This window comes from Serratia sp. X10 (assembly GCF_017811775.1).
Classification (GTDB): domain Bacteria; phylum Pseudomonadota; class Gammaproteobacteria; order Enterobacterales; family Enterobacteriaceae; genus Serratia; species Serratia ureilytica.
Window position 1 is genome coordinate 1 of sequence record NZ_JAEIOH010000008.1, and the last position, 55,739, is coordinate 55,739.

The following is a 55,739-nucleotide window of genomic DNA, read 5'->3' on the forward strand; positions in this document are numbered from 1 at the left end:
CTTTTTCTTCTGGCGCGTTATCGATCTGGTCGAAAGCACGTGCAGAACCGCCGTAGGTTTTAGCCAGAACGGTAGTGATCGCTGCAGTCAGGGTAGTTTTACCGTGGTCAACGTGGCCGATAGTACCAACGTTAACGTGCGGTTTTGTACGTTCAAATTTTTCTTTAGACACGGCTATATTCCTTACTATAGCGCTCTCCCCTTCTGGAGAGAGCACGGGACTTTGGTTTTAACCCTGCGGCTTATTTGCCACGGGCTTCGATTACGGCCTGAGCGACGTTGTTCGGTGCATCATCATACTTCAGGAATTCCATGGTGTATGATGCGCGACCTTTAGTCAGAGAACGCAGCTGAGTTGCGTAGCCGAACATTTCGGACAACGGTACTTCAGCGTGGATCTTAACGCCAGTCACTTCAGATTCCTGACCGCGCAGCATGCCGCGACGACGGCTCAAGTCACCGATAACGTCACCGGTGTTCTCTTCTGGAGTTTCAACTTCAACCTTCATGATCGGCTCAAGCAGAACTGGTTTCGCTTTCTTAAAGCCTTCTTTAAAGGCGATAGACGCGGCCAGTTTAAACGCCAGTTCAGAGGAGTCAACGTCGTGGTAAGAACCGAAGTGCAGACGAATACCCATATCTACTACCGGGTAACCAGCCAACGGACCAGACTTCAGCTGCTCCTGGATGCCTTTATCAACGGCAGGGATGTATTCGCCAGGAATTACGCCGCCTTTGATGTCGTTGATGAACTCGTAACCTTTCGGGTTAGAGCCCGGCTCCAGTGGGTACATGTCGATCACAACGTGACCGTACTGACCGCGACCACCAGACTGCTTGGCGTGCTTACCTTCAACATCGGTAATCTTCGCGCGAATCGCTTCGCGGTAAGCTACCTGAGGTTTGCCCACGTTAGCTTCAACGTTGAATTCACGCTTCATGCGGTCAACGATGATGTCGAGGTGCAGTTCACCCATACCGGCGATGATGGTCTGGTTAGACTCTTCGTCAGTCCATACGCGGAATGACGGGTCTTCTTTAGCCAGACGGCCCAGAGCCAGACCCATTTTCTCTTGGTCAGCTTTGGTTTTTGGTTCAACGGCGATAGAGATTACCGGCTCAGGGAATTCCATACGCTCCAGGATGATTGGAGAGTCTGGATCACACAGGGTGTCCCCGGTGGTCACGTCTTTCAGACCGATCGCAGCGGCGATGTCGCCTGCGCGAACTTCTTTGATCTCTTCACGCTTGTTGGCGTGCATCTGAACGATACGGCCGAAACGCTCGCGCGCAGCCTTAACGGAGTTCAGCACGGTGTCGCCGGAGTTAACAACGCCGGAGTACACGCGGAAGAAGGTCAGGTTACCTACGAACGGGTCGGTAGCGATTTTGAACGCCAGAGCAGAGAACGGCTCGTCATCACTTGCGTGACGCTCAGCCGGGGTGTCTTTACCGTCGTCCAGGATACCGTTGATCGCAGGAACGTCAGTTGGCGCCGGCAGGTATTCGATTACCGCATCCAGCATCGCCTGTACGCCCTTGTTCTTGAACGCAGAACCACAGGTAACCAGGATGATTTCGTTGTTCAGCACGCGCTGACGCAGAGCGGATTTGATTTCTGCCTCGGTCAGCTCTTCGCCACCCAGGTATTTTTCCATCAGCTCTTCGGAAGCTTCCGCAGCGGATTCGATCAGGTTCTGGCGCCATTCTTCAGCCAGTTCCATCATGTCAGCCGGGACGTCTTCGTATTCGAAGGTAACGCCTGCGTCTTCTTCGTTCCAGTTGATCGCCTTCATCTTCACCAGGTCGATAACGCCGGTGAATTTGTCTTCTGCGCCGATAGCCAGCTGCAGAGGAACAGGGTTAGCGCCCAGACGAGTTTTGATCTGGCCAACAACTTTCAGGAAGTTAGCGCCCATACGGTCCATTTTGTTAACGAACGCGATACGTGGCACTTTGTATTTGTTAGCCTGACGCCATACGGTTTCAGACTGTGGCTGAACACCACCAACAGCACAGTAAACCATTACCGCGCCATCCAGCACACGCATGGAACGTTCTACTTCGATGGTGAAGTCAACGTGCCCTGGGGTGTCGATGATGTTTACGCGATGCGGTTCGAACTGCTTGGCCATACCAGACCAGAAGGCAGTCGTCGCTGCAGAAGTGATGGTAATACCACGCTCCTGCTCCTGTTCCATCCAGTCCATGGTGGCAGCGCCGTCATGAACTTCACCGATTTTGTGGTTTACACCGGTGTAGAACAGAATACGTTCGGTAGTGGTGGTTTTACCGGCGTCGATGTGAGCACTGATACCGATGTTACGGTAGCGTGCAATGGGTGTTGTACGAGCCATTTGATTCCTCTATTCCTAGGGCGTTCAAGTTCAGTTAACCCAAGCGGGCCGATTTGACGCGCCCGCTTGGTTAGCATGACTACAGCCAGATGATTACCAGCGGTAGTGGGCGAACGCCTTGTTGGCTTCGGCCATACGGTGAACGTCTTCACGCTTCTTAACAGCAGAACCTTTGTTCTCTGCTGCGTCAGACAGCTCGTTCGCCAGGCGCAGAGCCATGGATTTATCACCGCGTTTACGTGCAGCATCAACGATCCAACGCATTGCCAGAGCATTACGACGAACCGGGCGGACTTCAACTGGTACCTGATAAGTAGAACCGCCAACGCGACGCGACTTAACTTCTACAGTCGGGCGAACGTTGTCGAGAGCGACTTCGAAAGCTTCCAGGTGATCTTTACCAGAACGCTGAGCCAGGGTCTCCAGCGCGGTATAGACGATTGCTTCTGCAGTAGATTTTTTACCGTCTACCATCAGGATATTTACAAATTTGGCCAGCAGCTCAGATCCGAACTTAGGATCTGGCAGGATTTTACGTTGGCCGATTACGCGACGACGTGGCATGGAAATACTCCGTTGTTAATTCAGGATTGTCCAAAACTCTACGAGTTTATTTTGACATTAAAGTTAAAACGTTTGGCCTTACTTAACGGAGAACCATTAAGCCTTTGGCTTCTTCACGCCGTACTTGGAACGAGCTTGCTTACGGTCTTTAACACCGGAGCAGTCAAGTGCACCACGGACGGTGTGGTAACGCACACCTGGCAGGTCTTTTACACGACCGCCACGGATCAGGATTACGGAGTGTTCCTGCAGGTTGTGGCCTTCGCCACCGATGTAGGAAGTCACTTCGAAACCGTTGGTCAAACGCACACGGCAAACTTTACGCAGTGCGGAGTTTGGTTTTTTCGGGGTAGTGGTATATACGCGGGTGCATACGCCACGTTTCTGCGGGCAGGCTTCCAGCGCTGGAACGTTGCTTTTAGCAGCCTTCACAGAGCGTGGTTTGCGAACCAGCTGGTTAATTGTTGCCATTAAAAAAGCTCCTGGTTTTTGCTTCGTACTAGCTTCGTAAACATGTGATAAATCCCCTCGTATGCACTACTGGCAAAGTACGAGGACGCAGAATTTTAGGGCTGACCAGTATGGGTGTCAAGAAATATACAACATCACTCTCATTACCAGGCCATTTGGCTGCGGTGTTGTTCGGTTAATTCAACGAAGTGATTATAGCCGACGACAGTGATTTTGTGCGAAAAATGACCAATCAACCCCCTGGCTTCCAGGTCGTCCTGCAGCGCATAAAGGGATATGGGGGCGGCGAGCAGCGATTCAAGATGGGCGCTGCCAACAAGGCCTGCGAGCACGCCGTCCTGCAGCAGCAGCAGCGCGTCGCCCTCCGCGGTCAGGCGCAACAGCGCGGGCAGGTCACATTGGTTTGGCGAATGGCTCAGGGTATACAACATCAGAAGTTCCTAAAACGTCATTATGGCGTCGTAGCCGGCCAATTCACGGCGCAGTTCGTCCGGCGCAAGCACCTCGGCATCCAGCACCCAATCGGTCACCTGACTCAGCCCACGTTCCTGCAGCGAAGCCTGGCACAGATAACACCGCTCCACGTCATACAGCGGCAGCACGCCGAAAGTGGCGATATAATTGCGCGCCAAAATCTTTTCCGGTTGCTGGCCCGGCAACAGCTGCAACACGCCATCGCCGATAAAAAACACCCCCAAATCTTCACTGAGCGCCGACGTGGCGAGCAGCGCATCCAGCCCTTCCCTGCCGCCGGCGCCGCCATGCGGCCCGTGGGTGAAAACAAAAGCGACTCGTTTCATCATTTCCTCAGAACTGCACCAGACGGTCGCAACTCAGCGACGCTTCGGCCAGGGAACCCAGCCCGCTCAGGGTAAAACCGGGCTGCAGGTTGGCGCCGACCAGCCCCTGCTGCTGCGCCTCCTGCTCGTCGGTGACGCCCCGACGCAGCGCGGCGGCCACGCAGACGTTGAGCACTACGCCGTGTTGCTGCGCGAGCTGCGTCCAGCCGCGCACCAGATCGAATTCGTCGCTGGCGGGCGCGGTTAACTGGTTGGCGTTCAACACCCCTTCACGGTAGAAAAAGACGCTGGAAAGACGGTGCCCTTTCGCCAGTAAAGCCTGAGCGAATTGATAGGCGCTGCTGGCCTGCTGCGTGCCATAAGCCGGGCCGGTAACCAACAGACAATAGTCGAGCATCAGCGGTCGCTTCCCACCAGGTCGCCGCTTTTAAACTGGCGAATGTACAGATAGACGGTGTGTTTGGAGATATTCAGACGATCCGCCACCTGGTTGATCGCATCCTTGATGTCGAAGATGCCTTTCTCATAGAGATTGAGCACCACCTGTCGATTCTTGGCGTTATTGGACACCGAGCGGTCGGCGTTCACCTCTTCGATGGTGAACTCCAGCGTCTGCGCCACCAGATCGTCGACGGAAGAGGCGAAGTTCACCGAAGACGGCACGTCCTGCGCTGTCGGCGGCATAAAGGTTTGCATGATCTGCGAGAACGGCACGTCGAGGTTCATGTTGATGCACAACAAACCAATCACCCGCTGCTCGCGATTGCGAATGGCGATCGTCACCGATTTCATCAATACGCCGCTTTTGGCGCGGGTAAAGTAGGCTTTCGACACGCTGCTGTCGTCGCCGGCCATGTCGTGCAGCATGCGCAGCGCCAGGTCGGTGATCGGCGAGCCGATTTTGCGCCCGGTGTGTTCCCCGTTGGCGATGCGCACCGCCGAGCTGTTCAGGTCTTCCAGCGCGTGCAATACGATTTCGCAGTGGCCGCCGATCAACATCGCCAGCCCGTCGACCACCGCTTCATAGGATTTCAGGATTTCATGATCCGTTTGAGTAAACGGACGTTCATTCAGCAAATCAAGTTCGCTGGCTTCGCTGGATAAAAGCGAATTCGACATCGAAGATACCACCCTCATAGATCGCCTGTGCCAGGGGGCGCAGCTAAAACCGCTCGGGCCGGAACGCTGCCGTCGTCGGCGCGCTGCAGCGCGGCTGGCTGAGAGCGGCATAAAACGGCGCGATGACATCCGCGGGCGAGGCGGCCGGGAACAATTTTAGGTACACGCCCTAAGGGGCAGACGCATGACTGATAAGTCAGAATTATTAGTCTAGCAAAGCGGCCGGAGCAAAGTCCTTGCGTTTGCGCGTGGTATTGACGTTAAGCCCGATGCCCGGCAGGCGTCAAGCGTTCAATGGAGAGAGCGGTAGCGGCTGCCGAAATGAAAACCGCCGCGGAGGGCATCCGCGGCGGTGGCAAACAGAGCGACGAGATTATTTCGCTTTGGCGTCGGCTTTGGCGTCGGCCGGTTTTTCGGCTTTAGCGTCGGCTTTCGGCGCCGCTTTCACATCCAGCAGCTCGACGTCGAAGACCAGCGTGGAGTTAGCCGGGATGCCCGGAACGCCGGTTTTGCCGTAGGCCAGCGCCGGTGGGATCACCAGCTTGATTTTGCCGCCTTTCTTGATGTGCTTCAGGCCTTCGGTCCAGCCAGGGATCACACCGTCCAGACGGAATGACAGCGGCTCGCCGCGGGTGTAGGAGTTATCGAACTCGGTACCGTCGGTCAGGGTGCCTTTGTAGTTCACCACCACGGTGTCGCTGTCTTTCGGCGCTTCACCCGCGCCCGGTTTCTCTACCTGATACAGCAGGCCGGATTCGGTTTTCTTCACGCCTTTTTCTTTAGCGAAGCTGTCGCGATACTTGGCGCCTTTGGTTTCGTTGTCCTTGGCGTCCTGCTCCATCTTCGCCTGAGCGGAAGCCTTCACGCGCGCTTCAAAGCCCTGCAGGGTCTTCTCGATGTCGGCGTCGTTCAGCTTGCTCTTGTTAGCGAAAGCGTCCTGAACGCCGGCGATCAGCTGATCTTTATCCAGCTTGATGCCCAGCTTCTCTTGCTCTTTCAGAGAGTTATCCATGTAACGGCCAAGAGAGGCGCCCAGTGCGTAAGCCGCTTGCTCGTCGTCGTTTTTGAACTTGCCGGTGCTTGGCGCTGCTGCCGCGTCCGCTGGTTTAGCGGCTTCTGCCGGTTTGGCGGCATCGGCTGCCATGACCTGGGTCGCATTCAGAGCAAAAGCCATGGTGGTTGCCAGAAGCGTGACTTTAAACAAAGATTTCATCCATTTCTCCAGTGTCTGAAGCAATGCCCCAAACAATCATTAGGTAAGATAACCGGGCTACTATAGCTGCCTGAAACAAAACAAAACAGTCGCACAGGTAACCAATCGAGTCAAAGTGTGACTCCCACTTTGCCAAGAAGTTTCCCATCCCTCGCTACTCACATGATAAATCAGATTTTTCTTGCAGAATATTCGGCGAGGTTAGCAAAAAACGGCATATCGAGCGCATAACTTTTCAGCACTTTACACTGCCGATCGCAACGTTGCGCGCCGCCCAAAGAAATAGCGCGAGCAAACCCGGCGCCAGCTGTTACCATAGCGCCGAATCAGGATTTTATCGCGTCAGAGGTAGCCTCATGCACAATCACGACATTCAAGGTCTGCTACAGCGGCTTGAAGAACTGGAAAGCCGTCAGGCCTTTCAAGAGCTTACTATCGAAGAGCTCAACCAGACCGTCACCCAGCATCAGATGGAAATGCTGAAGATGCGCGAACACCTGCGCATGTTGACCGACAAGCTGCGTTCGACCCAAACTTCGATGATCGCCTCGCAATCGGAAGAAACGCCTCCGCCGCACTATTGATGGGCGCCGCGCATAAAAAAGGGCAGCCGATGGCCGCCCTCTCGTCTCGTGATCGCGTTCTGCTTAGTGGCAGCCGCAACCGCCGTTGCCGCAACCGCCTTTACCGTGGTCGTGACTATGGTCGTGATCGTGGCTGTGGCCGTGACCGCCGCAGCAGCCTTCACCGTGCTCGTGGTGATGATCGTGCTCGCCGTGTACGTGACCGTGCGCCAGTTCTTCTGCGGTCGCTTCGCGGATCGCGACAACTTCCACGTTGAAGTTCAGGTTTTGGCCGGCCAGCATGTGGTTGCCGTCAACCACAACGTGGTCGCCGTCAACTTCAGTGATTTCAACCGGTACCGGGCCCTGATCGGTGTCAGCCAGGAAACGCATGCCGACCTGCAGTTCGTCAACGCCCATGAAGACGTCTTTCGGTACGCGCTGCACCAGGTTTTCGTCGTAGTTGCCGTACGCGTCGTTCGCGCCGACGTGAACGTCAAAACGATCGCCAACGTCGTGGCCTTCGAGCGCTTTTTCCAGACCTGCGATCAGAGAACCATGCCCGTGCAGATAGTCCAGCGGTGCGCTCACCGGAGACTCATCAACCAAAACACCGTCTTCTGTACGTACTTGGTAAGCCAGGCTGACCACCAAGTCTTTTGCTACTTTCATGATATCTCCTACCGTTGGCTACTAGGACGCGCACCGTTATCGGGATGCGCGCCTTTTCCGGACAGATTGTAACGGAAATCTGCCTCGCTGTACCCTTCGGGATAAAAAAACGCTACTTCGGCTGAAAAATGCCGATCACCTGCTCTTGCGGTCGAACGTGTTTTTCCACCTGTTGTTCGGTCTGGCGCTGGTGATGGCCGCACTTGACGCACTCCACCACTTCCACCTGATCCTCCCGCCATACCGCCAGCGTATCCATGGCGCTACAGCTCGGACACACCGCTCCGGCGATAAATCTCTTACGTGTTGCAGACATCGTTATGCTCCCGCTTATTCGTATTCATCCCAGCCGTCAAACTGGCGACTTTCTTTTTGCATTTCGCGATGGAACAGCTCTTCCAGCTCGCGCCGCGCCTCTTTCACGCGAGAAATTTGCGCCACGTCGCCCTGATGCGGCGGCATCAGCTCACGCAGCATGCGCATATCCAGACGTCGGAAATGCTGCTGGGCGCGAAAGGCCTGATGCGGGTGCATGCCCAATTCCATCAGCGCCTTGCGCCCCAGTTCCAGCGCGCTGGAGAAGGTCTCGCGGCTGAACTGTTTTACGCCCGCCTGTAGCAGCTCATGCGCCTCCACGCGGCCGCGCGCGCGCGCCAGAATGCTCAGGTTCGGGAAGTGCTGCTGGCACAGCCGCACGATCGCCATGGTGTCTTCCGGCTCATTGCTGGTGATCACGATCGACTTGGCCTTCTCTGCGCCCGCCGCGCGCAGCAGCTCCAGCTCGGTGGCGTCGCCGTAATAGACCTTGTAACCGTAGCGCCGCAGCACGCCGACGGCGCTGACGTCGCGTTCCAGTACGGTAATGCGCATTTTGTTGGCCATCAGCAGGCGGCCGATCACCTGGCCAAAACGCCCGAAGCCGACGATGATCACCTGCGGATCGTCATCTTCCACGTACGGCGTCTCCTCGTCTTCGTCTTTGGCGTTATAGCGGCGCGCCAAAATGCGATCGATGGCCTGCATCAACAGCGGCGTGGTCATCATCGACAGCGTCACCACCACCAGCAGCAAAGAGAGTTGATCCGGCTGCAGCACCTTTTGGGCGCCCGCCGCCGAAAACAGCACGAAGGCGAACTCACCGCCCTGGCTGAGCACGCCGGCGAACTGCAGGCGTACCGAACTGCGCAGGCCGAACAGGCGCGACACGCCGTAGAGCACGCCGGATTTCACCGCCACCAACGCCAACACGCCGATCAACACCTCGGCCAGATGGGTGTAGAGCACGCCGATATTCAACACCATGCCCACCGAGATAAAGAACAGCCCCAGCAGCAGCCCTTTAAACGGCTCGATGGAGATCTCCAGTTCGTGGCGGTATTCGCTCTCCGCCAGCAGCACGCCGGCGATGAAGGTGCCGAGCGCCATCGACAGACCGAGCGTCTCCATAAACAGCGCCGAGCCGAGCACCAGCAGCAGCGCCGCGGCAGTGAAGATCTCGCGCACGCCGGAAGCGGCGATATAGCGGAACAGCGGCCGCAGCAGGAAGCGGCCGCCGATCAGCATACCGCCGAACGCCGCCACCTTGAGCGCGATCTTCGCCCAGTCGTCGCTGGTGCCGCCGGCGCCGGCCAGAATGGGGATCAACGCCAGCGCCGGGATCACCGCCATATCCTGGAACAGCAGCACCGAGAAACCCAGCTGCCCGCCTTCGTTGCGGTTCATGCCCTTTTCGCGCATCAGCTGCAGCGCCATGGCGGTGGAAGACATCGCCAGGCCAACGCCGCCGATCACCGCCGCCTGCCAGGCGAAGTTCGTCAGGTACAGCAATGCGCCCAGCACCGCCGCGGTGATCAGCACCTGGCCGGCGCCGGCGCCGAAAATCGAGCGCCGCAGCTCCCATAGCTTGCTGGGGTTCAGCTCCAGGCCGATGATGAACATCAGGAACACCACGCCCAGCTCGGAGAAGTGCAGGATCTCGTCAACGTCGCGAATAAAACCCAATCCCCACGGGCCGATGGCGATGCCGGCGATCAGATACCCCAGCACCGCGCCAATCCCCAGGCGACGGGCGATCGGCACCGTCACCACCGCGGCGAACAGGAACAGTAAAATGGCGGTCAGTAAGGTCGATCCTTCCATGATCACCGCCCCCCGTGCGGCAGCGGGTGGCTCAGCCACTCCCCGTAGGCGTCTGCGTGGCTGCGCAGCACCTCCGGCTTTTGCCGCCGCGCCCAATAGACCACGAACGGCGTCAACCAGTGCATATGGCACATCCCGGCGGTCAACTCGAACGGCCGCAGGATATCTTCCATCGGATAATGGTTATAACCGCCGGTGCGGTAGGCGCCTTCCGGCTCGCCGGTGGTGATCACCGAACGCCAGTATTTGCCCGCCAGCGCATTGCCGCCCACGCCGCTGGCGAAGCCGCGCGACAGCACGCGATCCAGCCATTCCTTCAGCAGCGCCGGGCAGCTGTAGGTATACAGCGGGTGCTGAAACACGATGACCTGATGCTCACGCAGCAGCTGTTGTTCGTGATGAATATCGATAAAAAAATCAGGGTAGTGCGCGTAGAGATCGTGCACGGTGACATGTTCCAATTGCTGCGCCGGTCGAAGCAAAACCCGGTTCGCCACCGAGTCATGGGATTCCGGATGGGCATACAGCAGCAAGACCTTGGGCGGCTGCGACATCATTCCCCTCCAAAGCGTCGTCAGGGTAGCGGTTTTCCGTTACCATGCATCGCAAAGACAAAAACAGCGCGCGGTGCGCGTTCTGTTACCTTAATGATAATTTAACATACTCTGAACATACGGCGCTTTATGATTGTATTCTCCTCGCTACAAATCCGACGCGGCATCCGCGTCCTGCTGGACAACGCCACGGCGACGGTTAATCCCGGTCAGAAGGTCGGCCTGGTCGGCAAAAACGGCTGCGGCAAATCCACGCTGTTGTCGCTGCTGAAAGGCGAGATCGCGGCGGACGGCGGCAGCTTCACCTTCCCCGGCAACTGGGCGCTGGCCTGGGTCAACCAGGAGACGCCGGCGCTGGACGTGCCGGCGATCGAGTATGTTATCGACGGCGACCGCGAGTTTCGCCAGCTCGAAGCCGAACTGCAGGCCGCCAACGACCGCAACGACGGCCACGCCATCGCCACCCTGCACGGCAAGCTGGACGCCATCGACGCCTGGACCATTCGTTCCCGCGCCGCCAGCCTGCTGCACGGCCTCGGCTTCTCCAACGAACAGCTGCAAAGCCCGGTACGCGACTTTTCCGGCGGCTGGCGCATGCGTCTTAACCTGGCGCAGGCGCTGGTGTGCCGTTCCGATCTGCTGCTGCTCGACGAACCGACCAACCACCTGGATCTCGATGCGGTGATCTGGCTGGAGCGCTGGCTGAAAAGCTATCCCGGCACGCTGGTGCTGATCTCGCACGACCGCGACTTCCTCGATCCGATCGTCGACAAGATCCTGCATATCGAACAGCAGACGATGAACGAGTACACCGGCAACTACTCGTCGTTCGAACGCCAACGCGCCACCAAACTGGCGCAGCAGCAGTCGCTGTATCAGCACCAGCAAGAAAAAGTGGCGCACCTGCAAAGCTATATCGACCGTTTCCGTGCGCAGGCGACCAAGGCCAAGCAGGCGCAGAGCCGCATCAAGATGCTGGAGCGCATGGAGCTGATCGCCCCGGCGCACGTCGACAACCCGTTCACCTTCAGCTTCCGGCCGCCGGAAAGCCTGCCGAACCCGCTGCTGCGCATGGAAAAGGTCAGCGCCGGGTACGGCGAGAAAGTGATCCTGAAGTCCATCAAGCTGAACCTGGTGCCCGGCTCACGCATCGGCCTGCTGGGCCGCAACGGCGCCGGTAAATCGACGCTGATCAAACTGCTGGCCGGCACCCTGGAACCGCTGAGCGGCGAGATCGGTCTGGCAAAAGGCATCAAGCTGGGTTACTTCGCCCAGCACCAGTTGGAATTCCTGCGCGCCGACGAATCGCCGTTGCAACATCTGAGCCGCATCGCCCCAAGGGTGCTGGAGCAGCAGCTGCGCGACTATCTGGGCGGTTTCGGCTTCCAGGGCGACAAGGTCAGTGAAATCACCGAGCGCTTCTCCGGCGGCGAGAAGGCGCGGCTGGTGCTGGCGCTGATCGTCTGGCAGCGCCCGAACCTGCTGCTGCTCGATGAACCGACCAACCACCTGGATCTCGACATGCGCCAGGCGCTGACCGAGGCGCTGATCGATTTCGAAGGCGCATTGGTGGTAGTCTCGCACGACCGTCACCTGCTGCGCTCCACCACCGACGATCTGTACCTGGTGCACGATGGCCAGGTCGAGCCTTTCGAAGGCGATCTCGACGATTATCAGCAGTGGCTGATCGATCTGCAGCGCCAGGAAAGCCAGCAGGACGCGCCGGAAAAAGAGAGCGGTGCCAACAGCGCGCAGGCGCGTAAGGATCAAAAACGCCGCGAGGCGGAGTTCCGTACGCAAACCCAACCGCTGCGCAAGCAGATCGCCAAGCTGGAACAGCAGATGGAAAAACTGGGTGCCGAACTGGCGGCGGTGGAAGAGCAGTTGGCGGATTCCGCACTGTACGACATCAGCCGCAAGGCCGAACTGACCGACTGCCTGCAAAAGCAAAGCCAGGCCAAATCCGCGCTCGAAGAGACGGAAATGACCTGGCTGGATGCGCAGGAACAGTTGGAGCAGTTAACGCAGGCGTTCGACGCCTAACCGTTGTTACGCCTTGTAAAAGGGCTTGTCCCCCAGAATGGTCGCGCGGTGCATGATGCGCCGCTGCGGCAGATAATCCGCGTTGGCGTAGTGCTGCGTCACGCGGTTATCCCAGATCGCCACGTCATTCTCCTGCCAACGCCAGCGCACCTGAAACTCCGGTTTGGTGATGTGAGCAAACAGGAAATTCAGTAAAGCGTCGCTCTCCTTCGGCGCCAGATCGACGATCCGCGTGGTGAACCCTTCATTGACGAACAGCGCCTGCCGGCCGCTGACCGGATGGGTACGCACCACCGGATGCAACAGCGGCGGGTTTTTCTGCACCGCCAGTTGCCAGCGCTGATGCTCTTCTTCACTGCCGCGATGCTTGTGCTCCGGGAACGACTTGGTGAAGTCATGTTCCGCGCGCAGCCCCGCGAGCAGCGTTCTGAACGGCGCCGACAGCGCCTCATAGGCGGCGATGCCGCTGGCCCACAGCGTATCGCCGCCGGAGGCAGGCAAGGTCTTGGCCGCCAGGATCGCGCCCAGCGGCGGGTTCTCGATAAAGGTCACGTCGGTGTGCCAGTTGTCGTTGTCCGGCGGATTGTCGTCGTGAGTATCGAGCACGATGATCTCTTCCACGTCGGTGGCGTGCGGATAGACCGGATGGATATGCAGATCGCCGAAGCGGCCGGCCAGATCGCGCTGCTGCAGCGGTGTGATCGGCTGGTTGCGGAAGAACAGCACCTGATGCTTGAGCAGCGCATGATAAAGCTGTTCAAACTGGCCGTCGCCCAACGGCCGGGCCAACTCGACGTTTTCCACCAGCGCCCCGATGTAAGGCCCCAGCGGGGTGATATTCAGACGTTCGTTCATTGCTGTACTCCATGCCACGGGGTCAATCGGCGCTGCAGGGCGCGCAGCCCCAGCTCCAACCCAAATGCAATCACCGCAATCACGCCGATGCCGGCCAGCACCACGTCGGTCGCCAGAAACTCACCGGCGGATTGCACCATAAATCCCAGGCCGCGCGTGGCGGCGATCAGTTCGGCGGCCACCAGCGTCGACCAGCCGACACCCAGCCCGATGCGAATGCCGGTCAGGATCTCCGGCAGCGCGCTCGGCAGCACCACGAAACGCAGCACCTGCCAACGCGTGGCGCCCAGCGCGCGGGCGGCGCGCACCCGCACCTGCGCCACGCTGCGCACGCCCGCCACGGCGGACAGCGTCACCGGCGCGAAAATCGCCAGATAAATCAGCAAAATCTTCGAGGTTTCGCCGATGCCGAACCAAATCACCATCAGCGGTAAATACGCCAACGGCGGCACCGGACGATAGATCTCAATCAGCGGATCGAGGATGCCGCGCACCGTGTCGTTCAGCCCCATGGCGATACCCACCGGAATGCCGACGATCACCGCCGCCAGCAGCGCCACCAAAATGCGCCCCAGGCTGGCCGCCAGATGCTGCCACAGCGTGGCGTCCATAAAGCCTTGCGGGCTGGCGATGGTGATCAGCTGATGCAATACCTGCTGCGGCGCCGGTAGGAACAGCGGGCTGATCAGCTGCAGCGCCGTCACGCCCCACCAGACGATCAACACCGTCAACAGCGTGGCGCCGCTCAGCCAAACATTGCGCGGCACGCTGAAACGGCGCGTCGCTTTGCCCTGCGGCTGCGCCGCGGCCTTTAACGTGGAATGCAGGCTCATAACAAGGCCTCACGCTGTTGGAAAACCTTGCCCAGCACGTATTCGCGCTGCGCGATAAATTCAGGATCGGACTTAATCGAGCGGCAGGCTTCGCCGTCGGCATAGCGTTGGCCGAAGTTCAGCGACAGCCGCTCCACCACTTGCCCCGGCCCCGGCGACAGCAGCAACAGCTCGCTGGCGAGGAACACCGCCTCTTCAATATCGTGAGTAATCAGCAGCACCTGCTTGCCGGTATCGCGCCAGATGGTCAGCAGCAGCTCCTGCATCTGCTCGCGAGTGAACGCGTCCAGCGCGCCGAACGGTTCATCCAGCAACAGCAGACGCGGATCGGCGGCCAGAGCGCGGGCGATGCCGACGCGTTGGCGCATGCCGCCGGAAAGCTGCCAGATGAAATGCCGCTCGTAACCGGCCAGACCGACGCGCTGCAACATCTGCTCCGCCACCTGGCGGCGCTGCGCCTTGCCGACGCCGGCCAGCTGCAGGCCGAACTCGACGTTGTCCACCACGTTACGCCACGGCAGTAAACCCTCATGCTGGAACACCACGCCCCGTTCGGCGCTTGGGCCATGAACGGACGTTCCATCCAGCGTGATGCTGCCAGCTGAAGGCTCGATAAACCCGGCGATTAAATTCAGCAGCGTGGTTTTGCCGCAGCCCGACGGGCCGAGCACCACCACCAGTTGCCCGGCGGCGATCTGGAACGACACGTCACGCAGCGCGGGCCGCCCCTGATACTCTGCTGAAAGATGGCTGACGTTTAGCATCCTGCTTCCTTACGACTGCGGCGCAGCCTGCACCTGTTTCACAAAACGGTCGGTCACATAAGCGCTGTAATCGCTGTCGACCTGCGGGATCTTGCCCTGCTGCTTGAGGAATTCGGCGGTATCGCGAATCGCCTTGTCCACCGGCTGACCGAGTTGGGCGACCTGATCCGCCACCGGCAGATAACGGTTCCCCTTCACCAGCTCCGGCACCTGCGCTTGCGGCACGCCGCTCAAGCGCGCCAAGGTGCTGAGATGGCTCGGATCTTTCAGCCACTGTTCCGGCGCCGCCAGGTAGGCCTTCTGCGCCTGCAGAGCGCTGGCGGCAAAGGCGGTCACCACGTCGGGATGTTTCTCGGCGAAGTCTTTGCGCACCACCCACACGTCCAGGGTTGGCGAACCCCATTCGCCCACCTGCGCGGAGTCGGTCAGCACCTTGCCCTGTTTGGCCAGTTCGTTGACCACCGGCGCCCAGACGTAGGCGCCGTCGATGTCGCCGCGCTGCCAGGCGGCGGCGATGGCCGGCGGCTGCAGATTGAGGATCTTCACCTGTTCAGGCTTGATGCCCCAATGTTTGAGCGAGGCCAGCAGGCTGTAATGGGTGGTGGAGATAAACGGCACCGCGATGCGCTTGCCGATCAGATCCTGCGGGCTTTTGATGTCATTCTTCACCACCAGCGCTTCGGAACTGCCGAGCTGCGAGGCGATGAGGAACACTTCGATGGGGAGTTTTTGGCTGGCGGCCACCGCCAGCGGGCTGGAGCCGATATTGCCGATCTGCACGTCGCCGGAGGCCAGCGCGCGCAACACGCTGGAGCCGCTGTCGAACTTACGCCAGTCGACGGTCGCGCCGGACTGTTTGGCGAAGCTGTTTTCCGCCTGCGCCACCTTGGCCGGCTCCGCCGACGTCTGGTACGCCACGGTCACGTCCACCGCATAGGCGCTGGCCGCGCTGAGCGACAGCGCCAGCAGCGCCGCGTTGCGTAAAGAAAAGAGTTTGCCCGCCATGTTCCGCTCCGTTGATAAAAATCTGTTCAGTTGCTGACAGTTTTATCTGAGCGATGACGGGCGATAAAAGAATAAAAAAGTCTTCTTTATTACCTTAGGTAATATTAAAACGAATCACAGCACGATCGTCCCGCGCAAGAACACGTGAGCATAGCCGCCGAGCAGCGTGCGGTCCCCTTGCAGTTCGCAGAACAGCTCGCCGCCGCGCGCCGAAATCTGCCGGGCGTGCAGCCGATGGCGGCCGAGACGCGCCGTCCAATAAGGCATCAACGTGCAGTGCGCGGAGCCGGTCACCGGATCCTCGCCGCCGTCGAGCGTGAAATAGCGCGAAACGAAGTCCACGGTGTCACCCGGCGCGGTGACGATCACCGCGCGGCCGGCCAATGCGATCAGCGCCGGGATGTCCGGGCGCAGCGCGCGCACCTGCGCCTCATTTTCCACCACCGCCAGCAGCGCTTTCGCCTGCCACACTTCCTGCGGCTGCACGCCCAGCAGCGCCGCGAGGCCCGCCGGTTCGGCGACTTTCTGCGGCGGCCTGGCGGGGAAATCAAGCACCAGCCGCTCCCCATCCCGCTCATCGCGCTTGACGAACAGCTCGCCGCCGGCCGATCTGAAGCGAATATCCTTCAGCGCCGGGTTAACCGCGCTGAACATCACATGCGCCGCCGCCAGCGTGCCGTGGCCGCAAAGATCGACCTCACGCTCCGGGGTAAACCAGCGAATGGCGGTCATGTCGCCCTCATCCCAGACAAAGCTGGTCTCCGGCAGGCCGATCTCGTTGGCGATCGCCTGCAGCCGCGCCGTCGGCAGCGGCTGCGTCAGCAGGCAGACCCCGGCCGGGTTGCCGCGCAGCCCCTCACCGGTAAAGGCGACCACGTGATAATAGTTTTCCGCCATCGTTCCGCTCCTTAATGCCAAATCAGTAATACACAGGCTGCAGTCAGCAGCCCCATGGAAACGTTGAAGATAATCCAGGCTTTTTTGCTGCGCAGCAGGCGGCCGATCACCGTGCCGAACGCCAGCCAGATAATGCCGGCGACGATGTTTACCGCCAAAATGCCCAGCGCGATCGCCGCAATGGAACCGTTGTACTTATCGCCCGCCAGACTGAAGCTCGCCACCGCGCCCAGCGCCATCAGCCAGGCTTTCGGGTTGAGGAACTGCAGCAGCCAGCCCTGATACAGCCGCACCGGCTGCGGCGGCGCCACGTCGGTTTCCAGCTTTTCATAGGCGGCGGTGGCGACTTTCCACGCCAGCCACAGCAGGTACAAACTGCCGAGGATTTTCAGGATCAGGTGCAGCGACGGGTAAACCAGGATCAGGCTACCGACGCCGAAGGCCACCAGCAGCAGAATGCTTTGCATGCCGAGCATGATGCCGATCATCAGCCACAACGAACGCATAAAGCCAAAGTTCGCGCCGGAGGTGGTCAGCAGCAGGTTATTGGGGCCGGGCGTGATGGCGGCGACCCACAGGAAGCCCAGCATCGAAAGGAATAAACTCGGTTCCATGGCACGGGTGCTCCTCACCCAAGGCGCTTTTTTGCAGTATCATTGTCAGTTATTGGTATTGAAGCTAACAGTGCGCCTGGGATCTCACAATAGTCGCCAACAACATTTTTACTCCGCCTATGCATGACGTCTTTCGCCCCCTGACCGGGGCCAGTAACCCGCACCTGCAAACGCTGTTGCCGCGGCTGGTGCGCCGCCGCGTGTTATTGAAACCGCATTGGCAACGGCTGGAATTGCCCGACGGCGATTTCGTCGATCTCGCCTGGAGCGAGGATCCGGCGCAGGCGCGCGACAAACCGCGCGCGGTGCTGTTCCACGGTCTGGAAGGCAGCTTCTACAGCCCCTACGCGCACGGCCTGCTCAACGCCTGGCGCGAGCGCGGCTGGCTCGGCGTGGTGATGCACTTTCGCGGCTGCAGCGGCGTGCCCAACCGCAAGCAGCGCATCTACCACTCCGGTGAAACCGAAGACGCGCGTTTCTTCCTGCGCTGGCTGCGCGACAGCTACGGTGAGGTGCCAACCGCGGCGGTAGGCGTTTCGCTCGGCGGCAACATGCTGGCCTGTTATCTGGCGCAGCAAGGCGCCGACAGCCTGCTGCAGGCGGCGGTGGTGGTCTCGGCGCCGCTGATGCTGGAGCCCTGCGCCTACCGCATGGAGCAAGGCTTCTCCCGCGTCTATCAGCGCTACCTGTTGGGGCAGCTGAAACAAAACGCCACCCGCAAGCTGTTGCACTACCCGGACACCCTGCCGCTCAAGCTGTCACAGCTGAACGGTTTGCGGCGCATCCGCGAATTCGACGACGCCATCACCTCGCGCATTCACGGCTTCAGTGACGCCACCGATTATTATCGCCGCTGCAGCGCCCTGCCGCTGTTGCCGGCGATCCAAACGCCGCTGCTGATCATCCATGCGAAGGACGATCCCTTCATGACCCATGAGGTGATCCCCGACGTCGCCGGCCTGCCGCGCAATATCGAATATCAGCTGACCGAGTTCGGCGGCCACGTCGGCTTTGTCGGCGGCACGCTGAAAAAACCGCACATGTGGCTGGAGCATCGCATTCCGGCCTGGCTTTCCCCTTATCTGGACATCCCGACGTGATCATTCCCTGGCAAGAACTGGCAACCGACACCCTGAACAGCCTGATCGAATCCTTTGTGCTGCGCGAAGGCACCGATTACGGCGAGCACGAACGATCGCTGGAGCAGAAGGTGGAGGACGTGCGCCGCCAGCTGAAAAACGGCGAAGTGGTGCTGGTGTGGTCGGAACTGCATGAGAGCGTCAACATCATGCCGCGCGGCCAGTTCCGCGCCGGCCAGGAAGAAATTTAGTGGCGCCCGGTTCTATGACTGACGGAAAAAATCAGGTAACAATGGGACATTGCAAACCAGCGCGCGCCATTTCTTCCTGACATAGAAAGCGTCAACAAGAGCCACAATAATCCCCTGACGCCGGCGCATTCAACACGGAGTGACAACCACCATGTCTGCCAAACATCCCGTTATCGCGGTGACCGGTTCCAGCGGCGCCGGCACCACCACCACCAGCGTGGCGTTCCGCAAAATCTTCCAGCAGCTCAACATTCGCGCCGCCGAGCTGGAGGGCGACAGCTTCCACCGCTATACCCGGCCGGAAATGGACGCGGCGATCCGCAAAGCACGCGATCTGGGCAGACACATCAGCTATTTCGGCCCCGAGGCCAACGACTTCGGCCTGCTGCAGCAGAGCTTTATCGAGTACGGCAAAAACGGCACCGGCCGTTCGCGCAAGTACCTGCACACCTACGACGAAGCGGTGCCCTACAATCAGGTGCCGGGCACCTTCACCCCGTGGGAGCCGCTGCCGGCGCCGACCGACGTGCTGTTCTACGAGGGGCTGCACGGCGGTGTGGTCACCGAGCACCATGACGTGGCCAACCACGTCGATCTGCTGGTCGGCGTGGTGCCGATCGTCAACCTGGAGTGGATACAGAAGCTGATCCGCGATACCGGCGAACGCGGCCACTCCCGCGAGGCGGTGATGGATTCGGTGGTGCGTTCGATGGAAGACTACATCAACTACATCACGCCGCAGTTCTCGCGCACCCACATCAACTTCCAGCGCGTACCGACGGTGGATACTTCCAACCCGTTCGCCGCCAAAGCCATTCCCTCACTGGATGAAAGCTTCGTGGTGATCCACTTCCGCGGGCTGGATCAGATTGACTTCCCCTATTTGCTGGCGATGCTGCAGGGCTCGTTTATCTCGCACATCAATACGTTAGTGGTGCCGGGCGGCAAGATGGGGCTGGCGATGGAGCTGATCATGGCGCCGCTGGTGCAGCGGCTGCTGGAAGGCAAGAAGATCGAATAAACGCGTTGAGCGCGGCGGCGGGCCGCGCTCCGTCTCGATTACGCCGGCTGGCGGATCTCGAAGCTGTGGGTCACCGTGGCGGCCTTGTTGAGCATCAGCGCCACCGAGCAGTACTTCTCCGCCGACAGGTTCACCGCTCGCTCTACGATTTTGTCGGTCAGATCCTGGCCGGTGACGATGAAGTGCAGGTTGATATGGGTGAACAACCGCGGAGCTTCTGCACGGCGCTCGGAGGTCAGCTTCACCTCGCAGTCGCGCACGTCGTTGCGCCCTTTTTGCAGGATGGACACCACGTCGATCGCGCTGCAGCCGCCCACCGACATCAGCACCATCTCCATCGGGCTGGGCGCTTTATCGCCGGCGTTGCCGTCCATCAGCACCTGGTGGCCGGAGGCCGATTCACCCAAAAACGTTAACCCTTCCACCCATTTAACTCTTGCCTGCATTCTGGTCACTCCGGTTGATTTCTTAAAATCAGAGTACGCTTTCGCATAGAAACAGGCAACGTAACCTGATGCTAATCATGCTGAAGCGAGACAACACGAGACACCCGCCTTACTCTGTGCTACAAACAGAGCCGCAATAAATCTTTCCGGGACACTGAATTTCAGGGAAACGCCCAGAGAAAGGCTCCTTTACCGGTATGTTAACAGAATGTAGCTTGCAGCGCTTACGGCAAGTTAATATGCTAGAGCGACAGCGTATTTTTATGACACGCCTCAAAACTTGCCGGTAGCCCTCGCTCATAACTGCGGCTACAGGCGGGTTTTACAGGGAACTCTGACCCCTGTGACACAAGGCAGCGATAACAACAGAGGATAACAGCGAATGGTTCTCGGCAAACCGCAAACAGACCCTACTCTCGAATGGTTCCTGTCTCATTGCCATATCCACAAATATCCATCGAAGAGTACGCTGATTCACCAAGGTGAAAAGGCCGAAACGCTTTACTACATCGTGAAAGGCTCCGTCGCGGTGCTGATCAAGGATGAAGAAGGTAAAGAGATGATCCTGTCCTACCTCAACCAGGGGGATTTCATCGGCGAGCTCGGATTGTTCGAAGAAGGCCAGGAGCGCAGCGCCTGGGTTCGCGCGAAAACCGCCTGTGAAGTGGCCGAAATTTCCTACAAGAAATTCCGCCAGCTGATCCAGGTGAACCCGGACATCCTGATGCGTCTGTCCGCCCAAATGGCGAGCCGCCTGCAGGTCACGTCCGAAAAAGTGGGCAACCTCGCCTTCCTGGACGTCACCGGCCGCATCGCGCAAACCCTGCTGAATCTGGCGAAGCAACCCGACGCCATGACTCATCCGGACGGCATGCAGATCAAGATCACCCGCCAGGAAATCGGCCAGATCGTCGGCTGCTCGCGTGAAACCGTTGGCCGTATTCTGAAAATGCTGGAAGACCAAAACCTGATTTCCGCCCACGGCAAGACCATTGTCGTCTACGGCACCCGTTAATCCCTGAAGAAACGGCGCAATCTGCGCCGTTTTTTTGTCCGTTCTCTGCCATGTGGCGCCGCCTGATCTACCACCCGGAAGTCAACTACGCACTGCGACAAACGCTGGTGTTATGCCTGCCGGTGCTGTTTGGCCTGCTGATTGGCCAGCTGCAGCTCGGCCTGATGTTCTCTCTGGTGCCCGCCTGCTGCAATATCGCCGGTCTGGACACGCCGCATAGGCGCTTCTTTAAACGGCTGATCGTCGGCGGTGCGCTGTTTGCCCTCAGCAGCCTGCTGCTGCAACAAGCCCTGCTGTGGCATCTGCCGCTGCCGGCGCTGATGCTGGGTCTGGCGCTGCTGCTCGGCGTCACCGGCGAAATCAGCCCGCTGCACGCCCGGCTGTTGCCGGCGGCGCTGGTGGCCGCCATCTTCGCTCTCAGCATGGCCGGCACGGTGCCAATCTGGCAGGCGCCGCTGTTGTACGTCATCGGCACCGCCTGGTACGGCTTATTCACCTGGTTCTGGTTCAAACTGTGGAAAGAGCAGCCGATGCGCGAGACGTTGAGCCAGCTCTATCTGGAACTGGCGGACTACTTCGAAGCCAAGTATTCGCTGCTGACCCAGCACACCGACCCGCAAACCGCGCTGCCGCCGCTGCTGGTGCGCCAGCAAAAGGTGATGGATCTGATCAGCCTGCTGTACCAACAGCTTAATTTCCTGCCGCACGCCAACAACCTCGATCAAAAGCGTCTGCAACGCGCCTTTCAGGTGGCGATGGATCTGCAGGAGCACATCACCGTCAGCCTGCACTTGCCGGAGGAAGTACAAAAACTGATGGAGCAGAGCCAGGCCGAAGCGATCATTCGCCGCAACGCCCAGGTGATCGCCGGCCGGCTGCGCGTGGTGGCGCACGATATTCTCTACCATCAGCATTCGAAGCGCTTTTCCATGACGCACGAGCTGGCGGCGCTGGAAAAAATGGCGGCGCAGCATCCCGACAACCCGGTCGGCCAGTTTTGCTACTACCATTTCAGCCGCATCGCCCGCCTGCTGCGCACCCAGCATCCGCTGTACCGCCGCGATTTGATGCCCAGCCAGCACCGCCTGCCGTTTTGGCCGGCGTTGGCCAGCTACCTGTCGTTCAAATCCACGGCGCTGCGCAACGCCGCGCGACTGGGGGTGACACTGGCGGTCGGCAGCAGCCTGGGGGCGGTATTCAATCTGCCGAAGCCTTACTGGATCCTGCTCACCATCATGCTGGTGAGCCAAAACGGCTATAACGCCACCCGGGTGCGTATTCAGCACCGTGCGCTCGGCACGATCGCCGGTCTGTTGCTGGCGGCCGGGCTGTTGCAGCTGCAGTTACCGGAAGCAGAAACACTGAGCATCATGCTGATGATCACGCTGCTGGCCTACCTGGTTTCGCGCAAGAACTACGGGCTGTCGGTGATTGGCTTTACGGTCACGGCGGTTTACACCCTGCAGCTGCTGGCGCTGAACGGCTCGCATTTTTTGGTGCCGCGTCTGATTGATACCTTGATCGGTTGCGTGCTGGCGTTCGGCGGCACCATTTGGCTGTGGCCGCAGTGGCAAAGCGGGCTGCTGCGCAAGAATGCCCATCAGGCGCTGGAAAACGATCAAGCCGCGCTGCGGCTGATGCTGAAGCAACCGGAGCCGGACGCCACCGCGTTGGCCTATGCCCGCATGCAGGTCAACCAGGCGCACAATGCGCTGTTCACTTCGCTCAATCAGGCGATGCAGGAACCGGGGTTCGCCTCGAACTATCTGGCGGACATGCGGCTGTGGGTCACTCACAGCCAGTTCATCGTCGAACACCTGAACGCCATGACCATTTTGGCGCGCGAGCACTACATGCTGACGCCGAAACTGGCGCAAGCGTATCTGCAAACCTGTGAAATCGCGCTGCAAAGCTGCCAGCAGCGGTTGGAATACGACGGCCCGAGCAGTGACAACAGCGGCATCATGCAGCCGCCGGATCTGCATCCAGAGATGCCCGTCACCGAGATGGAACGTCATTTGCGGCGTATTCTGTCGCACCTGAGCGTCATGCACACCATTTCGTCGCTGGCCTGGCGCCAGCGCCCGCACCACGGCATCTGGCTCAAGCGTAAACTGCGCGATCAATAAGGGCGCGGCATGCCGCGCCCCGTTATGCGCCGCAGGTGTTTCAGGCGTTGATCACATCCTGCACCGCCAGCTCGAACAGCGCCATGCCGGCCTCGATGTCCTGCAGTTCCACCACCAGCGACGGCGCGAAGCGGATCACGTTCGGCCCGGCGTTGAGGATCATCAGCCCACGCGCGGCGGCGGCGGTGAGGAAATCGCGCGCTCTGCCGTGATAATGCGGCGTCAGCTCGGCGCCGATCAGCAACCCCATGCCGCGAATGGCGGTGAAAATACTGTATTTATCGCCGATATTCCGCAAAGCCTGCACATACAGCGCATGGCGTTGCTCGATGCCGCTCAGCACCTCCGGGGTATTGATCACATCCAGCGCCGCCTCCGCCACCGCGCAGGCCAGCGGGTTGCCGCCGTAGGTGGTGCCATGAGTGCCCACCTGCATCACCGACGCAATCTCTTCGGTAGTCAGCATGGCGCTCACCGGGAAACCGCCGCCCAGCGCCTTGGCGGTGGTGAGAATGTCCGGCGTCACGCCATAATGCATATAGGCGAACAGCTTGCCGCTGCGCCCCATGCCGCTTTGCACTTCGTCGAACACCAGCAGCGCCTGATGTTGGTCGCACAGTTTGCGCACGCCTTTAAGGAAGTCGGCGTCGACCGGCGTAATGCCGCCCTCGCCCTGAATCGGCTCCATCACCACCGCGCAGGTGTGGTCATCCATCACCGCTTTCACCGCCGCCAGATCGTTGAACGGCACGTGCACGATATCAGCCGGCTTCGGCCCGAACCCGTCGGAATATTTGGCCTGCCCGCCCACCGACACGGTGAACAGCGTGCGGCCGTGAAACGCGTTATAGAAGGCGATGATTTTGGTTTTATAGGGGCTGTGGCGGGTGATGGCGTAATGACGCGCCAGTTTGAACGCCGCCTCGTTGGCCTCCGCGCCGGAGTTGGCGAAGAACACCCGATCGGCGAAGGTGGCGTCGATCAGTTTGCTCGCCAGGCGCAGCGCCGGTTCATTGGTGAAGACGTTGCTGGTATGCCACAGGGTTTCCCCCTGACGTTTGAGCGCCTCGACCAGCGCCGGGTGGCAGTGTCCCAGCGCCGTCACCGCGATGCCGCCGGAAAAATCGATATACTCTTTTCCCTGCTGATCCCAGACCCGGCTGCCTTTGCCGCGCACCGGCACAAACTGGGCGGGTGCATAAACAGGCAGGATCACCTGGTCAAAGGTGCTGCGGCTCACTGCGGATTTGTCAGTCATTTTCGGCTCCAACCTGAAGGTTTTTCAGCGCTATCGCGATGTTATGATGAAAATATAATCACGAAATATGCATAAAAAAACACTAAAGCGCAAATGCAAAACGCCTGACGGGCGAAAAAAATGCGAAGGGATTAACGCCTGAGGAAATTATCCAACAGCTGATGGCCTTGCTCGCTGAGCACGCTTTCCGGGTGGAACTGCACCCCTTCCAGCGCCAGCGTGCGGTGGCGGATGCCCATGATCTCATCGCGCACGCCGTCGCGTTCGCTCCAGGCGGTCACTTCAAAGCAATCCGGCAGCGTATCGGCTTTCAGCACCAGCGAATGGTAACGCGTCACGGTCAGCGGATCGCTCAGGCCGCGAAACACGCCGACGCCCAGATGGCGAATCGCCGAGGTTTTGCCGTGCATCACCGCGCGGGCGCGCACCACTTCAGCGCCGAACGCCTGCCCCAGCGCCTGGTGCCCCAGGCACACGCCGAGGATCGGCAGCTTGCCGGCGAAATGACGAATGGCGGCCAGCGAGATGCCCGCTTCGTTCGGGGTACAAGGGCCGGGGGAAATCACCAGATGCCGCGGCTCCAGCCGCTCGATATCGGCCAGCTGCAGCTCATCGTTGCGCTTCACCACCACCTCGGCGCCCAACTCGCAGAAGTACTGGTAAAGGTTATAGGTAAAGGAGTCGTAATTATCGATCAGCAGCAGCATGTTAGGTCCGGCAGAGAAAAACGCCGCCATAGTTTACTGATTTAACCCGCCGCTGCCGACGATAATTTCCGCTTACTTTTTACGGCCGCCGGTGATCGAGCCCAGCACGCCGCGCAGGATCTGGCGGCCGAGATCGCGCGCCATGCTCTTGGCGGCGGTCTGGACGATGCCGTCGCGTTTACCGCCGCGCGGGCCGGTGGAACCGAACAGCAGCTCGTTCAATCCGTCCATCAGGCCGCCGCCCGTCTGTTGCTGCGCTTGCGCCTGCGGTTGCTGCCCCTGCTGCGCAGTGCCGACGGTGGCGAAGCCGCCCGACGACAGCTTCTCGTAGGCGGACTCGCGGTCAATCATGTCTTCATAGCGGCCATACAGCGGCGACCTGTTGATCGCGCTGTTCAGCCCTTCCGCGCCGAGCATGCCCATTTTGGATTCCGGTGCGATGACCATCGCCCGCTCCACCACGTTCGGCCGGCCCTTCTCGTCGAGGAATGACACCAGCGCTTCGCCCACCCCCAGCTCGGTGATCGCCGTTTCGGCATCGAAGGCCGGATTGGCGCGCAAGGTTTGCGCCGCCGTTTTCACCGCCTTCTGATCGCGCGGCGTAAAGGCGCGCAGCGCATGCTGTACGCGGTTGCCCAACTGGCCCAGCACGCTGTCCGGGATATCCAGCGGGTTCTGGGTGACGAAGTAAATGCCGACGCCTTTGGAGCGGATCAGGCGCACCACCTGTTCGATCTTGGTCAACAGCGCCGCCGGCGCGTCGTTGAACAGCAGGTGCGCTTCATCGAAGAAGAACACCAGCTTCGGCTGTTCGGGATCGCCCACTTCCGGCAGATGTTCAAACAGCTCGGCCAGCAGCCACAGCAGGAACACTGAATACAGCTTCGGCTGATTGATCAGCTTGTCCGCCGCCAGCAGGTTGATCACGCCATGACCGTTGGCGTCGGTTTTCATCAGATCGTTGATGTCCAGCATCGGCTCGCCGAAGAACTGGTTGGCGCCCTGCTCTTCCAGCGTCAGCAACCCGCGCTGGATGGCGCCGATCGACGCGGCAGAGATGTTGCCGTACTGAGTCTGGAATTGTTTGGCGTTATCGCCGACGAACTGCACCATGGCGCGCAGGTCTTTCATGTCCAACAGCAGCAGCGCGTTGTCATCGGCGATTTTGAACACCAGTTGCAGCACGCCGCTTTGCACCTCGTTCAGATCCAACAGGCGCCCCAGCAGCAGCGGCCCGAGATCGGAAATGGTGGCGCGGATCGGATGCCCCTTTTCGCCGTAAATATCCCACGGGATAATGGTGCAGGCCTGCGGCTGCCAGTCGGTGACGCCGATCGCCGCCAGGCGTGCCTGCAGCTTCTCGGAAGGCACGCCCTCGGCGCCGATGCCGGACAGATCGCCCTTCACGTCCGACAGGAACACCGGCACGCCGATGCGCGAGAACTGTTCGGCCATTTTTTGCAGCGTCACCGTCTTGCCGGTGCCGGTTGCCCCGGTAATCAACCCGTGGCGGTTGGCCAACGCCGGCAAAATCACCAGATCCTGTTCCGGTTTTCCGTCTTTCATCGCCTTGGCGATAATCCGTGGTTCACTCATTTTCTGTTCCTTTGACGCTGACGCGGCGCGAAACGCGCCTGTTGATGCAATAAAGCTATAAGCGCCGCGTAACCCCGTCAAGGACAAACAAAAAGGGCGCCGTCGGAGCCTGATGAATTCAGATTGCGCTTAACGCCAGAGCCTCCGACCGTCCTTGCTTGAACAATAAAGCAGCGGTGTTATAGTGGATATTACGCTGTATATACGAGGTAAATACCATGCCTGAATCTACCGTGGTAATCCGCGTGGATGAAGAGTTAAAAACCGCTTTTGCCAGCGCAGCAAAGGCCGCCGACCGCACGGCTTCACAACTGCTGCGCGATTTCATGCGCGAGTTTGTAAGCCGCCAGGCTCAGCAGGAAGAATACGACCAGTGGCTGAGGGAAAAAGTCGAGGTGAGCCGCAAGGCGTTGCGTGAAGGCAAGTTCGCCGACGATGAAGAGGTCGCCGCTTATTTCGCCGAACGCAGAGCTAAATCAACGCGATAAACCACAAAAGGACTTTTGTGAAACTGATATGGACGGAACCCGCCATCGCCGATCGTCTGGCGATTTATGAATGGTTGGAACTTAAAAACCCGGCCGCCGCCGCAGAAAATGATGTAAAAATCGCTGACGCGGCGGCACGCCTCGTGCATCATCCCGCCAGCGGAAAAACGGGTCGGATAGCCGGCACGCGCGAGTTGGTCATCTCTCCGTCCTATCTGCTGGTCTATGAATGGGCGGCTCAGCGCGTCATCATCTTGGCCATCGTGCATACCCGCCGCCGGTGGCCACCCGTATAGTCACCCCCGCAGCCCCAATTGCTCCTTCAGCGCTTTCAAATAACGCCGGCTGACCGGCACCGGATCGCCGGCGGACATGATCATCTCCGCCGCGCCGCCTTCTTCGAAGCGGATCTCGCGCACCTGCTCCAGGTTGACCAAATACTGCCGATGGCAGCGCACCAGCGGCGTACGGCTTTCCAGCGTGCGCAGCGTCAATTCGGTGAAACACTCCATGCCGTCGCTGCGCACCACGAATACCCCGCTCAGTTTGGAACGGATCGCCAACACCTCGTCGAACCGCAGCAGATAGATGCGGCTGTGGCCGGTGCAGGGAATGTATTTCAGGTAGCCGGCGCTGTCATCCAGCGCCGTCACATCCTGCGGCGCACTGCGCTGCCGCAGGCGTTGCAGCGTCTTGCTCAGCCGCTTCGGCTCCGCCGGCTTCAGCAGATAGTCGAAGGCGTGCTCCTCGAACGCCTGCACCGCGTATTCGTCGTAGGCGGTCAGAAACACGATGTGCGGCATCCGATTGGGATCCAGCATGCCGACCATTTCCAGCCCGCTGATACGCGGCATTTGAATATCGAGAAACACCACGTCCGGCTGCAGCCGATGGATCTGGCTGATGGCTTCGATGGCGTTGGCGCATTCGCCGATGATCGTGATCCCCGCTTCGGCCTCCAGCAGATGGCGCAGGTTGTCGCGCGCGGAAGGCTCATCGTCAACAATCAGTGCGTTTAACATCAGGCGGCCCTCTCCATGGGAACATTGAGCGTAATGCGGGTATAGGCGTCCGGCCGGCAATCCACCTGCACGCCATAGCCTTCGCCGTAGCGCACGCGAATGCGTTTATCCACCAGATTCATACCCAGCCCGCTGCAGTTTGGTTTCGGCTGGAACAGCCCGGCGTTGTCCGTCACCTGCAGCAGCAGATGCTCGCCTTCGCAGCAGGCGCCGATTTCGATGCGGCCCACGCCCAACAGATGCGAGGTGCCGTGCTTGATGGCGTTCTCGACGATCGGCTGCAGCGAAAACGCCGGCAGCCGCGCCGCCAGCAGCGCCTCGGGCAGCGATACCGCAATCTCCAGCCGATCGGCGAAACGCGCTTTCTCGATCTGCAGGTAGGCGTTCACATGTTCTATCTCGTCCGCCAGGCTGACTTCATCATCCGAGCGCTTGAGGTTTTTGCGAAAGAAGGTCGAAAGGGACTGCACCAACTCGCAGGCGCGCTCGCCATCACGGCGGATCACCGCCACCAGCGTATTCAACGCATTGAAGAGGAAATGCGGGTTGACCTGCGCATGCAACAGCTTGATCTCCGACTGCGCCAACAACTGCTTGTGGCGCTCGTACTGTCCGGCCATGATCTGCGCCGAGAGCAGGCTGGCGATGCCTTCGCCCAGCGTGCGGTTGATGGTGCTGAACAGCTGGCTTTTCGGTTCGTACAGCTTGATGGTGCCGATGACCCGCTGGTTTTCGCCGCGCAGCGGGATCACCAGCGTCGATCCCAGCTTGCAGGCCGGATTGATCGAGCAGCAGTAAGAGAGCTGGTTGCCGTCGGCGTACACCACCTCGTTGTTGTCGATGGCGCGATGCGAATGCACCGAGGCGATCGGCGTCCCCGGCAGGTGGTGATCGTCGCCGATGCCGATAAACGCCAGCAGCTTGTCGCGATCGGTGATCGCCACCGCGCCGATACCCAGTTCCTGATAAATCACCCGGGCGACCTTCATGCTGTTTTCCTGATCGAAGCCCTGCCGCAGGATGCCCTCGGTACGCTCGGCGATTTTCAGCGCCTTGGAAGAGAAAGCGCTGGTGTATTTCTCGAACATCGCGCGCCGATCCAGCAGGATTTGCATAAACATCGCCGCGCCGACGGTATTGGCGATCATCATCGGCAGCGCGATGTGCTCCACCAGCTGCAACGCCTCGTTGTAAGGGCGCGCCACCGCCAGAATGATCGCCATCTGCAACACTTCCGCCACCAGCGCCACGCCGCCGACGAACAGCGGATTGAACAGCAGCTCGATGCGCCCGCGGCGCATGGCGATGCTATGTACGATGCCGCCGACCAGGCCTTCCGACACCGTGGAGATCGCGCAGGCCACGTCGGTCATGCCGCCGAGCGTATACCGGTGCAGGCCGCCGGTCAGCCCGACCAGAAAACCTACCGACGGCCCGCCCAGCAAGCCGCCCAGGACCGCGCCTATCGCGCGGGTATTGGCGATCGAATCCTGAATGTGCAACCCGAAATAGGTGCCCATGATGCAGAACACCGAGAAGATCACATAACACAGCAGCTTGTGCGGCAGGCGAATGGTCACCTGCATCAGCGGGATAAACAGCGGGGTTTTGCTCAGCAGATAGGCGATGACGAGATAGACGCACATCTGCTGCAACAGCAACAGCACCTGGTTAAATTCATACATGGCAGCAACTCATCCAGAGACAACAAAGGGCGAACGCCGGATTTCCGGTCTGGTTATTGTCTGCCGATTAGAGCATGGGGCGCGGGAGAAAACAGTGATGAAGGCAAGGCTTCGTGAGGAAGGACGGCCGACCCCGGCGGGATCGGCCAAAAAACTTACGGCAGCACCTTGGCCGACAGAATCACCACCGGTTTGGTCGGCACATTCTGGTAAGGGCCGACGTTGCCGGTCGGCACCTGAGCGATCTTGTCCACGACGTCCATGCCTTTCACCACTTTGCCGAACACGGCGTAGCCGAAGTCACGCTGGCCGTGATCCAGGAAGGCGTTATCGGCCACGTTCAGGAAGAACTGGCTGGTGGCGCTGTCCTTGTCGGCGGTGCGCGCCATCGAAATGGTGCCGCGCAGGTTGCGCAAGCCGTTGTCGGCTTCGTTCTTGATTGGCGCCTTGGTGGATTTCTGCTGCATGTCAGCGGTGAAACCGCCCCCCTGGATCATGAAGCCCGGGATCACGCGGTGGAAAATGGTGTTGTTGTAGTACCCGCTGTTAACGTAATCGACGAAATTCTGGGTGGAAACCGGTGCCTTCTGGCTGTCGAGCGCCAATTCGATATTCCCCGCCGAGGTGGTCAGCATGACGTGGGTTTCACCGGCGGCGAGCGCCGCTGGCGCCATCGCAGTCAGGGAACACAGCGCGACGAAGGTCACTAAAGTACGTTTGAACATTAACGGGTCCTTTCTCTGAGAGACAAACAACGGAAAAGCGCTTTGATTCTAAAGAGCTGTATCGGCAAGTGCCAGCCATTTACCTATATTTACCCAATTACGGGACATATCCTAGGTGGCCCTGAATTTTGCTGCGGAAAGTATGGGCGCAGAAGGCTTTTTTGCCAACCGCGTCACGCATTTTTTGCCCAGCACCGCCCCAGGGCGTTTTTTGCGATCTACCTCCCAGTTTGCACACCGGTTGCCGTTACCCTATATAAATGAGAGCGCTCTCATTATAAAAAGAACGGATACTGAGGTATCCCACGGCGGCGTCGCCGCGCAACACCTGGAGAAATGACGTGAGTGAATTGATGACTGAAGTCAGCCCCGAGTTTGAAAGCACCATCATGGAACTGCTGGTTTTCTCCGGCAGCGCGCGCAGCAATGCGTTGATGGCGTTGCGGCAAGCGCGCGCCGGCGACTTCGCCGCCGCGGCCAAACACATGGTCGAATCCAAAGAGTGGGTGAAGAAGGCGCACCTGATCCAGACCGAGCTGATCGGCCTGGACGAAGGCTGCGGCAAGCTGGCGATCAACCTGATCACGGTACATGCGCAGGATCATCTGATGAACGCCATGGTGATCCAGGATCTGGCCGACGACATGATCGAGCTCTATCGCCGTCAGTCGCAAACGGAGGGCCGCTCATGAGCACGCTCAAAATCGCGGTGATTGGCGGTGGCAGCAGCTACACTCCCGAACTGGTCGATGGGCTGATCCAACGTATCGATGAACTGCCGGTCACCGAACTGGCGCTGGTGGACGTCGAACCGGGCCGCCAAAAAGTGGAAACCATCGCCGCCCTGACCCGCCGCATGCTGGCGCGCCACGGGCTGGAACAGGTGAAGGTCAGCGTGCACTTCGCGCTGGACGAAGCGATTCGCGGCGCCGCTTTCGTGCTGACCCAGTTCCGCGTCGGGCAACTGCCGGCGCGCGCCGCCGACGAACGGCTGGGCCTCAAATACCAGCTGCTCGGCCAAGAGACCACCGGCGTCGGCGGCTTCGCCAAGGCGCTGCGCACCATTCCAGTAATGCTGGATATCGCCCGTCGGGTGGAAAAGCTGGCGCCGGACGCCTGGATCATCAACTTCACCAACCCGGCCGGCATCGTCACCGAGGCGGTGTCCCGCTTTACCAAAGCGAAGATCATCGGCCTGTGCAACGTACCGATCAGCATGCATCACATGATCGCCAACATGCTGCAGGCGCCTTACGCCGACGTACAGCTGCGGTTCGCCGGCCTGAACCACATGGTCTGGGTGCATCAGGTCACGCAGCAGGGGCGCGACGTCACCGGCAACGTGATCGACATGCTGTGCGACGGCGCGGCGCTGACCATGAACAACATCAAGGAAGAGCCCTGGCAGCCGGACTTCCTGCGCGCGCTCGGCGCCATCCCCTGCCCGTACCACCGCTATTTTTACCAGACCCGCGAGATGCTGGCGGAAGAGATGGCCGCCGCCGGCGAACGCGGCACCCGCGCCGAGCAGGTGATGCAGGTAGAAAAAGAGCTGTTCGAGCTGTATGCCGATCCGCAGTTGAACAGTAAGCCGGAACAGCTCAGCTTCCGCGGCGGTTCTTTCTATTCTGAAGTTGCGCTGGAGCTGATCCGTGCTATCCATAATAATCTCGGCACGCAATTAGTGGTCAACACCGCAAACCGCGGCGCAATCCATGGCCTGCCGGACGATGCTGTGATAGAAATCAACTGTATCGTCGATGCTCAGGGCGCGCATCCGCTGACCTTCGGCCCACTGTCGGAACCGATGCAGGCGCTGACGCAGCAGGTGAAAGCCTACGAACGCCTGACCATCGAGGCCGCGGTGCACGGCGATCGCCGCAGCGGCTTGCTGGCGCTGATCGCCAACCCGCTGGTGGGCAACGCCAATCTGGCGCAGCCGTTGCTGGACGAGGTGTTGACGATAAACGCGCCGTATTTGCCGCAGTTCAGGTAAGCGCCTGCGCGCGGTATGACAGGGGTTCGGCGCGCCGAACCCATTTTTTTAGCCGTAATCAGGAGTTGGACGATGGTGACACTGGAAGATGTCGCGGCGCTGGCGGGCGTATCGCGCGCCACCGTATCACGGGTAGTGAACGGCGACAGCAACGTCAAGGCGCCGACCCGCGAGAAGGTTGAGCGCGCCGTCGCCCAGCTCGGTTACACCCCCAACCCGGCGGCCCGCGCGCTCGCCTCCAGCCACAGCAATACCCTCGGGCTGGTCACCACGTCGTATCGCGGCGGCTTCTTCGGCGCGCTAATGGACTTCGTGCAAACCGAGGCCGAATCCCACGGCAAGCAGCTGCTGGTGACCCAGGGCCGCAACAGCGCCGAAAACGAATGGCAGGCGGTGCAGCGGCTGTTCAGCCTGCGCTGCGACGGCGTGATCCTGCACGTGCGTTTTCTCAGCGACGATCGGCTGCGCCAGCTGGCGGCGGAGCAACGTCATTTCGTGTTGCTCGATCGTCTGGTGCCGGGGCTGGAAGACCGCTGCGTCACCTTCGATCATCCGCTCGCCAGCCGCATGGCGACCCAGCAACTGCTCGACGCCGGCCACCGGCGCATCGCCTGCATCAGCGGGCCGCGCGAGCGGCCGTCGAGCCGCCTGCGGCTGCAAGGGTTTGAAGAGGCGATGCAGGCGGCGAATATCGAGCCGGTGGCCTGTCTGGAAGGCGTTTACGATCTGGAAAGCGGTTACCGCTGCGCCGATCGCCTGTTGCGGCAGGCCGCGCCGCCCAGCGCCATCTACTGCTGCAACGAAGAGATGGCGATCGGCGCCCTGCTGGCGATCAACGAGCACCGCCTGCGGGTGCCACAGGATATCTCCTTGATCTGCTACGACAGCGGCGAACGCGCGCCCTTCGTCCGCCCGGCGTTGAGCAGCGTACACTTTCCCATCAGCGAGATGGCGCAATACGCGGCGCGCAGGTTGATCGATCCCGCCACCCCGACACACCGTTTTGAGCCGACGATCATCAAGCGTGATTCCATTGTGACGGTACGCAAATAGATCACAATAATGCGTATCACCCCTTCATGGGTTGCATCAAAAAATCGACAGCCATCACAAAAAATCCCGTTGTCTGTGCTAGGATCCGCCCCCTGGTGGCCTGAACGGGACTTTTTTCTGCGTTTGCCAGGAAAAGCCAGCGGCCTTATGCCAGTTTTAAAACCTCTAACAGACATATTCAGGCCTATATAATGAATGACAGTAACCGCATACGGCTTACCTGGATCAGCTTCTTTTCGTACGCGCTGACCGGTGCTTTAGTGATCGTCACAGGGATGGTGATGGGAAACATTGCAGAGTACTTTAATCTGCCGGTTTCCAGCATGAGTAACACCTTTACTTTCCTCAACGCCGGCATTTTGATTTCGATCTTCCTCAATGCCTGGCTGATGGAAATCATCCCGCTGAAGCGTCAGCTGATCTTCGGCTTTGTCCTGATGGTGCTGGCGGTGGCGGGGCTGATGCTCGGCAAGAGCCTGACCATGTTCTCGCTGTGCATGTTTATCCTTGGCGTGGTTAGCGGCATCACCATGTCGATCGGCACCTTCCTGATCACCCACATGTATGCCGGCCGCCAGCGCGGTTCACGCCTGTTGTTCACCGATTCCTTCTTCAGCATGGCCGGGATGATCTTCCCAATCGTCGCCGCCATGCTGCTGGCTCGCCATATCGGCTGGTACTGGGTTTATGCCTGCATCGGCCTGCTGTACGTGGGGATCTTCGTGCTGACCCTGTGCTCCGAATTCCCGGTGCTGGGCAAGAAAGGCGCCGACGCCGGTCAACCGGTCGAGAAAGAAAAATGGGGCATCGGCGTGCTGTTCCTGTCGATCGCCGCGCTGTGCTACATCCTTGGCCAGCTGGGCTTCATTCAGTGGGTGCCTGAGTACGCCACCAAGTCGTTCAACATGGACATCGGCCAGGCCGGTAAGCTGGTGAGCGACTTCTGGACCTCATACATGATCGGCATGTGGGTGTTCAGCTTCATCCTGCGCTTCTTCGATCTACAGCGTATTGTTACCGTGCTGGCCGCGCTGGCCACCGGCGCGATGTACCTGTTCGTCAGCACCGACAATCCGGAGCACCTGGGCTACTACATCATGGCCCTGGGCTTCGTTTCCAGCGCCATCTACACCACGCTGATCACCCTCGGCTCGCTGCAGACCAAGGTCTCCTCGCCGAAGCTGGTCAACTTTATCCTGACCTGCGGCACCATCGGCACCATGCTGACCTTCGTGGTCACCGGCCCGATCGTGGCGAAAGGCGGGGCGCACGCGGCGCTGACCACCGCCAACGGCCTGTATCTGGCGGTGTTCGTGATGTGTCTGCTGCTGGGCTTCGTGACCAAGCACCGCAGCCACGGTCACGTAACGCACTGATTTCTTCGCATCAAATACATCAAGGGCGCCCGCAAGGCGCCCTTTTTTGCGCCTTAGCGCCGAAAATCCACCGTCTCATCCTGCTGCAGATGCAGCGTGGTTTCCGCCGGCCGCGTTTCGGCGATCACCGCGCCCTGGCGAATCGAATAACGCACCGGCGTCTGGCGGCGCACCGCGTCGAAACCGCTTTCCGCCGGCAGGATCACCAGGTTGGCGCTGTTGCCGGCCGCCAGGCCGTAGTCGCTCAGGTTAAGAGTGCGCGCGCTGTGGTGGGTGATCAGCTTCAGCCCGTCGTCGATTTGGCCATAGCCCATCAGCTGGCACACGTGCAGCCCCATATGCAGCACCTGCAGCATGTTGGCGGTGCCGAGCGGATACCAGGGATCGAACACATCGTCGTGGCCGAAGCAGACGTTGATCTCCGCTTCCAACATCTCCTTCACCCGCGTCACGCCGCGCCGTTTTGGGTAGCTGTCGAAACGCCCCTGCAGGTGAATGTTCACCAGCGGGTTGGCGACGAAGTTGATGCCGGACATTTTCAGCAGGCGGAACAGCCGCGAGGCGTAAGCGCCGTTGTAAGAGTGCATCGCCGTGGTGTGGCTGGCGGTGACTTTCTCCCCCATCTCCAGCTTCAAGGCCAGCGCCGCCACGGTCTCGACGAAACGCGATTGCTCATCGTCAATTTCATCGCAGTGCACGTCCACCAGCCGATCGTATTTTTGCGCCAGCGCGAATGCCTTGTGCAGCGACTCCACGCCGTACTCGCGGGTGAACTCGAAATGCGGAATGGCGCCCACCACGTCGGCCCCCAGCCGCAGCGCTTCTTCCAGCAATGCTTCGCCGTTGGGATAGGAAAGGATCCCCTCCTGCGGGAAGGCGACGATCTGCAGCGTTACCCAGGGCGCCACCTCCTGCTTAACTTCCAGCATGGCGCGCAGCGCGGTCAGCGTAGGATCGGAAACGTCGACGTGGGTGCGCACATACTGCACGCCGTTGGCGATCTGCCACTTGAGCGTTTGCCAGGCGCGTTGCTTGACATCTTCATGGGTCAACAAGGCTTTGCGTTCTGCCCAGCGCTCGATCCCCTCAAACAGCGTGCCGGACTGGTTCCAGGCCGGCTGGCCGGCGGTTTGCGTGGTATCCAGATGAATATGCGGTTCGACGAACGCCGGCAACGCCAGCCCGCCCTGCGCATCCAGCACGTCGCTGCGCCACTCCTGCCCTTCCGGCTGCGGCACCAGATGCGCAATGCGCCCCTGCTCGATCGCCAGTTGCCACAATCCTTCATGCCCGCTTAAACGCAGGTTGTCGATAAACTTCAATGGACGTTTCGCCACCCTTCACCTCTGCCGTTGCGCTGGTTTTCTTCATCATACTGGCAGCGGATCGCGCTGACAAAGTCGCCGTTGCACGCCGGCCTGCGCGTCTACTCCCAGCGGGGTAGTTGGTGCGCGACCTGACTCGCTTCAGCTAAAGGTGAATAAAATCCGCAACTTATCAAAAAACGTGGAAAATCATTCATATACCACGTTGTGGGTAGATAAAGGCGCGATTGATTTGCATCAATAAATTGCCCCTCGGGAGGGATAAGGTAAGCCTAGGAAACCCGAATTTTGAGGCAATAATGAGCAGAGTCAAACTTGCCGTGATCGGCAATGGCATGGTCGGCCACCGGTTCATCGAAGATCTGTTGGATAAAGCAGACAAAGACCTATTCGACATCACCGTATTTTGCGAAGAGCCGCGCATCGCTTACGATCGCGTGCATCTCTCTTCCTATTTCTCGCACCATACCGCCGAAGAGCTGTCGCTGGTGCGCGAAGGCTTTTACGAAAAGCACGGCGTGAAGGTGCTGCTCGGCGAACGCGCCATCACCATCAATCGCGACGAGAAAGTCATCCACTCCAATACCGGACGCACCGTCTATTACGACAAGCTGATCATGGCCACCGGCTCCTATCCGTGGATCCCGCCGATTAAAGGCTCGGATAGCCAGGACTGCTTCGTTTACCGCACCATCGAAGACCTGAACGCCATTGAAGCCTGCGCGCGCCGCAGCAAACGCGGCGCGGTGGTCGGCGGCGGGCTGTTGGGGCTGGAAGCCGCCGGCGCGCTGAAAAGCCTGGGGGTGGAAACGCACGTGATCGAGTTCGCTCCGGTGCTGATGGCCGAACAGCTCGACCCGATGGGCGGTGACCAGCTGCGCCGCAAGATCGAGCGCATGGGCGTCAAGGTACACACCGGGAAAAACACCCAGGAGATCGTCAACGGCGGCGGCACGGCGCGCAAAACCCTGCATTTCGCCGACGGCAGCCTGCTGGAAGTGGATTTCATCGTTTTCTCCACCGGCATCCGCGCCCAGGACAAGCTGGCGCGTCAATGCGGACTGGAGATCGGCCGCCGCGGCGGCATCGCCATCAACGACTGCTGCCAGACATCGGATCCGGACGTGTACGCCATCGGTGAGTGCGCCGCCTGGCGCGATCGCACCTTCGGCCTGGTGGCGCCAGGTTACAAAATGGCGCAGGTGGCCGCCGATCACCTGCTGGGCCGCGAAAACGGCTTCCAGGGCGCCGACATGAGCGCCAAACTGAAACTGCTGGGCGTAGACGTCGGTGGCATCGGCGATGCCCACGGCCGCACCGAGGGCGCCCGCAGCTACGTTTATCTGGATGAGAGCAAAGAGGTCTACAAACGCATCGTGGTCAGCGCCGACAACAAAACCCTGCTCGGCGCAGTGTTGGTCGGCGATACCAGCGATTACGGCAACCTGCTGCAGCTGGCGCTGAACGGCATCGCGCTGCCGGAAAACCCGGACGGCCTGATCCTGCCGGCCCATGCGGGCAGCAAGCCGGCCATCGGCGTGGATTCGCTGCCGGAAAGCGCGCAGATTTGCTCCTGCTTCGACGTCAGCAAAGGCGACATCATCCGGGCAGTCAACCAAGGCTGCCACACCGTGGCGGCGCTGAAAGCCGAAACCAAGGCCGGCACCGGCTGCGGCGGCTGCATCCCGCTGCTCACCCAGGTGTTGAACGCCGAACTGAGCAAGCAAGGCATCGAGGTTAACCACCACCTGTGCGAACACTTCGCCTATTCACGTCAGGAGCTGTTCCACCTGATCCGCGTCGAAGGCATCAAGTCGTTCGAGGCGTTATTGGCCAAATACGGGAAAGGTTACGGCTGCGAAGTCTGCAAACCGACCGTCGGCTCGCTGCTGGCCTCGTGCTGGAACGAATACATCCTCAAACCACAGCACACGCCGCTGCAGGATACCAACGACAACTTCCTCGGCAATATCCAGAAAGACGGCACTTACTCGGTGATACCGCGCTCCGCCGGCGGCGAAATCACCCCGGACGGCCTGCTGGCCATCGGACAGATCGCCAAAGAGTACAACCTTTACACCAAAATGACCGGCTCGCAGCGCATCGGCATGTTCGGCGCGCAGAAAGACGACCTGCCGGCCATCTGGCGCAAGCTGCTCGCTGCCGGCTTTGAAACCGGGCACGCATACGCCAAGGCGCTGCGCATGGCGAAAACCTGCGTCGGCAGCACCTGGTGCCGCTATGGCGTCGGCGACAGCGTCGGTTTCGGCGTCACGCTGGAACATCGCTACAAAGGCATCCGCACCCCGCACAAAATGAAATTCGGCGTCTCGGGCTGTACCCGGGAATGCGCCGAAGCGCAGGGCAAAGACGTCGGCATCATCGCCACCGAAAACGGCTGGAACCTGTATGTTTGCGGCAACGGCGGCATGAAACCGCGCCACGCCGACCTGCTGGCCGCCGATCTCGATAGCGAGACCCTGGTGCGCTACCTCGACCGTTTCATGATGTTCTATATCCGCACCGCCGATAAGCTGCAGCGCACCTCGGTATGGCTGGAAAGCCTGGAAGGCGGCATCGATTACCTGCGCAAGGTGATCGTCGACGACAAGCTCGGCATCAACGAGCAATTGGAAGCGGATATCGCCCGCCTGCGCGAGGCGGTGATCTGCGAGTGGAAAGAAACCGTCGAGCACCCGGAAACGCAGCTGCGCTTCGCCCACTTCATCAACAGCCCGCTGCGCGATCCGAACGTGCAGGTGGTGGCCGAACGTGACCAACACCGCCCGGCGCGCCCTGACGAGCGCATTGCCGTCACCCTGATCGACACCGAGGAGAGCCAAGCATGAGCCAGTGGATTACCGTTTGCCCCATCGCCGACATCCTGCCCGGCACCGGCGTGTGCGCCCTGATCGGCGATCGGCAGGTGGCGGTGTTCCGCCCCTATGCCGACGAACAGGTGTTCGCCATCAGCAATATCGACCCGTTCGCCCAGGCCAGCGTGCTGTCGCGCGGGCTGATCGCCGAGCATCAGGGGGAGTTGTGGGTCGCCAGTCCGCTGAAGAAACAGCGTTTCCGCCTGTACGATGGCCACTGCCTGGAAGATGACAGCCGCTCCGTCGCCAGCTTCACCAGCCGGGTGGTCGACGGCATCGTGCAAGTCGCGGCATAACCTTTCGGGGGCGCATCCCGCCCCCACGCCGATAACCCCGAGGAATGCCGATGGACTACCTGCCGATTTTCTGCCAACTGCAACACAAAGCCTGCCTGCTGGTCGGCGGCGGCGAAATCGCCGAACGCAAGGCGCGCCTGCTGCTGGACGCCGACGCGGCGCTGACCGTCAACGCCCTGGCCTTCAGCCCGCAGTTCCACCAGTGGGCGGCAGAAGGCCTGTTGACGCTGGCCGAAGGCGAATTCAGCCCGGCCCTGCTGACGGAAAAATGGTTGGTGATCGCCGCCACTGACCGGCTGGAGATCAACGCGCGGGTGTACCAGTGCGCCAACCAGCAGCGGGTGTTCTGCAACGTGGTCGATGACCCGAAACGCGCCAGCTTTATCATGCCGTCGATCATCGATCGTTCGCCGATCATGGTGGCGGTGTCCTCCGGCGGCAAAGCGCCGGTGTTGGCGCGGTTGCTGCGCGAGAAGCTGGAAGCGCTGCTGCCGCAACACCTCGGCAAGCTGGCGCAGCTGGGCGGATCGCTGCGTCAACGGGTGAAACAGCGCTTCAGCAGCCTCGGCGCGCGCCGCCGCTTCTGGGAGCGGCTGTTCGCTCACGATCGGCTGGCGCAATCGCTGGCCAATGACGACGCGGCTCTGGCCGAACGCCAGCTCGAACAGCTGTTCAGCGAACGGCCGGAGGATCGTGGTGAAGTGGTGCTGGTGGGCGCCGGGCCGGGCGATGCCGGCTTGCTGACGCTGAAAGGGCTGCAACAGATCCAGCAGGCCGACGTGGTGGTTTACGACCGGCTGGTCTCCGAAGCGATCATGACGCTGGTGCGTCGCGACGCCGAGCGCATCTTCGTTGGCAAACGCGCCGGCCATCACTGCGTGCCGCAGGAGCAGATCAACCACATCCTGCTGCAGCAAGCGCGGCAAGGCAAACGCGTGGTGCGCCTGAAGGGCGGCGATCCCTTTATCTTCGGCCGCGGCGGCGAAGAGCTGGAAACGCTGGCGGACGCCGACGTGCCGTTCTCGGTGGTGCCGGGCATCACCGCCGCCTCCGGCTGCTCCGCCTACAGCGGCATCCCGCTCACCCACCGCGACCACGCGCAGAGCGTGCGTCTGGTGACCGGCCACGCCAAGGCCGACGGTGGATTGGACTGGGCGACGCTGGCCGCCGGGCAACAGACGCTGGTGTTCTATATGGGGCTGTCGCAGGCGGCGGAGATCCAGCGCCGGCTGATCGCGAACGGACTGCCGGCCGCCACGCCGGTGGCGCTGGTGGAAAACGGCACGTCCTGTCGCCAGCGGGTGATCGAAGGCGAGCTTGGCCAACTGGGCGCCTTGTCCCTGCAGGCCGCGAGCCCCAGCCTGATCATCGTCGGCAGCGTGGTCAGCCTGCGCAGCAAGCTTAATTGGTTCGCCAGCGAGGAATCGCCCGCCGGCCTGGCGCAAATGGCGTGATACCGACGTAAAAAAAGCGGCCCAAGGCCGCTTTTTTTATTTGCGCCGGCGTTACGCCTGCGGCGGTACGAAACCGACGGCCTGATACACCTTCGCCAGGGTTTCCTGCGCGCGTGCGCGGGCCTTGGCGGCGCCGTCGCGCATCACCTGCTGCAGGTAGGCTTCGTCGTTGCGGAAGCGGTGGTAACGCTCCTGCAGCTCAGCCAGCATGCCGGAGACGGCTTCCGCCACCGCGCCTTTCAGGTGGCCGTACATTTGGCCTTCGAACTCGGCTTCCAGCTGCGCGATGCTCTTGCCGGTGACGCCGGCGAGGATGTCCAACAGGTTGGAGACGCCCGCCTTGTTGACCACGTCGTAACGCACGACAGGCGGCTCTTCCGAGTCGGTCATTGCGCGTTTGATCTTTTTGGTCACCGCTTTCGGATCTTCCAGCAGGCCGATCACGTTGTTGCGGTTATCGTCCGACTTGGACATCTTCTTGGTCGGTTCCTGCAGCGACATCACGCGCGCGCCGGATTTAGGAATAAACGGCTCCGGCACTTTGAACACGTCGCCGTACAGCGCGTTGAAACGCTGGCCCACGTCGCGGCTCAGTTCCAGGTGTTGTTTCTGGTCTTCGCCCACCGGCACCTGATTGGTTTGATACAGCAGGATGTCCGCCGCCATCAGCACCGGATAGCTGAACAGCCCGGCGTTGATGTTCTCCGCGTAGCGTGCGGATTTGTCTTTGAACTGCGTCATGCGGCTCAGTTCGCCGAAATAGGTGTAGCAGTTCAGCACCCAACTCAGCTGCGTGTGCTCAGGCACATGCGACTGCACGAAGATGGTGCTTTTTTCCGGATCGATGCCGCAGGCCAGATACAGCGCCAGCGTATCCAGCGTGGCTTTGCGCAGCTTTTCGGCGTCTTGGCGCACGGTGATGGCATGCAGATCGACGATGCAGTAGATGCAGTCGTAGTCGTCCTGCATCTGCACCCACTGACGCAGCGCACCCATGTAGTTGCCGATGGTCAGTTCGCCGGACGGCTGCGCGCCGCTAAATACGATGGGCTTACTCATGTTTAAATTTCCTGATTCTCTAAAGATGACAGCCCAAGAGCGGGCAACAAATCGGCGAAGCGCTCCAACACCCGATCGGGGTGGCTCAGGGCGATCGATTCGCCGTAGTTATAACCGTAGGTAAAACCGACGCTCGGGCAACCGGCGCCCTGGGCGGCTTGAATATCGTTGCGCGAATCGCCGACGAACAGCAGTTCATGCGCTCGCAACCCAAGCTTGCCGAGCACCAGATACAACGGCGCCGGGTGAGGTTTCTTTTCCGTCACGTCGTCGCCGCCGATCACCAGCGAAAAATACTCGCCAATGCCCAGCGATGCCAGCAGCGGCGCCACGAACGGCGTCGGCTTGTTGGTCACCAATGCCATCGGGTAACAGTGCGCGGCCAGGCGGGCCAGCGTCTCTTGCACCTGCGGGAAAAGGCGGCTGCCGCTGTCGACGGTCTGCGCGTAGAAATGATCGAAGCGCTCACGCAGCCGGCCGCACTGCTCCGGCGTATCTTCCGCTTCCGCCCAGCGCAGCGCGCGCTGCACCAGCACGTCGGCGCCGTTGCCGATCCAGGTGCCGACTCGCTCTTCACCCGCTTGCGGCAGCCCCCTCTCTTCCAGCGCCATATCGATGGCGGCCGCGAGGCCCGGCGCGCTGTCGACCAGCGTGCCGTCAAGATCGAAGGCCAGTGCGCGGATCGCGCCGAAATCAGCCATGGGAAACCTTCGCCAGCTCGCTGCGCATTTCGTCGATCACCTTGCGGTAGTCCGGCTGGCCAAAGATGGCGGAACCGGCGACGAACATATCGGCGCCCGCGGCGGCGATTTCGGCGATGTTGTCCACCTTCACCCCGCCGTCGACTTCGAGACGGATATCGCGGCCGCTGTCGTCGATCAGCTTGCGCACCTGGCGCAGCTTGTCGAGCGTGCCGTGGATGAACGACTGGCCGCCGAAGCCCGGGTTGACCGACATCAGCAGGATCACGTCGATTTTATCCATCACGTAATCAAGATAGCTCAGCGGGGTCGCCGGGTTGAACACCAGGCCGGCCTTACAGCCGTGCTCTTTGATCAGCTGAATGGTGCGATCGACATGTTCGGAGGCTTCAGGGTGGAAAGAGATATAAGACGCGCCGGCCTTGGCGAAGTCAGGCACGATGCGGTCCACCGGCTTGACCATCAGATGCACGTCAATCGGCGCGGTAATGCCGTAGTTGCGCAGCGCTTCGCACACCATCGGACCGATGGTCAGATTGGGCACGTAGTGGTTGTCCATGACGTCGAAGTGCACCACGTCGCCGCCTGCGGCCAGCACGTTAGCGGTATCTTCACCTAACCGGGCAAAATCTGCCGACAGAATGGACGGGGCAATCAAAAACTTTTTCATCCGCTTCTCCAAACGTAGGGTCGAGTTGTTATGCGCCGGGGTGCCCCCGGCTTAGCGATACAGCGCCAAAAGCTCGTTCACTTTACTGCGGCCGAGAATATTGCGGCTGATCGTGCGGCGCGCTTTCACCACATACAGCGCAGCATGCTGGTACCAGTCGCGCGTCAGCTCGGTATCGTGATTGGAAATCAATACCGGCACCCGGCTCTCTACCGAGAGCTGATGCGCCAGATGCGCCAGGCTCTGCTGATCGGCGATGCTGAAGCTGTTGGTGTGGTAAGCGGTGAAATTCGCCGTCGCCGACAGCGGCGCATAAGGCGGATCGCAATACACCACGGCGCCGGCTGCAGCCTTCGCCATGGTATCGCGGTAATGCTCGCAGACAAAAGTGGCATTGCGCGATTTTTCAGCAAACCAGTAGAGCTCTTCTTCCGGGAAGTACGGTTTCTTGTACCGGCCAAACGGCACATTGAACTCGCCGCGCAGGTTATAGCGGCACAGGCCGTTATAGCAGTGACGGTTCAGGTAGAGGAACAGCAGCGCCCGGCGGTAAGGCTCGGTGCTAGTATTGAACTCTTCTCGCAGCAGGTAAAACTGATCCGAGTTATTGAATTCATCGGCGAAAAGCGTGCGGGCATCGCGCACGAAGTCATCCGTGCGCAGCTTAACGATGTTATACAGGTTGATAAGATCGCTATTGATGTCGGCGAGAATGTAGGCGTCGTAATCCGTATTCAGAAAGACGGATCCCGCACCCACGAAGGGCTCGATTAAGCAGTCTCCCGCCGGCAGATGGCGACGAATCTCATCTACCAGCGGGTATTTTCCACCAGCCCATTTTAAAAAAGCGCGGTTTTTCTTCATGCCGTCAATTAGCTACTTATACAATTCAGAGCGGCGGATTGTACTCTGTTTCAGACAGCACATCAGCGCACAAATTTAAATGATTTATTTTTTAAGATCTTGCTGCACTTGGTGTACAGGTCGGACCCACGGTTTTTTCGCCTGCACATCGGCCGGCAACGAAGCAATGGCGCGCTTCGCTTCAGCAGAAGACGCATAGTTGCCGCTCACCAGCACGTACCACGGCTTGCCGTCACGCTTGGTGGCGTACACCAGGTAATTCTGCAGCTTCTGCTGTTTGGCGTAGGCGTTCAGCGTATCGGAACGCGAAGCGCTGCTCAGTTGCAAGGTATAGTGGCTGCCCGGCGCAGACTGCACAGAACTGCCGCTGCTGGCGACCGCTCCCGCTTTCGCGGTGGAAGACGGCTTGGCCGGCGGCGTATACACCGTAGTCGGTGATTTATGCTGCGTTGCGGTCGGTTTGGCGGCGGCGGTTTTCGCCGGCGTTTTATGCTGTTGCGGGGCAGTGCCCTGCACAGGACGCGTCGCTTCGCGCGCTGCGGCGCCGCTCATCACCGTCGCCGGTGCGGTCGGCAACGTCGACGCTGCGCCGGTCATGCCCTGGGTCGCGGCATCCACCTGCCCCTGCTGCTGCGACAGCGCATCCGCCATGTTGCCCGGCAAATCGACGCGCTGCTGCGCACCGCCTTGCTGAGGCTGCGTTTGCGCTTCGGTCGGCGTGCCGGAGATCGGCGGAACGCTGACGTTCTGCGGTTGCTGCGGCTGAGTCGCGCTCACGCCGTTATTATCGTGGGTATCCGTCGTGCCGCCCGGCACGCCGTTATTGGCGGTGGTCAGCGACGAAGAACCGGACAGGTTTATATCGCGGGCCGCGCCGTTTTGCGCGCCGCTCTCCTGCGCCGCTTCATGTTTGGTCGGCGCCTTCAGGGCTGAACCGATGCCGATAATCAGCAGCAGCAGCACCAAAATGCCGATGCCAATCATCAAATGCTGGCGCGAAACGGCGAAGCGCGGCGCGGCGGCCGGCTTGCGCGAACGCGTAGGACGACGATCGCTGCTATCAGGTCTGAGATCGTCTTCCGGTTTAAACTCGTCCATCTGAAACCCTCCAACTAGAGGCAAAAGCCCACCACCGTAGACCTACCGTGGCACGGGCGGATTAACCCGATGATGGCAAAGCGACACCCGTCGTGCTCTGCTCACTGTATTAATATAGATGCTAATGGCGGCTAAGCCACTGTTACTTAGTCCGATTTAATTACGCTTCCGCTCAGGCGAGCAGGCGGCGATCGACGCCAGCACCAGCTCATGCCCTACGCCGCCGCGCACTTCCGCCGCACCGATCGCGGTCGGCAACACCAAACGCAGTTCCCCCGCCAGCACTTTCTTGTCGCGCAACATGTGCGGCAAGTAGGATTCCGGCGTCATTTCCTGCGGCCCGCAGACCGGCAAGCCGGCGCGCAACAGCAGCGCTTTGATGCGCTCGATGTCTTCAACGGAGAACTGGCCGAGACGGTGCGCGGTTTCCGCCGCCATCACCATGCCCGCAGCCACCGCCTCACCGTGCAGCCACACGCCGTAGCCCATCTCGGCTTCGATAGCATGGCCGTAAGTATGGCCCAGATTCAGCAGGGCGCGCAGACCGCTTTCGCGTTCGTCTGCGGCCACCACCTCGGCCTTCAGCTCGCAGCAGCGGCGAATGCAGTAGGCCAACGCCTGCATATCCAACGCCATCAGCGCATCGATGTTATGTTCCAACCAGACGAAAAACTCGCGATCGAGAATGATCCCGTATTTGATGACTTCGGCCAGGCCGGAAGAGAGTTCACGCGTCGGCAGCGTTTTCAGGCAATCCAGATCAACCACCACCGAAGCGGGTTGATAGAAAGCGCCGATCATGTTTTTGCCGAGCGGGTGGTTGACGGCGGTCTTGCCGCCCACGGAGGAGTCCACCTGCGACAGCAGCGTGGTGGGAACCTGAATGAAGCGCACGCCGCGTTGGTAGCACGCGGCGGCGAAGCCGGTCAGATCGCCGACAACGCCGCCACCGAGCGCGATCAGCGTGGTATCGCGCCCGTGCGGTTTTTCGAGCAGCGCCGAAAACACCTGCTCCAACACCGCCAGAGATTTGTACTGCTCACCATCGGGAAGAATCACCTGATCCACCACGACGCCGCTCTGCTCCAGCACCTGCCGGACACGCTCCAGATAGAGCGGCGCCAGGGTCTGGTTGGTGACCAACATCGCTTGTTCACCCGCCTTTAACGGCATAAAAGAAGCCGGATCGTCAAACAATCCGGCGGCGATGGTAATCGGGTAGCTGCGCTCCCCAAGCGTTACAGTAATTCTCTCCATGTCGCGCTTAGTTCTCTGTATGGTACGGCGGTGGTTGATCCCCGCAACGGCGGGGAACACAAATCAGTTTTCCGCATTAGCCGACGGCGAACGCGAAAATCGGCAATCAGTTGCTTTCCAGCATGTTGATGATCTGGTTGGCAACCACTTTAGCGCTCTGATCGTCGGTGCGAATGGTGACATCGGCAATCTCTTCATACAACGGATTGCGCTCTTTCGCCAAAGCTTCCAGCACTTCACGCGGCGGAGAATCAACCTGCAGCAGCGGGCGTTTTTTATCACGCTGGGTACGAGCCAACTGCTTTTCGATCGTGGTTTCGAGATAAACCACCACGCCGCGCGCGGACAGACGGTTGCGCGTTTCGCGCGACTTCACCGAACCGCCGCCGGTCGCCAACACAATCCCTTGTTTTTCCGTCAGTTCATTAATGACTTTTTCTTCACGATCGCGGAAACCTTCTTCCCCTTCCACGTCGAATACCCAGCCCACGTCAGCTCCGGTACGTCGCTCAATTTCTTGATCGGAGTCGAAGAACTCCATATTGAGTTGCTGAGCTAACTGACGGCCAATAGTGCTTTTGCCGGCACCCATAGGCCCAACCAGAAAGATATTGCGTTTCTCTGCCATGTTTTTCGGTATTACTAAGACAATTCGTTAATGTTAACCCGCCCCGCCAATCAAATCAGCGGCGGGACCTAAACTGAAACCTCATGAGCGATAGTGCGAGATCAGACGAAAAATTATCTCAACACTCTTGGTAGTTTGGCAACCGAATAAATCGCAATCCACGCCGCGGGAGGGAAACCATATGTTTTTAACGGCGTCTTGGCGCTAACAAAAAACCTCGGTGCTCAATTCGGTAACCCTTGTAAGCTAAATCGGCCGCAGCGTCAAACGCAGATCCCCCCAAGGGGATAAAAAAGTGTATCTGCTCATCAACTTTAGGCGATTTGCCACCCGGCCGACAGGCCGCCGCTTATCCCTTAATCAGGGTCGGCGTAATAAAGATCACCAGCTCGCGTTTTTTCTGTTGTGCGCCGCCCTGCCGGAACAAGCCCCCCAGCAGCGGCGCATCCCCCAGTCCCGGCACCTTGTCCGCCGTCTTGCCGCGATGCCGTTGAAAAATGCCGCCGAGCACCAGGGTTTCGCCGTTTTTCACCGTGATCTGCGTCTTAATCTCCTGTTTATCGATGGTCAACGCCTCTCCGGCCCCTCGGCTGATGGCACGCCCCGGCATATTTTGGCTGATCTGCAACGTCAGCGTGATGCGCCCGTCCGGCAACACCTTCGGCGTCACCTCCATGCCCAGCACCGCCTCTTTAAACTCGATGGCGGTCGCACCGCTGGCGCCGCTGGACACTTCATAAGGGATCTCCGTCCCTTGCTTGATGCTGGCGGTTTGCAGATGCGCCGTCAGGAGACGCGGGCTGGCGATGATCTCCACCTGATTTTCCTGCTCCAGCGCCGTCAGCTCCAGGCTCAGCAAACGCCCACTGATGCGCGCCAGATGGAAGCCGGCGTTCACCGCGCTGCGCTCCAACGGCAGGTTAACGCCGATATTGCCCGGCCGTAGCGGCCGTGCCGGCCTGTCGTCGGGCGCCAATCCCCAACGCACGCCGAGCTCACGCAGGCTTTCGCTGTTGATGGTCACGATATGCGCCGCCAGTTGCACCTGTGCCAGCGGCGCATCCATTTCCGTTATCCGCTTTTTCAACTGCGCCACTATCGGCGCGGTGTCGCGCAGCAGCAGCGTATTGGTGCGTTTATCCGCCAACACGCTGCCACGCTCGCTCAGCAACGCGCCACGTTGGGCGTTGAGGCTTTCGGCAATTTCCGCCGCATCGCCGTTTTGCACGGTCAACGTCAGGCTGTGCAAGGGTTGCCGCTGCGCCAGCGCCTCTTGCTGCTGTCTTTTTTCCCGCGCATCCGGCTCCGGGGAGATCAGCATCACGTTACCCTCCCGCGTCATCGTCAGTTTGCCCATACGCAGGGTCAGCGCCAGCGCCTGCGGCCAGGGCACATCCTCCAGCCGCAGCGTCAGGTTGCCGCTCACGCCCGGCGCAGCGATCAGGTTCATCTGCCGATAATCCGCCAAGGCCTGCAGGATGACCGTGACCGGCGCATCCTGAAACTCCAATGAGATTATCTGTTTATGCTGAGCCTGCGCGGCGCCGAGCGCCAAACACCCTAGCGCCAAGCCCAGTCCAGCGCGTCCTTTCATGATTTGTCATCCTTGTCGTCGATCATCAGCGATATGTCGCCGCGGCTCGCCGGGCACTCCGGTTCGGCCGTCAGCGCCTTCAACGTCAGGCTGCGCGCCTGCACCTGCGTCACCTGCCAGCGCTCGGCAAGCACCCGTTGTTGCGGCCGCAGGCGCAACCATTGCCCCGCCGGCGTCACCACCCAGCCATAGCGCTGCGTCGGTTGCCCGATGACGCCTTTCAGGCGCCAGCCCGCCGGGGATGTCTCTGTCTGGGCGCAAGCAGGCATCGGAGGCGGCGCAAACGGGTCGCGCGGTTCGGCGCATAAGGCCCACGGCCATAGCAGCCACCACCAACGGCCGGATCTTTTACTCATCGGCCAGCTCCTCGGCGGCATCCTGTAAAACCAACCGCGCCGTCATGCCCTGCGGCGGCGTCTCCACGCTCAATTGTTCGAGACGCAAATCGGCGGGCAGCGCCTCCAGCAGCGCCAACAAACCGAGGTAGTCAATGCGCAAGCTCAGCGTCTGCCGCGGTGGTTTTTCCTGCCGCTGCCAGCGCAATAAGGCGCCCCCCGCCCGTTGCAGCCCGTTCGTCAGATCGCCGGCGGCGGCCGGAACGAGCGGCGTCGGCGGTATCAGGGCGACCGGCGCCTCGTCCAGTTGGCGCTGCGCCACGGCGATCTGTTGCAGCAGGCGCTGTTGCCGCTCTGTCGCGCTTTCCCGCTGACGCCATTCGTCTTGCAGCATCCAGCCCCCGCCCAACAACGCCAACGTGCCGATGCCCAGCCATTGCGCGGCCAGCAATCGCCGGCCCGACAGGCCCAGCAAGAAGCGCAGCCCGGATGGCAAACGATTATCCATCACGCCCCCATTGCGCCACCAGATGAAAGGCGTACAGGCCGTCGTCGCGTTGCGCCACCTCCGCCAAACGCAGCCGCGGTAACGCGGGCATCCCCGCCAGCCGCCGTTCGAACTGCGAAATGGCGGCAGGAGAACGGCTCAATCCACGCAGCCGCAGGCCGTTCGCCGCATCGCTGTCCAACGCCGTGAGCCACAGCGGTGGGGGGAGGCAGGAGGAGAGTTGCTGCAGCAGTTGCAAATAACGCCGGTTATGTTGGGCATTGCGCGCCTGCCGTTCAGCGAGGGCGCCGTATCGCGCCCGTTGCGCCCGCTCTTGCTGCTGCTGACGGACGAGCAGCGTCACTGCCGCCAGCTCTTCTTCCAACAGCGCCAGCCGCTCCTGACGCTGCGCCTGTTGATGACGCAGTTGGCCGGCGACGAGGCCCCCTGCCAGCAACAGCACCGTTATCTGCAACAGCAACACGCCCAGCCAGAAACAGCCGCGCCGCCGATCGCGACGTTGCCGCCAGGGCAAAAAGTTGACCTGGTACATCAGCGGTCCTCCTCGCGCAGCGCCAGACCGCCGGCCAACGCGAACGCTGAGGGATGCACGGGCAACGGCGGACGCAGCTGCGTGAAGGCGCTGAGCGGCGACCAGGAAAGGCAGCCGACGGGCAAGGCTCCTGCCAGCACGCTGCCGGCATAGACCGGTCGATCATCGTCCGCCGGCATCTGGGCTTGCAACGCCCGCAGCGCCTGTGCGTCATCGTCGCCCGGCGTCAGCCCGAACGCGAACGCGCCGTCGGCCGGCGCCACCCACAGCCATTCTCGCTCGAGACGATGCATCAGCCCCGCGGTGTGCGGCACGCCCGCCGCCGTCGCCATCATCCGCAGCGCGCAGGGCGTAATATCGACCGCTTGCGGATGCAGGCCCGCCTGGCGCAGACAGTGCAGCCACTGCTGCAGCTCCTGCCGCCGCGCGGCGGTCAACAGCAGCGCCGCCCCATCCGCCGGCGCAGCGCGATAGTCGAGCGCCAGCGTCTGGCCGTCGAGTGGGAACTGCTTCACGCCGTGGCCAACGATATAGTCGCTGCGTTCCGGCTCGCGCAGCCGCGCGTCCGGCTGCACCATGCACTGTTGCAACACCCGCTGCGCCGGCAGGGCAATGCGTAAGGAAATATGTCGCGGCAGTTGGACGCGCCATTGCCGCAGCGCCCGGATCAGGGCTTCGGAAGGTGCCAGGCAGCCGTCGCGTAAAACCGCCTGCGGCAGCGTCTGTTGCCACCAGTGACGCAGTTGCCAGCCGTTGCGGCGGCGTTGGACCGCCAGCGCCCGCACGCAGTCGATTTGTATATCCAGCCCCACCTGCCATGCTTGAGGGAACATGTTTCACAAGCCTCCATAACATCCGATGATAAAAGAACATATCCATGTCGCAGGCTTGCCTTTATACTACCGCGCGGTTGTTTATAAACTGCCCAAATGACTTAGAAATGGGAAATCTCAGGTGAAGTTCGTAAAGTATTTACTAATCCTTGCAGTATGTTGCATCGTGCTGGGAGCAGCCTCGATTTTCGGCTTGTACAAATATGTCGAGCCGCAGCTGCCCGACGTCGCAACGCTGAAAGACGTGCGGCTGCAGATACCGATGCAGGTTTACAGCGCCGATGGCGAACTGATCGCCCAGTACGGCGAGAAGCGCCGCATTCCGCTGAAGTTGGATCAAATTCCGCCGGTGATGGTGCACGCATTTATCGCCACCGAAGACAGCCGCTTCTATGATCACCACGGTGTCGATCCGGTCGGCATCTTCCGCGCGGCCTCCATCGCGTTGGTCTCCGGCCACGCATCCCAAGGGGCCAGCACCATTACCCAACAGCTGGCGCGTAACTTCTTCTTAAGCCCGGAACGCACCCTGATGCGTAAAATCAAGGAAGCCTTCCTGGCGGTACGCATCGAGCAGATGCTGACCAAAGATGAAATCCTTGAGCTGTATCTGAACAAGATCTACCTGGGTTACCGCGCTTACGGCGTGGGCGCCGCCGCGCAGGTCTATTTCGGCAAGGATGTCAGTCAGCTCACCCTGAGCGAGATGGCGACCATCGCCGGCCTGCCGAAAGCGCCGTCCACCTTCAACCCGCTCTATTCGCACGATCGCGCCGTTGCCCGCCGTAACGTAGTGCTGTCGCGCATGCTGGACGAACACTACATCACGCAGGCGCAGTACGATCAGGCGCGTTCTGAAGATCTGGTCGCCAACTACCATGCGCCGGAAATCAGCTTCTCCGCCCCGTATCTCTCCGAGATGGTGCGTCAGGAGATGATCAAGCGCTACGGTGAAAACGCCTATACCGACGGTTATAAGGTTTACACCACCGTGACCAAACGGCTGCAGCTGGCGGCGCAGGAATCGGTGCGCAATAACGTGTTGGCCTATGACATGCGCCACGGCTATCGCGGCCCGTCAAACGTGCTGTGGAAAGTCGGCGAAGCGGCCTGGGATCGCAAACAGATTGTCGACTCGCTGAAAAACCTGCCGAACTACGGCCCGCTGGCGCCGGCGGTCATCACCGCCGCCAACCCGCAGGAAGCGACGGCGATGCTGGCCGACGGCAGCAGCATTGCCCTGCCGATGGCCACCATGCGCTGGGCGCGGCCATACCGTTCAGACACTCAGCAAGGCCCAACGCCGAAACGCGTCACCGACGTGGTGCAGCCAGGCCAGCAGGTCTGGGTACGTAAAGTGAACGAGGCCTGGTGGCTGTCGCAGGTGCCGGACGTCAACTCGGCGCTGGTTTCCATCAACCCGAACGACGGCGCGGTGAAAGCGCTGGTCGGCGGCTTCGATTTCAACCAGAGCAAGTTCAACCGCGTCACCCAGGCCCTGCGTCAGGTGGGTTCGAACATCAAACCGTTCCTGTATACCGCCGCGATGGATAAAGGCCTGACGCTGGCCACCATCCTGAACGACTTGCCGATCACCCGTTGGGATGCCGGCGCCGGCACCGACTGGCGGCCGAAGAACTCGCCGCCGACCTACGATGGCCCGATTCGTCTGCGTCAAGGGCTGGGGCAGTCGAAGAACGTGGTGATGGTGCGCGCGATGCGTGCGATGGGCGTCGACTACGCGGCGGAATATCTGCAGCGCTTCGGCTTCCCGGCACAGAACATCGTGCATACCGAATCGCTGGCGCTGGGCTCCGCTTCCTTCACCCCGATGCAGCTGGTGCGCGGTTACGCGGTGCTGGCGAACGGCGGTTACCTGGTCGATCCGTACTTCATCACCAAAATTGAAGACGACAACGGCAATACGGTGTTCGAAGCCAAACCTAAAGTGGTTTGCAGCAGCTGCAACCTGCCGGTGATCTACGGTGATACTCACCGTTCGGCCGTGCTGTCCGATGACAACATCGAAAACGTCGCCACCTCGCAGGAAGGCAGCAACAGCACGGTGCCGATGCCGCAGCTGGAGCAGGTAACCCCGGCTCAGGTGCAGCAGGACGGCGACCAACAGTATGCGCCGCACGTGATCAGCACGCCGCTGGCCTTCCTGATCCACGACGCGCTGAACAGCAATATCTTCGGTGAACCGGGTTGGATGGGCACCGCCTGGCGCGCCGGGCGCGATCTGAAACGTCATGATATCGGCGGCAAAACCGGTACCACCAACAGTTCCAAAGACGCCTGGTTCTCCGGCTATGGCCCGGATACCGTGACGTCGGTGTGGATCGGCTTCGACGATCACCGCCGCGATCTGGGCCGTTCAACGGTGTCCGGCGCCATCCCGGATCAGATTTCCGGCGGCGAAGGCGGTGCCAAAAGCGCCCAGCCGGCGTGGGACGACTTCATGAAGATCGCGCTGGAAGGCATTCCGGAGCAGAAAGTCACGCCGCCGCCGGGCATCATCAGCGTCACCATCGACAAGAGCAGCGGCAAGCTCTCGGGCGGTGGCGGCGGCAGCCGTTCCGAGTACTTTATCGAAGGAACGCAGCCGACGGACTACCCATCGCGCGATACCGGCACCACGCTGACCGATCCGGGCGGCGAAAGCCACGAGCTGTTCTGATCGAAAAGGGCCAGAGAAATCTGGCCCTTTTTTTATGCGGCGCGAAGCGTCTCAGCGCGAACCGCGCAGAAACGCCTCGGAGAGGAACAGCGCGCTGACGTTGCGCGCCTCACGGAAATCCGGTTCCGCCAGCAGCGCCATCATGTTGGCGATCGGCCAGCGCACCTGCGGCAGGGGTTCCGGTTCGTCCCCTTCCAGGCTCTGCGGATAGAGATCGTGCGCCAGCACGATATTCATTTTGCTGGAAAAGTAGGATGGCGCCATCGTCAGCTTGCTGAGGAAATCAAAGCGTCTGGCGCCGAATCCCACCTCTTCCATCAGCTCGCGGTTGGCCGCCTCCAACACCCCCTCGCCGGGATCGATCAACCCTTTCGGGAAGCCCAGCTCATAGGATTCAGTGCCCACCGCATATTCGCGGATCAGCAGCAGGTCATCGCCAATCACCGGCACAATCATCACCGCTTCGCGATCCGAAGGCCGCATGCGCTCATACACCCGCCGCACACCGTTGCTGAATTCCAAATCGACCGACTCGACGTTGAACAAACGCGAACGCGCGACCGTTTCCACTTTCAGAATTTTAGGTTTTTGCAGGTGTTTATCCATGATTGCCTCAAAGAGGTTACCCAGGCGCGGACAGGGCAACCGAAAAAATGATTGGCGTAACGCACGGCTCGTTGGCGCTCAAACGCTGACCAAATTCGATCTTGATCACATTGTGCGTTAAGGGCAAGCTCGGCCGCAACGCGCATGAACAGTAATTTACTTTCTTTTAACAAGCGTCGCCAGCCGCAGGCGATTTTCTGCACTGATTCAGCAAACAGCGCGCATGAAAATAGGATAATGCCGATATCGACGGCAGGAGCCGGTTGCTAGTATCACGCAGGCAAGAATCAGTGATAAAATGACCTTGCTTCATGAAGGAATGAGATCCAAAGCGAAAATCTGTTTGTTCCCTCATTAGTTCTGGGTGCCTCCTGGCGGTTTACTCCGTATAATATTCAGCTTTTCATCAGGTTGGCGAAATTCACGGGTGTGAGATGGGGATTGCATGAGCACAATAGTGTTGATATTGGCCTTAGTGCTTGTCTGCCTGATTGCCGCCGGCCTGTACCTGTGGTTCAAGGCCCGCCACCCGACGGCGCTGGCGCGCACGCTGCCGTTTATCAAACCCGCCCACCGCAAGCTGACCGACGAAGAACGCGCGGCGGTCGAGTTCTACCTCAATCAACAAAACAAACTGAGCAACAAACTGTTGCCCGGCGGCGGCGCTACGCTGCCCGCAGCCAAACTGGCGCTCACTCCGCAAAGCGATAACGTTTATCCCGTGACGCACGCCATCACCCGTTACGGGCTGGCCAGCGACGATCCCAATAAATGGCGCTATTACCTCGACGCTGAAGAGGTGCACCTCCCCCCGTTTTGGGAACCCTATATCACCGCCGACAACCATGTGGAAGTGATCAAAACCCAGACGCTGCCGCTGGTGATTTCGCTCAACGGGCACTCGCTGAAAGATCATATCCACGACCGGCCGCAGCCGCCGGTGGTGAACGCCGCGCCGACCAAAAACGCCTCCATCCGCAAGGAAGAGAGCGAGCATGTCGAGCTGGTGAACATTCGCAAGGAAACGCCGGAAGAGCACGCGCTGAACCGGCCGAACGGCATCCGTGAAGCCGTCATCATCTCCGCCGCGCTGCTGCTGCTGTTCTTCAGCCT

58 protein-coding genes (1 of these 58 running past the window's edge) are annotated in these 55,739 nt (G+C 60.4%); 18 read left to right on the forward strand and 40 right to left on the reverse strand.

Translation table 11 applies throughout. The features are described from left to right. The 9 genes from J9788_RS20940 to fkpA form a co-directional block, all read right to left on the reverse strand. A partial coding sequence (locus J9788_RS20940; protein ID WP_227255718.1) for a GTP-binding protein occupies positions 1-172 on the reverse strand: 172 nt, incomplete at its 3' end. Between the two features lie 70 nt (positions 173-242). Then, positions 243-2,357, reverse strand: a complete 2,115-nt coding sequence (gene fusA / locus J9788_RS20945) for an elongation factor G (RefSeq protein ID WP_033645245.1) — start codon at positions 2,355-2,357, stop codon at positions 243-245. Positions 2,358-2,450: 93 nt separating this feature from the next. Continuing rightward, positions 2,451-2,921: a 30S ribosomal protein S7 gene (rpsG, locus tag J9788_RS20950; RefSeq protein ID WP_004956203.1), complete on the reverse strand. Its 471-nt coding sequence runs from the start codon at positions 2,919-2,921 to the stop codon at positions 2,451-2,453. A 96-nt stretch (positions 2,922-3,017) separates the two neighbouring features. Continuing rightward, a complete protein-coding gene (rpsL, locus tag J9788_RS20955; protein ID WP_004930426.1) occupies positions 3,018-3,392 on the reverse strand; it encodes a 30S ribosomal protein S12 in 375 nt (124 codons plus the stop codon). Positions 3,393-3,535: 143 nt separating this feature from the next. After that, positions 3,536-3,823, reverse strand: a complete 288-nt coding sequence (gene tusB / locus J9788_RS20960; protein WP_033645246.1) for a sulfurtransferase complex subunit TusB — start codon at positions 3,821-3,823, stop codon at positions 3,536-3,538. 9 nt (positions 3,824-3,832) lie between these two features. Further along, positions 3,833-4,192: a sulfurtransferase complex subunit TusC gene (gene tusC / locus J9788_RS20965; protein WP_046898743.1), complete on the reverse strand. Its 360-nt coding sequence runs from the start codon at positions 4,190-4,192 to the stop codon at positions 3,833-3,835. A gap of 7 nt (positions 4,193-4,199) precedes the next feature. Beyond that, positions 4,200-4,589 (reverse strand): sulfurtransferase complex subunit TusD, encoded by a 390-nt coding sequence (gene tusD, locus J9788_RS20970; RefSeq protein ID WP_046898736.1) that lies wholly within the window; start codon positions 4,587-4,589, stop codon positions 4,200-4,202. Further along, positions 4,589-5,311: a transcriptional regulator gene (locus J9788_RS20975; RefSeq protein ID WP_033645248.1), complete on the reverse strand. Its 723-nt coding sequence runs from the start codon at positions 5,309-5,311 to the stop codon at positions 4,589-4,591. The genes tusD and J9788_RS20975 overlap by 1 nt, the downstream gene beginning before the upstream one ends. Positions 5,312-5,684: 373 nt before the next feature. Next, on the reverse strand, positions 5,685-6,524 hold the full coding sequence (fkpA, locus tag J9788_RS20980; RefSeq protein ID WP_016930330.1) for an FKBP-type peptidyl-prolyl cis-trans isomerase: 840 nt from the start codon (positions 6,522-6,524) through the stop codon (positions 5,685-5,687). A 356-nt stretch (positions 6,525-6,880) separates the two neighbouring features. Here fkpA and J9788_RS20985 point away from each other — a divergent pair, with 356 nt between their 5' ends. Then, a complete protein-coding gene (locus J9788_RS20985) occupies positions 6,881-7,108 on the forward strand; it encodes a protein SlyX (protein WP_182265732.1) in 228 nt (75 codons plus the stop codon). Between the two features lie 63 nt (positions 7,109-7,171). Here the strand turns inward: J9788_RS20985 and slyD are convergent, their stop codons facing one another. The 4 genes from slyD to kefG form a co-directional block, all read right to left on the reverse strand. Further along, entirely contained in the window at positions 7,172-7,759 is a 588-nt protein-coding gene (gene slyD / locus J9788_RS20990; protein WP_182265731.1) for a peptidylprolyl isomerase, read from the reverse strand. 112 nt (positions 7,760-7,871) lie between these two features. Next, a complete protein-coding gene (locus tag J9788_RS20995) occupies positions 7,872-8,075 on the reverse strand; it encodes a YheV family putative zinc ribbon protein (RefSeq protein ID WP_015379274.1) in 204 nt (67 codons plus the stop codon). Positions 8,076-8,089: 14 nt separating this feature from the next. Beyond that, on the reverse strand, positions 8,090-9,898 hold the full coding sequence (gene kefB / locus J9788_RS21000; protein WP_182265730.1) for a glutathione-regulated potassium-efflux system protein KefB: 1,809 nt from the start codon (positions 9,896-9,898) through the stop codon (positions 8,090-8,092). 2 nt (positions 9,899-9,900) lie between these two features. Further along, positions 9,901-10,452 (reverse strand): glutathione-regulated potassium-efflux system ancillary protein KefG, encoded by a 552-nt coding sequence (gene kefG, locus J9788_RS21005; RefSeq protein WP_025159909.1) that lies wholly within the window; start codon positions 10,450-10,452, stop codon positions 9,901-9,903. Positions 10,453-10,581: 129 nt separating this feature from the next. Between kefG and J9788_RS21010 the strand changes: the two genes are divergently transcribed. Beyond that, positions 10,582-12,495 carry an ABC transporter ATP-binding protein gene (locus tag J9788_RS21010; protein WP_046898734.1) on the forward strand — a complete coding sequence of 638 codons (1,914 nt, stop codon included), beginning with the start codon at positions 10,582-10,584 and terminating at the stop codon, positions 12,493-12,495. A 6-nt stretch (positions 12,496-12,501) separates the two neighbouring features. On the opposite strand, the gene tauD is transcribed toward J9788_RS21010, so the two are convergent. From tauD to J9788_RS21040, 6 genes are all read right to left on the reverse strand, one after another. Next, positions 12,502-13,350 (reverse strand): taurine dioxygenase, encoded by an 849-nt coding sequence (tauD, locus tag J9788_RS21015; RefSeq protein WP_046898733.1) that lies wholly within the window; start codon positions 13,348-13,350, stop codon positions 12,502-12,504. Next, positions 13,347-14,183, reverse strand: coding sequence for a taurine ABC transporter permease TauC (gene tauC, locus J9788_RS21020; protein ID WP_033645254.1), 837 nt, complete (start codon positions 14,181-14,183; stop codon positions 13,347-13,349). The genes tauD and tauC overlap by 4 nt, the downstream gene beginning before the upstream one ends. Then, on the reverse strand, positions 14,180-14,947 hold the full coding sequence (tauB, locus tag J9788_RS21025) for a taurine ABC transporter ATP-binding subunit (protein ID WP_033645255.1): 768 nt from the start codon (positions 14,945-14,947) through the stop codon (positions 14,180-14,182). The genes tauC and tauB overlap by 4 nt, the downstream gene beginning before the upstream one ends. A gap of 9 nt (positions 14,948-14,956) precedes the next feature. Beyond that, the gene (gene tauA / locus J9788_RS21030) at positions 14,957-15,952 is read right to left on the reverse strand and encodes a taurine ABC transporter substrate-binding protein (protein WP_182265729.1); all 996 of its coding nucleotides are present in this window, start codon (positions 15,950-15,952) and stop codon (positions 14,957-14,959) included. Positions 15,953-16,066: 114 nt separating this feature from the next. Then, positions 16,067-16,849 carry a PhzF family phenazine biosynthesis protein gene (locus J9788_RS21035; protein WP_182265728.1) on the reverse strand — a complete coding sequence of 261 codons (783 nt, stop codon included), beginning with the start codon at positions 16,847-16,849 and terminating at the stop codon, positions 16,067-16,069. 11 nt (positions 16,850-16,860) lie between these two features. Then, on the reverse strand, positions 16,861-17,463 hold the full coding sequence (locus tag J9788_RS21040; protein WP_182265727.1) for a LysE family translocator: 603 nt from the start codon (positions 17,461-17,463) through the stop codon (positions 16,861-16,863). A gap of 119 nt (positions 17,464-17,582) precedes the next feature. On the opposite strand from J9788_RS21040, the gene J9788_RS21045 reads away from it, so the two are divergent. From J9788_RS21045 to J9788_RS21055, 3 genes are all read left to right on the forward strand, one after another. Beyond that, positions 17,583-18,563: a hydrolase gene (locus J9788_RS21045; RefSeq protein ID WP_033645258.1), complete on the forward strand. Its 981-nt coding sequence runs from the start codon at positions 17,583-17,585 to the stop codon at positions 18,561-18,563. After that, the gene (locus J9788_RS21050) at positions 18,560-18,793 is read left to right on the forward strand and encodes a YheU family protein (RefSeq protein ID WP_004930376.1); all 234 of its coding nucleotides are present in this window, start codon (positions 18,560-18,562) and stop codon (positions 18,791-18,793) included. The genes J9788_RS21045 and J9788_RS21050 overlap by 4 nt, the downstream gene beginning before the upstream one ends. A gap of 151 nt (positions 18,794-18,944) precedes the next feature. Further along, entirely contained in the window at positions 18,945-19,814 is an 870-nt protein-coding gene (locus J9788_RS21055; protein WP_042785488.1) for a phosphoribulokinase, read from the forward strand. A 38-nt stretch (positions 19,815-19,852) separates the two neighbouring features. Here the strand turns inward: J9788_RS21055 and J9788_RS21060 are convergent, their stop codons facing one another. Next, the gene (locus J9788_RS21060) at positions 19,853-20,260 is read right to left on the reverse strand and encodes an OsmC family protein (protein WP_025304517.1); all 408 of its coding nucleotides are present in this window, start codon (positions 20,258-20,260) and stop codon (positions 19,853-19,855) included. Between the two features lie 382 nt (positions 20,261-20,642). On the opposite strand from J9788_RS21060, the gene crp reads away from it, so the two are divergent. After that, positions 20,643-21,275: a cAMP-activated global transcriptional regulator CRP gene (crp, locus tag J9788_RS21065; protein ID WP_004090925.1), complete on the forward strand. Its 633-nt coding sequence runs from the start codon at positions 20,643-20,645 to the stop codon at positions 21,273-21,275. Positions 21,276-21,325: 50 nt separating this feature from the next. After that, positions 21,326-23,404, forward strand: a complete 2,079-nt coding sequence (locus J9788_RS21070) for a YccS/YhfK family putative transporter (RefSeq protein ID WP_182265726.1) — start codon at positions 21,326-21,328, stop codon at positions 23,402-23,404. Between the two features lie 40 nt (positions 23,405-23,444). On the opposite strand, the gene J9788_RS21075 is transcribed toward J9788_RS21070, so the two are convergent. The 3 genes from J9788_RS21075 to J9788_RS21085 form a co-directional block, all read right to left on the reverse strand. Beyond that, on the reverse strand, positions 23,445-24,662 hold the full coding sequence (locus J9788_RS21075; protein WP_182265725.1) for an aspartate aminotransferase family protein: 1,218 nt from the start codon (positions 24,660-24,662) through the stop codon (positions 23,445-23,447). Positions 24,663-24,793: 131 nt separating this feature from the next. Next, on the reverse strand, positions 24,794-25,369 hold the full coding sequence (locus J9788_RS21080) for an aminodeoxychorismate synthase component II (protein WP_182265724.1): 576 nt from the start codon (positions 25,367-25,369) through the stop codon (positions 24,794-24,796). A 72-nt stretch (positions 25,370-25,441) separates the two neighbouring features. Next, complete coding sequence (locus J9788_RS21085) at positions 25,442-26,965, reverse strand: helicase HerA-like domain-containing protein (protein WP_182265723.1); 1,524 nt, start codon at positions 26,963-26,965, stop codon at positions 25,442-25,444. A gap of 218 nt (positions 26,966-27,183) precedes the next feature. Between J9788_RS21085 and J9788_RS21090 the strand changes: the two genes are divergently transcribed. Continuing rightward, entirely contained in the window at positions 27,184-27,453 is a 270-nt protein-coding gene (locus tag J9788_RS21090) for a hypothetical protein (protein ID WP_042785491.1), read from the forward strand. Between the two features lie 17 nt (positions 27,454-27,470). Further along, positions 27,471-27,749, forward strand: a complete 279-nt coding sequence (locus tag J9788_RS21095) for a type II toxin-antitoxin system RelE/ParE family toxin (RefSeq protein ID WP_182265722.1) — start codon at positions 27,471-27,473, stop codon at positions 27,747-27,749. Here the strand turns inward: J9788_RS21095 and btsR are convergent, their stop codons facing one another. From btsR to ppiA, 3 genes are all read right to left on the reverse strand, one after another. Then, positions 27,750-28,475, reverse strand: coding sequence for a two-component system response regulator BtsR (btsR, locus tag J9788_RS21100; RefSeq protein ID WP_046898723.1), 726 nt, complete (start codon positions 28,473-28,475; stop codon positions 27,750-27,752). It abuts the gene before it with no gap. Next, complete coding sequence (locus J9788_RS21105; protein WP_044029984.1) at positions 28,475-30,160, reverse strand: sensor histidine kinase; 1,686 nt, start codon at positions 30,158-30,160, stop codon at positions 28,475-28,477. Before J9788_RS21105 ends, btsR begins: the two co-directional genes overlap by 1 nt. A gap of 155 nt (positions 30,161-30,315) precedes the next feature. After that, positions 30,316-30,885 carry a peptidylprolyl isomerase A gene (gene ppiA / locus J9788_RS21110; protein WP_033636286.1) on the reverse strand — a complete coding sequence of 190 codons (570 nt, stop codon included), beginning with the start codon at positions 30,883-30,885 and terminating at the stop codon, positions 30,316-30,318. A 353-nt stretch (positions 30,886-31,238) separates the two neighbouring features. Between ppiA and J9788_RS21115 the strand changes: the two genes are divergently transcribed. The 4 genes from J9788_RS21115 (at position 31,239) to tsgA (ending at position 35,310) form a co-directional block, all read left to right on the forward strand. Next, positions 31,239-31,577, forward strand: a complete 339-nt coding sequence (locus J9788_RS21115; protein WP_025304525.1) for a PTS lactose/cellobiose transporter subunit IIA — start codon at positions 31,239-31,241, stop codon at positions 31,575-31,577. Continuing rightward, positions 31,574-32,881 carry a 6-phospho-beta-glucosidase gene (locus J9788_RS21120; RefSeq protein WP_033645265.1) on the forward strand — a complete coding sequence of 436 codons (1,308 nt, stop codon included), beginning with the start codon at positions 31,574-31,576 and terminating at the stop codon, positions 32,879-32,881. Before J9788_RS21115 ends, J9788_RS21120 begins: the two co-directional genes overlap by 4 nt. A 72-nt stretch (positions 32,882-32,953) precedes the next feature. Next, positions 32,954-33,934, forward strand: coding sequence for a LacI family DNA-binding transcriptional regulator (locus J9788_RS21125; protein ID WP_094141724.1), 981 nt, complete (start codon positions 32,954-32,956; stop codon positions 33,932-33,934). Between the two features lie 191 nt (positions 33,935-34,125). Then, entirely contained in the window at positions 34,126-35,310 is a 1,185-nt protein-coding gene (tsgA, locus tag J9788_RS21130) for an MFS transporter TsgA (RefSeq protein ID WP_046898720.1), read from the forward strand. A 53-nt stretch (positions 35,311-35,363) separates the two neighbouring features. Here the strand turns inward: tsgA and J9788_RS21135 are convergent, their stop codons facing one another. Continuing rightward, positions 35,364-36,632 carry a cytosine deaminase gene (locus J9788_RS21135; protein ID WP_227414677.1) on the reverse strand — a complete coding sequence of 423 codons (1,269 nt, stop codon included), beginning with the start codon at positions 36,630-36,632 and terminating at the stop codon, positions 35,364-35,366. A gap of 302 nt (positions 36,633-36,934) precedes the next feature. Between J9788_RS21135 and nirB the strand changes: the two genes are divergently transcribed. The 3 genes from nirB to cysG are packed head-to-tail and all read left to right on the forward strand — an operon-like array spanning position 36,935 to position 41,261. Further along, a complete protein-coding gene (nirB, locus tag J9788_RS21140) occupies positions 36,935-39,484 on the forward strand; it encodes a nitrite reductase large subunit NirB (RefSeq protein WP_046898718.1) in 2,550 nt (849 codons plus the stop codon). Continuing rightward, positions 39,481-39,807: a nitrite reductase small subunit NirD gene (nirD, locus tag J9788_RS21145; RefSeq protein WP_033645269.1), complete on the forward strand. Its 327-nt coding sequence runs from the start codon at positions 39,481-39,483 to the stop codon at positions 39,805-39,807. The genes nirB and nirD overlap by 4 nt, the downstream gene beginning before the upstream one ends. 50 nt (positions 39,808-39,857) lie before the next feature. After that, the gene (gene cysG, locus J9788_RS21150; protein WP_182265721.1) at positions 39,858-41,261 is read left to right on the forward strand and encodes a siroheme synthase CysG; all 1,404 of its coding nucleotides are present in this window, start codon (positions 39,858-39,860) and stop codon (positions 41,259-41,261) included. Between the two features lie 51 nt (positions 41,262-41,312). Here the strand turns inward: cysG and trpS are convergent, their stop codons facing one another. The 12 genes from trpS to pilM form a co-directional block, all read right to left on the reverse strand. Further along, a complete protein-coding gene (gene trpS / locus J9788_RS21155) occupies positions 41,313-42,320 on the reverse strand; it encodes a tryptophan--tRNA ligase (RefSeq protein WP_004930324.1) in 1,008 nt (335 codons plus the stop codon). Positions 42,321-42,322: 2 nt separating this feature from the next. Next, positions 42,323-43,021 carry a phosphoglycolate phosphatase gene (locus J9788_RS21160; RefSeq protein WP_182265720.1) on the reverse strand — a complete coding sequence of 233 codons (699 nt, stop codon included), beginning with the start codon at positions 43,019-43,021 and terminating at the stop codon, positions 42,323-42,325. Then, positions 43,014-43,691: a ribulose-phosphate 3-epimerase gene (gene rpe / locus J9788_RS21165; protein ID WP_019456160.1), complete on the reverse strand. Its 678-nt coding sequence runs from the start codon at positions 43,689-43,691 to the stop codon at positions 43,014-43,016. Before rpe ends, J9788_RS21160 begins: the two co-directional genes overlap by 8 nt. Positions 43,692-43,742: 51 nt before the next feature. Continuing rightward, on the reverse strand, positions 43,743-44,555 hold the full coding sequence (gene dam / locus J9788_RS21170; protein WP_033651736.1) for an adenine-specific DNA-methyltransferase: 813 nt from the start codon (positions 44,553-44,555) through the stop codon (positions 43,743-43,745). Positions 44,556-44,639: 84 nt separating this feature from the next. Continuing rightward, positions 44,640-45,653, reverse strand: a complete 1,014-nt coding sequence (locus J9788_RS21175) for an SPOR domain-containing protein (protein ID WP_033645274.1) — start codon at positions 45,651-45,653, stop codon at positions 44,640-44,642. Between the two features lie 156 nt (positions 45,654-45,809). Beyond that, a complete protein-coding gene (gene aroB, locus J9788_RS21180) occupies positions 45,810-46,910 on the reverse strand; it encodes a 3-dehydroquinate synthase (RefSeq protein ID WP_182265719.1) in 1,101 nt (366 codons plus the stop codon). A 106-nt stretch (positions 46,911-47,016) separates the two neighbouring features. Beyond that, the gene (aroK, locus tag J9788_RS21185; protein WP_004391482.1) at positions 47,017-47,538 is read right to left on the reverse strand and encodes a shikimate kinase AroK; all 522 of its coding nucleotides are present in this window, start codon (positions 47,536-47,538) and stop codon (positions 47,017-47,019) included. Positions 47,539-47,887: 349 nt separating this feature from the next. After that, on the reverse strand, positions 47,888-49,132 hold the full coding sequence (gene hofQ, locus J9788_RS21190) for a DNA uptake porin HofQ (RefSeq protein ID WP_182265718.1): 1,245 nt from the start codon (positions 49,130-49,132) through the stop codon (positions 47,888-47,890). Then, positions 49,129-49,488 (reverse strand): HofP DNA utilization family protein, encoded by a 360-nt coding sequence (locus J9788_RS21195; protein WP_046898711.1) that lies wholly within the window; start codon positions 49,486-49,488, stop codon positions 49,129-49,131. Before J9788_RS21195 ends, hofQ begins: the two co-directional genes overlap by 4 nt. Next, complete coding sequence (locus J9788_RS21200) at positions 49,481-49,975, reverse strand: hypothetical protein (RefSeq protein WP_182265717.1); 495 nt, start codon at positions 49,973-49,975, stop codon at positions 49,481-49,483. The genes J9788_RS21195 and J9788_RS21200 overlap by 8 nt, the downstream gene beginning before the upstream one ends. Further along, on the reverse strand, positions 49,968-50,507 hold the full coding sequence (locus tag J9788_RS21205; RefSeq protein WP_094141732.1) for a PilN domain-containing protein: 540 nt from the start codon (positions 50,505-50,507) through the stop codon (positions 49,968-49,970). Before J9788_RS21205 ends, J9788_RS21200 begins: the two co-directional genes overlap by 8 nt. Then, the gene (gene pilM, locus J9788_RS21210; protein ID WP_046898708.1) at positions 50,507-51,340 is read right to left on the reverse strand and encodes a pilus assembly protein PilM; all 834 of its coding nucleotides are present in this window, start codon (positions 51,338-51,340) and stop codon (positions 50,507-50,509) included. The genes J9788_RS21205 and pilM overlap by 1 nt, the downstream gene beginning before the upstream one ends. A 121-nt stretch (positions 51,341-51,461) precedes the next feature. Here pilM and mrcA point away from each other — a divergent pair, with 121 nt between their 5' ends. After that, positions 51,462-54,020 (forward strand): peptidoglycan glycosyltransferase/peptidoglycan DD-transpeptidase MrcA, encoded by a 2,559-nt coding sequence (gene mrcA / locus J9788_RS21215; RefSeq protein WP_033645280.1) that lies wholly within the window; start codon positions 51,462-51,464, stop codon positions 54,018-54,020. 51 nt (positions 54,021-54,071) lie between these two features. Here the strand turns inward: mrcA and nudE are convergent, their stop codons facing one another. Then, a complete protein-coding gene (gene nudE / locus J9788_RS21220) occupies positions 54,072-54,626 on the reverse strand; it encodes an ADP compounds hydrolase NudE (protein WP_046898707.1) in 555 nt (184 codons plus the stop codon). Positions 54,627-55,071: 445 nt separating this feature from the next. Here nudE and J9788_RS21225 point away from each other — a divergent pair, with 445 nt between their 5' ends. After that, positions 55,072-55,739, forward strand: the 5' end (the start) of a protein-coding gene (locus J9788_RS21225; protein WP_046898706.1) for an intracellular growth attenuator family protein. Its footprint extends 1,468 nt past the window's final position; 668 of the gene's 2,136 nt are visible here — the first part of the coding sequence; the start codon lies at positions 55,072-55,074; its stop codon lies beyond the right edge, outside the window.

What these genes read in the sequence shown, in the direction of transcription:
- J9788_RS21010 (WP_046898734.1), top strand. Translation starts at nt 10,582, where the DNA reads ATGATTGTATTCTCCTCGCTACAAATCCGACGCGGCATCCGCGTCCTG.
- J9788_RS21125 (WP_094141724.1), top strand. Translation starts at nt 32,954, where the DNA reads ATGGTGACACTGGAAGATGTCGCGGCGCTGGCGGGCGTATCGCGCGCC.
- J9788_RS20985 (WP_182265732.1), top strand. Translation starts at nt 6,881, where the DNA reads ATGCACAATCACGACATTCAAGGTCTGCTACAGCGGCTTGAAGAACTG.
- J9788_RS21195 (WP_046898711.1), bottom strand. Translation starts at nt 49,488, where the DNA reads ATGAGTAAAAGATCCGGCCGTTGGTGGTGGCTGCTATGGCCGTGGGCC.
- rpsG (WP_004956203.1), bottom strand. Translation starts at nt 2,921, where the DNA reads ATGCCACGTCGTCGCGTAATCGGCCAACGTAAAATCCTGCCAGATCCT.
- J9788_RS21045 (WP_033645258.1), top strand. Translation starts at nt 17,583, where the DNA reads ATGCATGACGTCTTTCGCCCCCTGACCGGGGCCAGTAACCCGCACCTG.
- slyD (WP_182265731.1), bottom strand. Translation starts at nt 7,759, where the DNA reads ATGAAAGTAGCAAAAGACTTGGTGGTCAGCCTGGCTTACCAAGTACGT.
- cysG (WP_182265721.1), top strand. Translation starts at nt 39,858, where the DNA reads ATGGACTACCTGCCGATTTTCTGCCAACTGCAACACAAAGCCTGCCTG.
- J9788_RS21060 (WP_025304517.1), bottom strand. Translation starts at nt 20,260, where the DNA reads ATGCAGGCAAGAGTTAAATGGGTGGAAGGGTTAACGTTTTTGGGTGAA.
- nirB (WP_046898718.1), top strand. Translation starts at nt 36,935, where the DNA reads ATGAGCAGAGTCAAACTTGCCGTGATCGGCAATGGCATGGTCGGCCAC.
- fkpA (WP_016930330.1), bottom strand. Translation starts at nt 6,524, where the DNA reads ATGAAATCTTTGTTTAAAGTCACGCTTCTGGCAACCACCATGGCTTTT.
- J9788_RS21090 (WP_042785491.1), top strand. Translation starts at nt 27,184, where the DNA reads ATGCCTGAATCTACCGTGGTAATCCGCGTGGATGAAGAGTTAAAAACC.
- nirD (WP_033645269.1), top strand. Translation starts at nt 39,481, where the DNA reads ATGAGCCAGTGGATTACCGTTTGCCCCATCGCCGACATCCTGCCCGGC.
- tauA (WP_182265729.1), bottom strand. Translation starts at nt 15,952, where the DNA reads ATGGCGGGCAAACTCTTTTCTTTACGCAACGCGGCGCTGCTGGCGCTG.
- J9788_RS21200 (WP_182265717.1), bottom strand. Translation starts at nt 49,975, where the DNA reads ATGGATAATCGTTTGCCATCCGGGCTGCGCTTCTTGCTGGGCCTGTCG.
- tusC (WP_046898743.1), bottom strand. Translation starts at nt 4,192, where the DNA reads ATGAAACGAGTCGCTTTTGTTTTCACCCACGGGCCGCATGGCGGCGCC.
- J9788_RS21120 (WP_033645265.1), top strand. Translation starts at nt 31,574, where the DNA reads ATGAGCACGCTCAAAATCGCGGTGATTGGCGGTGGCAGCAGCTACACT.
- kefB (WP_182265730.1), bottom strand. Translation starts at nt 9,898, where the DNA reads ATGGAAGGATCGACCTTACTGACCGCCATTTTACTGTTCCTGTTCGCC.
- tsgA (WP_046898720.1), top strand. Translation starts at nt 34,126, where the DNA reads ATGAATGACAGTAACCGCATACGGCTTACCTGGATCAGCTTCTTTTCG.
- J9788_RS21080 (WP_182265724.1), bottom strand. Translation starts at nt 25,369, where the DNA reads ATGCTGCTGCTGATCGATAATTACGACTCCTTTACCTATAACCTTTAC.
- tusB (WP_033645246.1), bottom strand. Translation starts at nt 3,823, where the DNA reads ATGTTGTATACCCTGAGCCATTCGCCAAACCAATGTGACCTGCCCGCG.
- J9788_RS21115 (WP_025304525.1), top strand. Translation starts at nt 31,239, where the DNA reads ATGACTGAAGTCAGCCCCGAGTTTGAAAGCACCATCATGGAACTGCTG.
- J9788_RS20995 (WP_015379274.1), bottom strand. Translation starts at nt 8,075, where the DNA reads ATGTCTGCAACACGTAAGAGATTTATCGCCGGAGCGGTGTGTCCGAGC.
- pilM (WP_046898708.1), bottom strand. Translation starts at nt 51,340, where the DNA reads ATGTTCCCTCAAGCATGGCAGGTGGGGCTGGATATACAAATCGACTGC.
- J9788_RS21160 (WP_182265720.1), bottom strand. Translation starts at nt 43,021, where the DNA reads ATGGCTGATTTCGGCGCGATCCGCGCACTGGCCTTCGATCTTGACGGC.
- rpsL (WP_004930426.1), bottom strand. Translation starts at nt 3,392, where the DNA reads ATGGCAACAATTAACCAGCTGGTTCGCAAACCACGCTCTGTGAAGGCT.
- J9788_RS21205 (WP_094141732.1), bottom strand. Translation starts at nt 50,507, where the DNA reads ATGTACCAGGTCAACTTTTTGCCCTGGCGGCAACGTCGCGATCGGCGG.
- kefG (WP_025159909.1), bottom strand. Translation starts at nt 10,452, where the DNA reads ATGTCGCAGCCGCCCAAGGTCTTGCTGCTGTATGCCCATCCGGAATCC.
- dam (WP_033651736.1), bottom strand. Translation starts at nt 44,555, where the DNA reads ATGAAGAAAAACCGCGCTTTTTTAAAATGGGCTGGTGGAAAATACCCG.
- tauB (WP_033645255.1), bottom strand. Translation starts at nt 14,947, where the DNA reads ATGCTAAACGTCAGCCATCTTTCAGCAGAGTATCAGGGGCGGCCCGCG.
- crp (WP_004090925.1), top strand. Translation starts at nt 20,643, where the DNA reads ATGGTTCTCGGCAAACCGCAAACAGACCCTACTCTCGAATGGTTCCTG.
- tauD (WP_046898733.1), bottom strand. Translation starts at nt 13,350, where the DNA reads ATGAACGAACGTCTGAATATCACCCCGCTGGGGCCTTACATCGGGGCG.
- J9788_RS21055 (WP_042785488.1), top strand. Translation starts at nt 18,945, where the DNA reads ATGTCTGCCAAACATCCCGTTATCGCGGTGACCGGTTCCAGCGGCGCC.
- aroB (WP_182265719.1), bottom strand. Translation starts at nt 46,910, where the DNA reads ATGGAGAGAATTACTGTAACGCTTGGGGAGCGCAGCTACCCGATTACC.
- J9788_RS21175 (WP_033645274.1), bottom strand. Translation starts at nt 45,653, where the DNA reads ATGGACGAGTTTAAACCGGAAGACGATCTCAGACCTGATAGCAGCGAT.
- trpS (WP_004930324.1), bottom strand. Translation starts at nt 42,320, where the DNA reads ATGAGTAAGCCCATCGTATTTAGCGGCGCGCAGCCGTCCGGCGAACTG.
- J9788_RS21040 (WP_182265727.1), bottom strand. Translation starts at nt 17,463, where the DNA reads ATGGAACCGAGTTTATTCCTTTCGATGCTGGGCTTCCTGTGGGTCGCC.
- hofQ (WP_182265718.1), bottom strand. Translation starts at nt 49,132, where the DNA reads ATGAAAGGACGCGCTGGACTGGGCTTGGCGCTAGGGTGTTTGGCGCTC.
- tauC (WP_033645254.1), bottom strand. Translation starts at nt 14,183, where the DNA reads ATGAGCCTGCATTCCACGTTAAAGGCCGCGGCGCAGCCGCAGGGCAAA.
- J9788_RS20975 (WP_033645248.1), bottom strand. Translation starts at nt 5,311, where the DNA reads ATGTCGAATTCGCTTTTATCCAGCGAAGCCAGCGAACTTGATTTGCTG.
- nudE (WP_046898707.1), bottom strand. Translation starts at nt 54,626, where the DNA reads ATGGATAAACACCTGCAAAAACCTAAAATTCTGAAAGTGGAAACGGTC.
- ppiA (WP_033636286.1), bottom strand. Translation starts at nt 30,885, where the DNA reads ATGTTCAAACGTACTTTAGTGACCTTCGTCGCGCTGTGTTCCCTGACT.
- J9788_RS21085 (WP_182265723.1), bottom strand. Translation starts at nt 26,965, where the DNA reads ATGAGTGAACCACGGATTATCGCCAAGGCGATGAAAGACGGAAAACCG.
- J9788_RS21035 (WP_182265728.1), bottom strand. Translation starts at nt 16,849, where the DNA reads ATGGCGGAAAACTATTATCACGTGGTCGCCTTTACCGGTGAGGGGCTG.
- btsR (WP_046898723.1), bottom strand. Translation starts at nt 28,475, where the DNA reads ATGTTAAACGCACTGATTGTTGACGATGAGCCTTCCGCGCGCGACAAC.
- J9788_RS21070 (WP_182265726.1), top strand. Translation starts at nt 21,326, where the DNA reads ATGTGGCGCCGCCTGATCTACCACCCGGAAGTCAACTACGCACTGCGA.
- J9788_RS21075 (WP_182265725.1), bottom strand. Translation starts at nt 24,662, where the DNA reads ATGACTGACAAATCCGCAGTGAGCCGCAGCACCTTTGACCAGGTGATC.
- fusA (WP_033645245.1), bottom strand. Translation starts at nt 2,357, where the DNA reads ATGGCTCGTACAACACCCATTGCACGCTACCGTAACATCGGTATCAGT.
- aroK (WP_004391482.1), bottom strand. Translation starts at nt 47,538, where the DNA reads ATGGCAGAGAAACGCAATATCTTTCTGGTTGGGCCTATGGGTGCCGGC.
- tusD (WP_046898736.1), bottom strand. Translation starts at nt 4,589, where the DNA reads ATGCTCGACTATTGTCTGTTGGTTACCGGCCCGGCTTATGGCACGCAG.
- J9788_RS21105 (WP_044029984.1), bottom strand. Translation starts at nt 30,160, where the DNA reads ATGTATGAATTTAACCAGGTGCTGTTGCTGTTGCAGCAGATGTGCGTC.
- rpe (WP_019456160.1), bottom strand. Translation starts at nt 43,691, where the DNA reads ATGAAAAAGTTTTTGATTGCCCCGTCCATTCTGTCGGCAGATTTTGCC.